Source organism: Marinobacter lipolyticus (assembly GCF_018424605.1).
Lineage (GTDB): Bacteria > Pseudomonadota > Gammaproteobacteria > Pseudomonadales > Oleiphilaceae > Marinobacter > Marinobacter lipolyticus_B.
The window spans coordinates 1-57671 of the sequence record NZ_QTKT01000007.1; the positions used below are offsets into that span (position 1 = coordinate 1).

Annotated in this window: 50 protein-coding genes and 1 pseudogene (1 of these 51 running past the window's edge); 29 read left to right on the forward strand and 22 right to left on the reverse strand. The window is 61.2% G+C overall.

The genetic code is table 11. The features are described from left to right. The coding region (locus tag DYI22_RS10785) for an IS3 family transposase (RefSeq protein ID WP_213477651.1) at window positions 1-109 on the forward strand (109 nt) is incomplete at its 5' end. Window positions 110-127: 18 nt separating this feature from the next. Then, window positions 128-262 (forward strand): annotated as a pseudogene (locus tag DYI22_RS10790) (IS256 family transposase); the annotation flags it as partial. 272 nt (window positions 263-534) lie between these two features. Here DYI22_RS10790 and urtE read toward each other — a convergent pair. From urtE to urtA, 5 genes are all read right to left on the reverse strand, one after another. Beyond that, window positions 535-1233, reverse strand: coding sequence for an urea ABC transporter ATP-binding subunit UrtE (gene urtE, locus DYI22_RS10795; RefSeq protein WP_213478054.1), 699 nt, complete (start codon window positions 1231-1233; stop codon window positions 535-537). Beyond that, the gene (urtD, locus tag DYI22_RS10800; protein ID WP_213478055.1) at window positions 1233-2057 is read right to left on the reverse strand and encodes an urea ABC transporter ATP-binding protein UrtD; all 825 of its coding nucleotides are present in this window, start codon (window positions 2055-2057) and stop codon (window positions 1233-1235) included. The genes urtE and urtD overlap by 1 nt, the downstream gene beginning before the upstream one ends. Further along, window positions 2054-3199 carry an urea ABC transporter permease subunit UrtC gene (gene urtC / locus DYI22_RS10805; protein ID WP_213478057.1) on the reverse strand — a complete coding sequence of 382 codons (1146 nt, stop codon included), beginning with the start codon at window positions 3197-3199 and terminating at the stop codon, window positions 2054-2056. Before urtC ends, urtD begins: the two co-directional genes overlap by 4 nt. 3 nt (window positions 3200-3202) lie before the next feature. Next, entirely contained in the window at window positions 3203-4882 is a 1680-nt protein-coding gene (gene urtB / locus DYI22_RS10810) for an urea ABC transporter permease subunit UrtB (protein WP_213478058.1), read from the reverse strand. Between the two features lie 103 nt (window positions 4883-4985). After that, on the reverse strand, window positions 4986-6296 hold the full coding sequence (gene urtA, locus DYI22_RS10815; RefSeq protein ID WP_213478059.1) for an urea ABC transporter substrate-binding protein: 1311 nt from the start codon (window positions 6294-6296) through the stop codon (window positions 4986-4988). Window positions 6297-6643: 347 nt separating this feature from the next. Here urtA and atzF point away from each other — a divergent pair, with 347 nt between their 5' ends. From atzF to DYI22_RS10840, 5 genes are all read left to right on the forward strand, one after another. Next, window positions 6644-8488: an allophanate hydrolase gene (gene atzF, locus DYI22_RS10820; RefSeq protein WP_213478060.1), complete on the forward strand. Its 1845-nt coding sequence runs from the start codon at window positions 6644-6646 to the stop codon at window positions 8486-8488. Between the two features lie 13 nt (window positions 8489-8501). Next, window positions 8502-12134, forward strand: coding sequence for an urea carboxylase (gene uca, locus DYI22_RS10825; RefSeq protein ID WP_213478061.1), 3633 nt, complete (start codon window positions 8502-8504; stop codon window positions 12132-12134). A 156-nt stretch (window positions 12135-12290) separates the two neighbouring features. Then, a complete protein-coding gene (locus DYI22_RS10830) occupies window positions 12291-13013 on the forward strand; it encodes a GntR family transcriptional regulator (RefSeq protein WP_213478062.1) in 723 nt (240 codons plus the stop codon). Window positions 13014-13445: 432 nt separating this feature from the next. Next, the gene (locus DYI22_RS10835; protein WP_213478063.1) at window positions 13446-13715 is read left to right on the forward strand and encodes a ComEA family DNA-binding protein; all 270 of its coding nucleotides are present in this window, start codon (window positions 13446-13448) and stop codon (window positions 13713-13715) included. Between the two features lie 108 nt (window positions 13716-13823). Further along, window positions 13824-14792 carry a DMT family transporter gene (locus DYI22_RS10840; RefSeq protein WP_213478064.1) on the forward strand — a complete coding sequence of 323 codons (969 nt, stop codon included), beginning with the start codon at window positions 13824-13826 and terminating at the stop codon, window positions 14790-14792. 14 nt (window positions 14793-14806) lie between these two features. Here DYI22_RS10840 and gloA read toward each other — a convergent pair whose 3' ends face one another. Together gloA and DYI22_RS10850 are read right to left on the reverse strand one after the other, a co-directional pair. Continuing rightward, window positions 14807-15355: a lactoylglutathione lyase gene (gene gloA, locus DYI22_RS10845; RefSeq protein ID WP_213478065.1), complete on the reverse strand. Its 549-nt coding sequence runs from the start codon at window positions 15353-15355 to the stop codon at window positions 14807-14809. Between the two features lie 549 nt (window positions 15356-15904). Next, on the reverse strand, window positions 15905-17044 hold the full coding sequence (locus tag DYI22_RS10850; RefSeq protein ID WP_213478066.1) for an alkane 1-monooxygenase: 1140 nt from the start codon (window positions 17042-17044) through the stop codon (window positions 15905-15907). A 249-nt stretch (window positions 17045-17293) separates the two neighbouring features. Between DYI22_RS10850 and DYI22_RS10855 the strand changes: the two genes are divergently transcribed. The 5 genes from DYI22_RS10855 to DYI22_RS10875 all read left to right on the forward strand — a co-directional run bounded on the left by DYI22_RS10855 (window position 17294) and on the right by DYI22_RS10875 (window position 23592). Continuing rightward, complete coding sequence (locus DYI22_RS10855; protein WP_213478226.1) at window positions 17294-17953, forward strand: GntR family transcriptional regulator; 660 nt, start codon at window positions 17294-17296, stop codon at window positions 17951-17953. Window positions 17954-18135: 182 nt separating this feature from the next. Further along, window positions 18136-19170: a DUF6160 family protein gene (locus DYI22_RS10860; protein WP_228300973.1), complete on the forward strand. Its 1035-nt coding sequence runs from the start codon at window positions 18136-18138 to the stop codon at window positions 19168-19170. Between the two features lie 87 nt (window positions 19171-19257). Further along, window positions 19258-20325 (forward strand): lysylphosphatidylglycerol synthase transmembrane domain-containing protein, encoded by a 1068-nt coding sequence (locus DYI22_RS10865; protein ID WP_213478068.1) that lies wholly within the window; start codon window positions 19258-19260, stop codon window positions 20323-20325. Then, complete coding sequence (locus DYI22_RS10870) at window positions 20322-22562, forward strand: glycosyltransferase (protein ID WP_213478069.1); 2241 nt, start codon at window positions 20322-20324, stop codon at window positions 22560-22562. Before DYI22_RS10865 ends, DYI22_RS10870 begins: the two co-directional genes overlap by 4 nt. Window positions 22563-22644: 82 nt before the next feature. Then, window positions 22645-23592, forward strand: a complete 948-nt coding sequence (locus DYI22_RS10875) for a YbgA family protein (protein ID WP_213478070.1) — start codon at window positions 22645-22647, stop codon at window positions 23590-23592. 16 nt (window positions 23593-23608) lie between these two features. On the opposite strand, the gene DYI22_RS10880 is transcribed toward DYI22_RS10875, so the two are convergent. The 3 genes from DYI22_RS10880 to DYI22_RS10890 all read right to left on the reverse strand — a co-directional run bounded on the left by DYI22_RS10880 (window position 23609) and on the right by DYI22_RS10890 (window position 26232). Beyond that, on the reverse strand, window positions 23609-24337 hold the full coding sequence (locus tag DYI22_RS10880) for a DUF481 domain-containing protein (protein WP_213478071.1): 729 nt from the start codon (window positions 24335-24337) through the stop codon (window positions 23609-23611). A 12-nt stretch (window positions 24338-24349) separates the two neighbouring features. Then, window positions 24350-25369, reverse strand: a complete 1020-nt coding sequence (locus DYI22_RS10885; protein WP_213478072.1) for a rhodanese-related sulfurtransferase — start codon at window positions 25367-25369, stop codon at window positions 24350-24352. Window positions 25370-25497: 128 nt separating this feature from the next. Continuing rightward, window positions 25498-26232 (reverse strand): DsbA family protein, encoded by a 735-nt coding sequence (locus DYI22_RS10890; RefSeq protein WP_213478073.1) that lies wholly within the window; start codon window positions 26230-26232, stop codon window positions 25498-25500. 111 nt (window positions 26233-26343) lie between these two features. On the opposite strand from DYI22_RS10890, the gene DYI22_RS10895 reads away from it, so the two are divergent. Next, window positions 26344-27309, forward strand: a complete 966-nt coding sequence (locus DYI22_RS10895; RefSeq protein ID WP_213478074.1) for an NAD(P)H-dependent flavin oxidoreductase — start codon at window positions 26344-26346, stop codon at window positions 27307-27309. 76 nt (window positions 27310-27385) lie between these two features. On the opposite strand, the gene DYI22_RS10900 is transcribed toward DYI22_RS10895, so the two are convergent. From DYI22_RS10900 to DYI22_RS10910, 3 genes are all read right to left on the reverse strand, one after another. After that, the gene (locus DYI22_RS10900; protein ID WP_213478075.1) at window positions 27386-28921 is read right to left on the reverse strand and encodes a DUF5666 domain-containing protein; all 1536 of its coding nucleotides are present in this window, start codon (window positions 28919-28921) and stop codon (window positions 27386-27388) included. Continuing rightward, window positions 28918-29781 carry a DUF6502 family protein gene (locus DYI22_RS10905; RefSeq protein WP_213478076.1) on the reverse strand — a complete coding sequence of 288 codons (864 nt, stop codon included), beginning with the start codon at window positions 29779-29781 and terminating at the stop codon, window positions 28918-28920. Before DYI22_RS10905 ends, DYI22_RS10900 begins: the two co-directional genes overlap by 4 nt. 78 nt (window positions 29782-29859) lie before the next feature. Then, complete coding sequence (locus tag DYI22_RS10910; protein WP_213478077.1) at window positions 29860-31311, reverse strand: DUF5666 domain-containing protein; 1452 nt, start codon at window positions 31309-31311, stop codon at window positions 29860-29862. Between the two features lie 172 nt (window positions 31312-31483). Here DYI22_RS10910 and DYI22_RS10915 point away from each other — a divergent pair, with 172 nt between their 5' ends. Beyond that, entirely contained in the window at window positions 31484-31657 is a 174-nt protein-coding gene (locus DYI22_RS10915; protein WP_213478078.1) for a DUF6435 family protein, read from the forward strand. A 9-nt stretch (window positions 31658-31666) separates the two neighbouring features. Here the strand turns inward: DYI22_RS10915 and DYI22_RS10920 are convergent, their stop codons facing one another. Both DYI22_RS10920 and DYI22_RS10925 read right to left on the reverse strand, forming a co-directional pair. Beyond that, entirely contained in the window at window positions 31667-32011 is a 345-nt protein-coding gene (locus tag DYI22_RS10920; protein ID WP_213478079.1) for a chaperone modulator CbpM, read from the reverse strand. 39 nt (window positions 32012-32050) lie between these two features. Next, entirely contained in the window at window positions 32051-33025 is a 975-nt protein-coding gene (locus tag DYI22_RS10925; RefSeq protein WP_213478080.1) for a DnaJ C-terminal domain-containing protein, read from the reverse strand. A 131-nt stretch (window positions 33026-33156) separates the two neighbouring features. On the opposite strand from DYI22_RS10925, the gene DYI22_RS10930 reads away from it, so the two are divergent. The 4 genes from DYI22_RS10930 to DYI22_RS10945 are packed head-to-tail and all read left to right on the forward strand — an operon-like array spanning window position 33157 to window position 36930. Continuing rightward, window positions 33157-33864 carry a DUF3348 family protein gene (locus tag DYI22_RS10930; protein ID WP_213478081.1) on the forward strand — a complete coding sequence of 236 codons (708 nt, stop codon included), beginning with the start codon at window positions 33157-33159 and terminating at the stop codon, window positions 33862-33864. 44 nt (window positions 33865-33908) lie between these two features. After that, window positions 33909-35654: a DUF802 domain-containing protein gene (locus DYI22_RS10935; protein ID WP_416234596.1), complete on the forward strand. Its 1746-nt coding sequence runs from the start codon at window positions 33909-33911 to the stop codon at window positions 35652-35654. After that, window positions 35654-36310 (forward strand): OmpA family protein, encoded by a 657-nt coding sequence (locus tag DYI22_RS10940; protein ID WP_213478083.1) that lies wholly within the window; start codon window positions 35654-35656, stop codon window positions 36308-36310. Before DYI22_RS10935 ends, DYI22_RS10940 begins: the two co-directional genes overlap by 1 nt. Then, entirely contained in the window at window positions 36307-36930 is a 624-nt protein-coding gene (locus DYI22_RS10945; protein WP_213478085.1) for a DUF2894 domain-containing protein, read from the forward strand. Before DYI22_RS10940 ends, DYI22_RS10945 begins: the two co-directional genes overlap by 4 nt. Window positions 36931-36981: 51 nt before the next feature. On the opposite strand, the gene fba is transcribed toward DYI22_RS10945, so the two are convergent. From fba to tkt, 4 genes are all read right to left on the reverse strand, one after another. Then, on the reverse strand, window positions 36982-38046 hold the full coding sequence (fba, locus tag DYI22_RS10950; RefSeq protein ID WP_213478086.1) for a class II fructose-bisphosphate aldolase: 1065 nt from the start codon (window positions 38044-38046) through the stop codon (window positions 36982-36984). Between the two features lie 314 nt (window positions 38047-38360). Beyond that, window positions 38361-39521, reverse strand: coding sequence for a phosphoglycerate kinase (locus tag DYI22_RS10955; RefSeq protein ID WP_213478087.1), 1161 nt, complete (start codon window positions 39519-39521; stop codon window positions 38361-38363). 29 nt (window positions 39522-39550) lie between these two features. Further along, entirely contained in the window at window positions 39551-40582 is a 1032-nt protein-coding gene (gap, locus tag DYI22_RS10960) for a type I glyceraldehyde-3-phosphate dehydrogenase (RefSeq protein WP_213478088.1), read from the reverse strand. Beyond that, window positions 40582-42582, reverse strand: a complete 2001-nt coding sequence (gene tkt, locus DYI22_RS10965) for a transketolase (protein WP_213478089.1) — start codon at window positions 42580-42582, stop codon at window positions 40582-40584. The genes gap and tkt overlap by 1 nt, the downstream gene beginning before the upstream one ends. Before the next feature lie 193 nt (window positions 42583-42775). Between tkt and DYI22_RS10970 the strand changes: the two genes are divergently transcribed. From DYI22_RS10970 to DYI22_RS11000, 7 genes are all read left to right on the forward strand, one after another. Next, window positions 42776-43777, forward strand: a complete 1002-nt coding sequence (locus tag DYI22_RS10970; protein ID WP_213478091.1) for a metalloregulator ArsR/SmtB family transcription factor — start codon at window positions 42776-42778, stop codon at window positions 43775-43777. Window positions 43778-43925: 148 nt separating this feature from the next. Further along, window positions 43926-45116: a methionine adenosyltransferase gene (metK, locus tag DYI22_RS10975; RefSeq protein WP_213478092.1), complete on the forward strand. Its 1191-nt coding sequence runs from the start codon at window positions 43926-43928 to the stop codon at window positions 45114-45116. 474 nt (window positions 45117-45590) lie between these two features. Next, complete coding sequence (gene ahcY, locus DYI22_RS10980; RefSeq protein ID WP_213478093.1) at window positions 45591-46985, forward strand: adenosylhomocysteinase; 1395 nt, start codon at window positions 45591-45593, stop codon at window positions 46983-46985. A 12-nt stretch (window positions 46986-46997) separates the two neighbouring features. Continuing rightward, window positions 46998-47867, forward strand: coding sequence for a methylenetetrahydrofolate reductase [NAD(P)H] (gene metF / locus DYI22_RS10985; protein ID WP_213478095.1), 870 nt, complete (start codon window positions 46998-47000; stop codon window positions 47865-47867). Between the two features lie 291 nt (window positions 47868-48158). Beyond that, complete coding sequence (locus DYI22_RS10990) at window positions 48159-48917, forward strand: transporter substrate-binding domain-containing protein (protein ID WP_213478096.1); 759 nt, start codon at window positions 48159-48161, stop codon at window positions 48915-48917. Window positions 48918-49007: 90 nt separating this feature from the next. Beyond that, window positions 49008-49679 (forward strand): amino acid ABC transporter permease, encoded by a 672-nt coding sequence (locus DYI22_RS10995; protein ID WP_213478097.1) that lies wholly within the window; start codon window positions 49008-49010, stop codon window positions 49677-49679. Between the two features lie 13 nt (window positions 49680-49692). Further along, complete coding sequence (locus DYI22_RS11000) at window positions 49693-50439, forward strand: amino acid ABC transporter ATP-binding protein (RefSeq protein ID WP_228300974.1); 747 nt, start codon at window positions 49693-49695, stop codon at window positions 50437-50439. A 17-nt stretch (window positions 50440-50456) separates the two neighbouring features. Here the strand turns inward: DYI22_RS11000 and DYI22_RS11005 are convergent, their stop codons facing one another. Then, complete coding sequence (locus DYI22_RS11005; RefSeq protein ID WP_213478098.1) at window positions 50457-50945, reverse strand: DUF2505 domain-containing protein; 489 nt, start codon at window positions 50943-50945, stop codon at window positions 50457-50459. A 169-nt stretch (window positions 50946-51114) separates the two neighbouring features. Between DYI22_RS11005 and DYI22_RS11010 the strand changes: the two genes are divergently transcribed. The 4 genes from DYI22_RS11010 to DYI22_RS11025 all read left to right on the forward strand — a co-directional run bounded on the left by DYI22_RS11010 (window position 51115) and on the right by DYI22_RS11025 (window position 55859). Next, a complete protein-coding gene (locus DYI22_RS11010) occupies window positions 51115-52467 on the forward strand; it encodes an adenosylmethionine--8-amino-7-oxononanoate transaminase (RefSeq protein ID WP_213478099.1) in 1353 nt (450 codons plus the stop codon). Window positions 52468-52496: 29 nt separating this feature from the next. Beyond that, complete coding sequence (locus DYI22_RS11015) at window positions 52497-53231, forward strand: 16S rRNA (uracil(1498)-N(3))-methyltransferase (protein WP_213478100.1); 735 nt, start codon at window positions 52497-52499, stop codon at window positions 53229-53231. Window positions 53232-53497: 266 nt separating this feature from the next. After that, a complete protein-coding gene (locus DYI22_RS11020; RefSeq protein ID WP_213478101.1) occupies window positions 53498-54727 on the forward strand; it encodes a DUF445 domain-containing protein in 1230 nt (409 codons plus the stop codon). Between the two features lie 97 nt (window positions 54728-54824). Further along, on the forward strand, window positions 54825-55859 hold the full coding sequence (locus DYI22_RS11025; RefSeq protein ID WP_213478103.1) for an HDOD domain-containing protein: 1035 nt from the start codon (window positions 54825-54827) through the stop codon (window positions 55857-55859). 20 nt (window positions 55860-55879) lie between these two features. On the opposite strand, the gene DYI22_RS11030 is transcribed toward DYI22_RS11025, so the two are convergent. After that, window positions 55880-57199: a YihY/virulence factor BrkB family protein gene (locus DYI22_RS11030; protein WP_213478104.1), complete on the reverse strand. Its 1320-nt coding sequence runs from the start codon at window positions 57197-57199 to the stop codon at window positions 55880-55882. A gap of 97 nt (window positions 57200-57296) precedes the next feature. Beyond that, window positions 57297-57671, reverse strand: the end of a protein-coding gene (locus tag DYI22_RS11035) for a D-2-hydroxyacid dehydrogenase (RefSeq protein WP_213478106.1). 561 nt of this gene lie beyond the right edge of the window; 375 of the gene's 936 nt are visible here — the last part of the coding sequence; its start codon lies beyond the right edge, outside the window; it ends in the stop codon at window positions 57297-57299.

Here is a 57671-nt window from a genome sequence, read left to right on the forward strand (position 1 = left end):
CGATTACATCGAAATGTTCTATAACCCGGTACGCCGGCACGGCAACAACGGAGGACTGTCTCCCGTGGACTTCGAAAAGCAGTATTTTAAGCAGCTGTCAGGCGTCTAGGATATCGGGGGCTTGCCAGATGCAGCGCTGAAGGTGGCGTTCCTGGCGATCCAGCAAGCATCAAAGAAATGGACCATGCCGATCCGGGATTGGAAGCCTGCACTGAATCGCTTTATTATCGAATTCGGTGACCGCCTGGACGGTCACCTATAGTGAGGTGGGCAGTTACACAGATTTATTTACAGGCTCCAATGGGTGGAAGGCCAGTGACTAGCTTAGAACCTTCGGGCGCGCGAAGGCCTGACTCGAATGTTCGCTTTTGTTTACTAGCCAATCGTCGATGCTTGGTCGAGCTGCCCCCCAAAATTTGCGTAGTTCGCCTCAATTAGCTCGATAATAAAAAACTCCGTGCCAAACATCACTCGGCACGGAGTCATTGTAGTAAGGGCTTTTAGGACTCTCGAAACGGGAGAATACCCAGGTGGCTAGACCGTCAGGTGCTTCCTGATCAGCTCATCCGTCAACCCAGCAATCTCATCCTCAGCAACCCTTCTCCCCCGATCCAAAATCACAAACCGATCCGCATACTTCCGCGCAAACGGCAACTTCTGCTCAACGAGAAGAACGGTCAGCCCATCCTCTTCAATCAGTCTACGAATAACCTCCCCGATCTGCGCCACAATATTCGGCTGAATCCCCTCCCCCGGCTCATCGAGGATTAAGAGGCGAGGCTCAATCACCAGCGCCCGGCCAATCGCCAACTGCTGTTGCTGCCCGCCAGACAGGTCGCCGCCTCTGCGGTGTTTCATTTCCTTCAACACCGGAAACAGCTCATACACCCGCTCGGGAATCTTCTTGCTGCCGTCCTTACGCACAGCCAGGCCGGTGCGCAGGTTCTCTTCCACGGTCAGCAGCGGGAATATCTGTCTTCCCTGGGGCACGTAGCCGATCCCCAGGCGTGAACGGTCTTCGATTTTCTTTTTGGTGAGTTCCACATCTTGAGCGAATTCGATGCTGCCGCTTTTGGTGGTTTCCTCACCCATGATGCATTTCATCAGGGTGGTTTTGCCCACGCCGTTGCGGCCCATTACGCAGGTGCACTGGCCCTGGGGGACGTCCAGGTCCAGATCCCAGAGGGTGTGGCTTTCGCCGTAGTATTGGTTGAGCTTCTGGATCTTGAGCATTACGCCTCCTCCCCCAGGTATACCTTGATCACTTCCGGGTCGTTGGAGACCTGGTCCATGGTGCCTTCGGCCAGCACGCTGCCCTGGTGCAGCACGGTGACCTGGCGGGCGATGGAGCGCACGAAGCCCATGTCGTGCTCCACCACCACAACGGACTGTTTACCGGCCAGGCTGGTGAGCAGTTCGGCGGTGCGCTCCATTTCCTGTTCGGTCATGCCGGCTACGGGCTCATCCACTAATAGCAGTCGTGGTTTCTGCATCAGCAACATGCCGATTTCCAGCCACTGTTTCTGGCCGTGGGAGAGGATGCCGGCGAGTTTGTCCCGCAGTTGTTTCAAACCGATCATTTCCAGCACTTCGTCGATGCGGTCACGGTATTCCGCTTTCATGATGGCGGTCAGCGTGGGCCAGATGCGCTTGTCCGCCGCCATCGCAAGTTCCAGGTTTTCGAACACGGTGAGGGCTTCGAACACCGTGGGTTTCTGGAACTTGCGGCCGATGCCCAGGCTGGCGATGTCCGGCTCGTTCATGGTGAGCAGGTTGTGGCGGCTGCCGAACCACACGGAGCCGGTGTCTGGCCGGGTTTTACCGGTGATGATGTCCATCATGGTGGTTTTGCCCGCGCCGTTGGGGCCGATGATGCAGCGCAGCTCGCCGTCGTCGATGGTGAGGTTTAGGTTGTTGATGGCCTTGAAGCCGTCAAAGCTCACGTTCACGTCCTCCAGGTACAGGATCGGGCCGTGGCGCACGTCCACCGGGGAGGCCACGGGCGCGAGGAAGTCGAACACGCGGTCGCGGTTGGTCAGTTGCTCGAACATGCTCATGCGGTGGCCTCCTTGGGTTGGGCGGCGTCGGTATCGGTGTCTTCCTCCTGCTTTTTACGCTTCTGCAGCAGGCCGGCAATGCCCTTGGGCAGGAACACGGTGACCAATACAAACAGGCCGCCGAGGGCGAACAGCCAGGCGTCTGGCATTACGCCAGTGAACACGGTTTTGGCGTAGTTCACCAGGATGGCGCCGATCACCGCGCCGTAGAGGGTGGCGCGGCCACCGAGGGCGACCCACACCACGATCTCAATGGAGAACAGCGGCGAGAATTCGCTGGGGTTGATGATGCCCACCTGCGGCACGTACAACGCCCCGGCCACACCCGCCAGCATGGCGGACACCACGAACACGAACAGCTGCACCCGTTCCACCCGATAGCCCAGGAAGCGGGTACGGGCTTCGGCGTCGCGGCAGGCGATGCTGACCCGGCCGAGCTTGCTGGTGACGATGCCGCGGCAGATCACGTAGCCGATGGCCAGCGCGATGCCGGTGGCGATGAACAGCCCCAGCCTTGTGGCGTCGGTGCGCAGGTTTAAGCCGAGGATGTCACGGAAATCGGTCAGGCCGTTGTTGCCGCCAAAGCCCATTTCGTTGCGGAAGAACGCCAGCATCAGCGCAAAGGTCAGCGCCTGGGTGATGATGGACAGGTACACCCCGGTCACCCGCGAGCGGAACGCCAGGAAGCCGAACACCAGCGCCAGCAGGCCCGGGGCCAGCAGCACCATGATGAAGGCGAACCAGGCCATGTCGAAGCCCTGCCAGTACCAGGGCAGCGAATCCCAGTTCAGGAACACCATGAAGTCCGGCAGCACCGGGTCGCCGTAGGTGCCGCGATCGCCGATCTGGCGCATCAGGTACATGCCCATGGCGTAGCCGCCGAGGGCAAAGAAGGCGCCGTGGCCCAGGCTGAGAATGCCCAGGTAACCCCACACCAGATCCACCGCCACCGCCAGCAGCGCATAGCACAGGTATTTACCCAGCAGGGTGACGGTATAGGCGCTGACGTGCAGCGCATGGCCTTCCGGTATTATCAGGTGCAGCAGGGTGACCAGTGCTACCGCCGCAAACAGCACCCCGAGGAAAATCTGGGTGGAACGCTCCTGTAAAGGCCGGAGCAGCCAGAATTGTGATGTTGGCATAGCTCAGCCCTCCGCAGCCCGGCCTTTCTGGGGGAAAAGCCCCTTCGGCCGTTTTTGAATGAACAGGATGATCAGCACCAGCACCATGATCTTGGCCAGTACCGAGCCGGCCCAGGGTTCCAGAATCTGGTTGATGGTGCCCAGTGACAGCCCCGCCAGCAGGGTGCCCCAGAGGTTACCCACGCCGCCGAACACCACCACCATGAAGGAGTCGATGATGTAGTTCTGGCCCAGGTTGGGACCGACGTTGGTGATCTGTGACAGCGCCACCCCCGCCAACCCGGCCACGCCGGAACCCAGGCCGAAGGTGAGGATGTCCACGCGGGTGGCACGAATGCCCATGGACCTGGCCATGGCGCGGTTCTGGGTCACCGCCCGCACTTCCAGGCCGAGGCGGGTCTTGCGCATGATCAGCATCAACCCGGCGAACACCACCAGGGCGAAGCCGATCACGTACATGCGGTTGAGGGTCAGCGAGAGCGCGTCGTTGATCACCAGCGAGCCGCTCATCCATTCCGGTGTGGTCACGGAGCGGTTGAGGGGGGAGATCACGGTGCGCACCAGTTGCTGCAGGATCAGGCTGACACCGAAGGTGGCCAGCAGGGTTTCCAGCGGGCGGCCTTTGAGGTGCTGGATCACGCTGCGCTCGATGGCGATGCCCGCCAGCGCCGCCACCAGGAAGCCGGCGGGAATAGACAGGATCAGCGCCAGCCCGGGCTGGCCGGGTAACAGTTGCTGCATGCCCCAGGTGGTGTAGGCCCCCAGCATGATCAGTTCGCCGTGGGCCATGTTGATCACGCCCATCACGCCAAAGGTGATGGCCAGGCCAATGGCCGCCAGCACCAGCACCGAGCCGAGGGACAACCCGAAATACAGGGTCTCCGCGGCGCGGTTCATTTTCAGTTTCTGTTCGATGGAGACCAGCGCCTGCTTGGCGCGGGCGGCAACGGCGGGATCGTCCCCGGCCACCGCGTTGTTGAGGGCAGCGCGGGCGTTGCTGTGAAGGCTGCCGGTCAGTACGTCAATAGCCTCAAGGCGGGCCTGGGGCTCGCCCTGCTGCAACTGGTAAATGGCAACGGATTCTTCAATGCGGTTGCGAACGGGGCCCGGCAGGTCCCGCTCCAGTAATTTGGTCAGTGGGTTCACCACACTGTCGTTCACTTTGCCCATCATGGCTTCGGCGGCGTTCTCCTGAACCTCGGGGTCGTCCGAATACAGGTCCAGCATGGCCAGCACGCCTTCCAGCTTGCCGCGGATGGCGTTGTTGATGTTTACCCGGTCCAGTTCCCGGCGGGAGATCTCGCCCAGGTTCTCACCGGTGAGGGGGTCGGCGATGGTCCAGTCGCGTCCCACATTACGCAGCACCACGACCACTTGCCCGGTGTCCTCAATGCGGCTCAGACGGTTGTTGCCGAAGGCGTCCAGCCAGCTGCGGGCACGGGGATCGCCGCTGTCGACAATGGCTTCAATGGCGGCATCCATCTCTCGCGGGGATGCGTCGGCCAGGTTGGTCAGCAGCGCCTGCCCCTGATCGGAATCGGCTTCCGCCTGGCTGTGGGCCGGCAGGCTCAACACCAGCAGCAGGGCAAGGCCCAGGGGCTTGAGATAGAGAGCCTTGAGATAGAGGGATTTGAGATAGAGGGCGTTGAGACAATGAGGCGTAAGCCACCGGAAGATGCCCATGTGTCCGTCCTGTTGTTGGAAATAAGGGAAGCATTCTGGATTCAGAAGCCTCCAGGGCGATCACGCTGCCCCGGAGGTCTTTTTGCACGGCCTGATCAGAGGATCAGTCAGCGTCGGCCAGGGCCTGCTCGCCGGCGGAAGCGCCACAGGTACCGGCTTTGACGTTGAAGTTGCCGCACTTCAGCGGGGCGCGCCAATCGGCGATCAGGTCACGGGAACCCGGCAGGAAGTCAGACCAGGCATCGCCGGCCACGGTGGAGGAGGTCTCCCACACCACGGAGAACTGGCCGTTGTCCTGAATCTCGCCGATCAGCACCGGCTTGGTGATGTGGTGGTTCGGCATCATGGTGGCGTAGCCGCCGGTCAGGTTGGGTACGGCCACGCCGATGATGGCGTCTTTCACCGCGTCCACGTCGGTGGTGCCGGCTTTCTTCACCGCTTCCACGTACATGTTGAAGCCAATGTAGTGCGCTTCCATCGGGTCGTTGGTGACGGCTTTGTCGTCGCCCTTGTATTCAACCCAGGCGTCGATGAAGTCGTAGTTGGCGTCGTTGTCCACGCTCATGAAGTAGTTCCATGCGGCCAGGTGACCCACCAGAGGACCGGTGTCGATGCCCGCCAGTTCCTGCTCGCCCACGGAGAAGGCCACCACCGGGATGTCGGAAGAGGCAATGCCCTGGTTGCCCAGCTCACGGTAAAACGGCACGTTGGCGTCGCCGTTGATGGTGGAAACCACCGCGGTCTTCTTGCCGGCGCTGCCGAACTTTTTGATGTCAGAGACGATGGACTGCCAGTCGGAGTGACCGAAAGGCGTGTAGTTGATCATGATGTCCGCTTCAGCAACACCCATGTCTTTCAGGTAGGTTTCCAGGATCTTGTTGGTGGTGCGGGGGTATACATAGTCGGTGCCCGCCAGAACCCAGCGCTCAACGCCCAGTTCGTTCTTCAGGTAGTCCACCGCCGGAATCGCCTGCTGGTTGGGCGCGGCACCGGTGTAGAACACGTTCTCGGAGGATTCTTCGCCTTCATACTGCACCGGGTAGAACAGCAGGCCGTTGAGCTCTTCTACTACCGGCAATACCGACTTGCGGGAGACCGAGGTCCAGTTGCCGAAGATCACGTCTACTTTCTCTTTCTCCAGCAGCTCGCGGGCTTTTTCCGCGAACAGCGGCCAGTTGGAGGCGGGGTCGACTACTACGGCTTCCAGCTGACGACCATCGATACCACCTTTGGCGTTCTGCTGTTCGATCAGCATTTCCATGGTGTCTTTCAGGGCGGTTTCACTGATCGCCATGGTGCCGGACAGCGAGTGCAGGATGCCGACCTTGATGGGATCTTCCGCCGCCATGGCGTGGAAAGAGACTGACAGCGCCAGTGCAGAGAGGCCCAGCTTCACGTGTTTTTTGATGCTCATGTTGTGCGTCCTTTTATCTTCGTTGGGTTATGTCGTTCGTCGTCAACGCACTTCCTTCTCTGCATCTGCTGTTCCACATCACCCATATACCACCACAAAACAATAACTTATCTAGTATACAAGGAGGCAAGGTCGATTAAGACCGGGGCCAGCACCGCCTTAACCCCCTGTTTTATGGTTCTGTTTTGGTGCGCTCGCACCGGCTTTGGGCGCTCACTTTTGGTTCGCCTTTTCCATGAAAAACTTTAACCATCTGTTTTACATAGCTTTTAAAGAATTTTCGCCAAATGGCACGGGCATTGCCAAACAGGTTGTATACAAGATGACAAACTGCACGAGGACAACCCATGCCTTCAACAACCGGATGGACACTGCACGACTGGCGTGCCGCCTATGGTCAGGGCCAGTCGCCGGAGTCCCTGCTGGGCGAACTGCTGGCCAGCCTGGATACCACCCCCAATAAAGACGTGGCCTGGATCTCCCTGATCGATCAGGCCGGCCTGAAGAAAGCGCTGGCCGATCTGGACCAGTTGGCGCAACAGGCCGGCGGCAACCGGGCAGTGCTGCCTTTATACGGTGTGCCGTTCGCGGTGAAGGACAACATTGATGCCGTGGGTTTCGAGACCACCGCGGGTTGCCCGGCCTACGCCTACACACCCCAGCAGGATGCCGCCACCGTGGCCCGCCTGAAAGCCGCCGGCGCGGTGCTGATCGGTAAAACCAACCTGGACCAGTTCGCCACCGGGCTGGTGGGTACCCGTTCCCCCTATGGCGCAGTACCCAACACTTTCAAACCAGACGTGGTCAGCGGCGGTTCCAGCTCCGGCTCCGCGTCGGTGGTGGCCCGCGGCCTGGTGCCGTTTGCCCTGGGTACCGACACCGCCGGTTCCGGCCGGGTGCCGGCAGGGCTGAACAATCTGGTGGGGCTGAAGCCCACCAAAGGCCAGTTCAGCATTGAAGGGGTGGTGCCAGCGTGCAAGTCCCTTGATTGCGTGTCGATCTTTGCCCTGACCGTGGGCGACGCCGGTGCCGTGCAGCAGGTGATGGCCGGCTATCAGCCCACCGACCCGTTCTCCCGCCAGGCGCCCGCCACCCTGCCCGACGATGCACCGGCCATTCGCCGGAACGGCCCCATCAAACGCCTGGCCATTCCCGAACAGCCCCAGTGGTTCGGGGATCAACAGGCAGAAGCGGCCTGGAACACCGCCCTCAGCAACTGGCGCCAGCAGGATGTGGAACTGGTGCCCACGGATTTTGGCCTGATGTCGGAACTGGCGGCGCTGCTGTACGAAGGCCCCTGGGTGGCGGAACGCCATGCTGCGGTGGAAGGATTTATGGCGGAGCACGCCAGCGAGATGAACCCGGTGGTGAAAGGCATCATCGAAAAGGCAGGAAGATTCAGCGCCACCGATACCTTCAAGGCCCAGTACCGCAAGGAAGAGCTGGTGCGCGCCATTGATGAACAGCTGCAGGATATCGACGCCCTGCTGGTGCCCACGGCCCCGACCGCCCCGACCATTGAGGCGGTGAATGCAGACCCGGTCACCCTGAACAGCCAGCTGGGCACTTACACCAACTTCGTCAACCTGGCGGACTTCTGCGCCCTGGCGGTGCCCGCCGGTTTCCGCGACGACGGCCTGTCCTTTGGGGTCACGCTCATCAGCGGTGCCTGGAAAGACGCCGAACTGCAGAGGCTGGCCAGCCAGTGGCTGAACGCCCACCCCACCCCGCTGGGCGCCACGGATCTCAACCGCGCCATCGAAGAACCCGCCGCACCGGCGCCGGTGGACACCATTACCGTTGCCGTCGTGGGTGCTCACCTCAGCGGCATGCCTTTGAACACCCAGCTCACCGAGCGCAACGCGGTGCTGCTGGAGCAGACCACCACCTCGGCCAACTACCGCCTGTACGCCCTGCCCAACACCACGCCGCCGAAACCCGGGCTCAAGCGGGTCGGTCCGGATGAGGGCTGCGCAATGATTGTGGAGGTATGGCAGATGGCCGGCTCCGAGTTCGGCTCCTTCGTTGACCTGATTCCGGCGCCCCTGGGCATCGGCAATGTGGAGCTGGCCGATGGCCGCTGGGTCAACGGTTTCATCTGCGAAGGCTACGGCTTTGAAGGCGCCCGTGACGTAACCGAATTCGGCGGCTGGCGCGCCTTCATCACCGCCCTCAAATCCGGACAGGCATAAGGAGAGCCCAAACATGTTCAGCAAAGTATTGATTGCCAACCGCGGTGAAATCGCCGTGCGCACCATCCGCACCCTCAAGGCCATGGGCTTGGGCAGCGTTGCGGTTTATTCCCATCAGGATCGCCACAGCCTGCACGTGACCAGCGCCGACGAAGCCGTGGCCCTGACCGGCAACGGCGCCAGCGAAACCTACCTCGACAAGGCGCAGATTCTGTCGGCCGCCAAAACCACCGGCGCGACCGCCATCATTCCCGGCTACGGCTTCCTGTCGGAGAACGCGGACTTCGCCGAAGCCTGTGAAGCCGAAGGCATCGCTTTTATCGGCCCCACACCCACCCAGATGCGGGAATTCGGCCTGAAGCACCGGGCGCGGGAACTGGCGGAAGCCGCCGGCGTGCCCCTGGCCCCCGGCAGCGGTTTGCTGAACAGCCTGGACGAAGCGCTGGGCGTGGCAGACAACCTGGGCTACCCGGTGATGCTGAAAAGCACCGCCGGCGGTGGCGGCATCGGCCTCACCCGCTGCAACAGCGACAGCGAACTGCGGGAAGCCTTCGAAACTGTGCGTCGCCAGGGCCAGAGCTTCTTTAATGACAGTGGCGTGTTCCTGGAGCGCTTCATCGCCCGCGCCCGCCACGTGGAAGTACAGATGTTCGGGGATGGCGAAGGCAATGTGGTGGCTTTGGGTGAGCGGGATTGCTCGCTGCAGCGCCGCAACCAGAAAGTGGTGGAGGAAACCCCGGCGCCGAGACTGCCGGCGGCCACCCGCCAGAAAATGCTGGATGCCGCCGTATCCCTCGGCCGGTCCGTCAACTACCGTTCCGCCGGCACCGTGGAATACATCTACGACGAGGAACGGGACGAATTCTACTTCCTGGAAGTAAACACCCGCTTACAGGTAGAGCACCCGGTGACCGAGTCTGTCACTGGGCTGGACCTGATCGAGTGGATGCTGAAGATCGCCGCCGGCGAGAGCCCGGACCTGGCCGGTTTCCAGCCGCAACTGAACGGCGCCTCCATGGAAGTGCGCATCTACGCCGAAGACCCGCTGAAGGATTTCCAGCCCTCCCCCGGTGAACTCACCGACGTGCACTGGCCGGAAGACGGCGTGCGGGTGGATACCTGGGTGGAAAACGGCAGTGAAGTGTCGGCCCATTACGACCCGATGATCGCCAAGCTGATCGTGCACGGCACCGACCGCGACGACGCTCTGGCCAAACTGCAGGCGGCGCTGGCGGAAACCCGGCTGATGGGCATTGCCACCAACCTGGATTACCTGCGCCAGGTGGTGGCCCAGAAGAGCTTTGCCGACGGCGTTGTGTCCACTCGAGCACTGGAGAGCTTTGAATTCAAACCCTCCGTTGCCGAGGTGGTCAAACCCGGCACCTACACCACGGTGCAGGATTACCCCGGCCGCGTGGGTTACTGGAACATCGGTGTGCCGCCCAGTGGCCCGATGGACGATTACGCCTTCCGCATCGCTAACCGTATTGTGGGCAACCACCATGAGGCGGCGGGGCTGGAAGCCACCCTGATCGGCCCCAGCCTGAAGTTCCACAAGGACTCTGTAGTGGCGCTGACCGGCGCATTGACCGAAGCCACGCTGGATGACAAGCCGGTGGAATTCTGGAAACCCATCACCGTCAAAGCCGGCCAAGTGCTGGCCGTCGGCAAGGCCATCAAGGGCTGCCGCACTTATCTCGCCGTGCGCGGCGGCTTCGACGTGCCGGTATATCTGGGCAGCCGCTCCACCTTTGCCCTCGGCCAGTTCGGCGGCCACGGTGGGCGGCCGCTGCGCCCCGGTGACATGCTCGGCATCAGCCAGATCAACCTGCCGGCCTGCACCACCACCGCTCCAACCCACGACCCAGCGCCGGCCGACCCGGACCTGATCCCCGCCTATCCGGATCATTGGGAAATCGGCGTGCTCTATGGCCCCCACGGTGCCCCGGATTTCTTCACAGAGAAGTCCATCGAGAAATTCTTCCAGCAGGACTGGGAAGTGCATTACAACTCCAACCGCCTGGGCATCCGCCTGAACGGTCCAAAGCCCGAGTTCACCCGGGAAGACGGCGGCGAGGCCGGCCTGCACCCGTCCAACATCCACGACTGCGAATACGCCATCGGCTCCATCAACTTCACCGGAGATATGCCGGTGATCCTCACCAAGGACGGCCCCAGCCTGGGCGGGTTCGTGTGCCCGGTCACCATCGCCAAGGCCGAGCTGTGGAAAGTCGGCCAGGTCAAACCCGGCGATACCATCCGTTTCGTGGCCATCGACAACGACACCGCCGTGAAACTGTCGGAACGCCAGGAACTGGCCATCGCCAGCCTGATGGCGCCACCGGAAGTGCCGCTGGTCGCCCCCCAACTGGCGCCGCTGAACGACCTGTCCGCCACCATTCTGGCCCACCTGCCGGAAAAAGACGGCCGCCCGGAAGTCACCTACCGCCAGGCCGGCGACCAGTACATCCTGCTGGAATACGGCCCCAACGTCATGGACCTGGGCGTGCGCATGCGCATTCACGCGCTGATGGAAGCCATCGCCGACGTGCAACCCGGCGGCCTGCTGGAACTCTCCCCCGGCGTGCGTTCCCTGCAGCTACGCTACGACGCCCGCTTGCTGTCACAGCAGGCATTGATGGAATACCTGCTGGATCTGGAAGAAACCCTGCCGCCCACGGACGAGTTGAAAGTGCGCAGCCGCGTGATCCACCTGCCCATGGCTTTCGAAGACAGCGCAACGCTCGAAGCCGTGGACAAATACCGCCAGTCCGTTAGAGACACCGCGCCCTGGCTGCCCAACAACGTCGACTTCATGCAGCGCATCAACGGCTTGCCGACACGGGAGGAAGTGCGGGACGTGCTGTTCTCGGCCCACTATCTTGTTCTGGGCCTGGGCGATGTGTATCTGGGCGCCCCCTGCGCGGTTCCGCTGGATCCACGGCACCGATTGCTCACTTCAAAGTACAACCCGGCCCGAACCTACACCGCCGAAGGCACCGTCGGCATCGGCGGCGTCTACATGTGCATCTACGGGATGGACTCCCCGGGTGGCTACCAGTTGGTCGGCCGCACCCTGCCGATCTGGAACAAATACCTGAAGAACCCCCAGTTCGCCGAAGGCGCCCCCTGGCTGCTAAGGTTCTTCGATCAGGTGTGCTATTACCCGGTGACCGAGGAAGAACTGAATGAAATGCGCGACCAGTTCCGCGCCGGCCAACTGGAAGTGAAGATTGAAGAAGAAACGTTTGATCTGAAATCTCACCAAGCGTTTCTGGATGCAAACACCGACTCGATCGCTGACTTCAGAAAGATGCAGCAAGCCGCTTATGCAAAAGAAGTAGCACTCTGGAAAGACAGCGAAGCGGCAGAACTCGACAAACTGGCCAAAGCACCGCCAAAGCCAGACGTATCGGATCTGGAGAAGTTCGGAGAACTGGTCAGCGCCGAAATCGCCGGCAACATCTGGAAATGTCTCGTTAAGCCTGGCGACATCGTCACAGAAGGTGATCCATTAATCATCGTAGAAGCTATGAAAATGGAGTTCGAAATAAACGCGACCCTGTCCGGCGAGATCAGCGCATTGCATACATCTCCCGGCAAAGCCGTAACCCCGGGCGAGCCTATACTGAGCATTAAAGTCTAGGGGAAGCCAGCACAGGGTTCACTGCGGTGGTGGGGGAAGTCTTTTTTCAAAACGTCGCCTGTCTGAGCGAAGCGAGTTTAAGCGACGTTTTTAAAAAAGACTTCCCCCATCGCCGCCCCCAAAGCCAGACGCAACAGGCACGCAAAGAGCACAACTATGACTCGGAAACCAGCGGTAAAGCGCAAAGAGAGTATGGCCGACCGGGTATACGAGGCCTTGAAGGATGACATCTTCGAATTCCGGCTGATCCCTGGTGACAAGTTCAGCGAAGGCGATGTCGGAACCCGACTGAGTGCCAGCCGAACGCCCGTGCGAGAAGCTCTTTACCGACTCCAGCGGGAAGGCTACGTAGAGGTCCTGTTTCGCAGTGGCTGGCAGGTGAAGCCGTTTGACTTCCAACAGGTCGAAGAATTGTATGACCTGAGGATTACGCTGGAACGGGCCGCCATGCACAAGATCTGCGCTCTGGACGAACAGCCACAGGCCGTGCGCACGCTGACGGCAATCTGGAACCCGGATCATCCCTCCGAGCGAGCGGTTGGTAGCACTGTGCGGGCACTGGACGAAAGCTTTCATTGCGATCTGGTCGCCGCCGCTGGCAATCGGGAGATGACCCGTATCCATCGGGAGATCACCGACCGGCTGCGCATCATCCGTCGGCTGGATTTCACCCGGGACGATCGGGTGGACGCCACCTATGTGGAACACTCGGAGATTCTGGCTGCCATCCGATCGGGCGAGGCCACCGCCGCCGCGGACAAACTCACGCAGCACATCCGCACCTCCCAGAAGGCCGTTCGCGAGATCACCATGGAGCGAATCCGCGAGGCGGCCGCGGCCCATCGGGGCGGGCAAAAAACTGCCTCGGAGACCGCGTAAATACTGAATTCCGGTTCATTTTCGGGCCACGCCAACGGCTCACGAATCCGTAGGATATATCGCACAACATCGGGAGCGATTGTCCGATATGTGCAAATCAGGCCCCCTGTAGAATGGTGGTTGTCAGGGATGACAAGCCAGCAAGGAACGTTGGCGCAAGGATGATGACTCCAGGGATTTGGAGCAGCCCACGGATCAGGGCAAACAGGGACGACCACCAAGGATGAAGCACACAGGACGTGTGTAGCCTGAAGGATCAGGCGGGGGTCAGCCACGGGCAAGGGATCACACGGAATGTGGTCCTGCTCCGTGCACTTTTTTGCCTTCCAGTTCTTGCTCACCTGCAACAATCTTCCGACCAGCGAACTTCCTGCTGACTGCGTTCTGGCATCTAACCATAACGAAAGTATTCAGACTCAGGAGCTCACGCCCATGAAATCCACGCCAATGATGGCCACACTGGTTCTTCTTTTCAGCCTGCTGACCGGCTTCGCCTACGCCGAACCGGCCGCCGTCAACATCAACACCGCCGATGTGGAAACCCTCGCCAGCCTGAACGGCATTGGTGAGAGCAAGGCCCAGGCCATTGTCGCTTACCGCGAAGCCAACGGCCCGTTCCAGTCCGCCGACGACCTGGTTAACGTGAAAGGCATTGGTGAAGCCACCGTTGCGAAAAACGCCGACAGCCTCGCCGTCAAGTAAGCATTGCCCAGCGGAGCCACCGGCTCCGCGACCTTCCGCCACTGGCGTTGCCAGGATCGCACTGATAATCTCACGCCCTTGCTCAACACCAAGCCAGGTCGCTCTCCGATGATTCACGGTGCACTTCTTATTGCCCTCGCCGCCTTGCTCTGGGCCACAACCGGTATCGTGGCCAAGTTCCTGTTCACCGGAACGGAATTGCAAGCCATCACCCTCGGATTCTTACGCCTGGCAGTCGCGCTGCCGTTCTTTTTCGTGCTGATGCTCCGGGAGCGCCGGGATACCACCGGCCAGCCCTCAGCGCGGCAGCGGCCCCCGGTGATCACCCTCAAAGCCTTGCTGCCGCTGGCTGCCCTCGGCCTGTTCCAGGCCTGCTACCAGGGCAGCTATCTGATTGCGGTGGACCTGACCGGGGCCGGCATTGCCACCCTGATTGCCCTGTGTCTGGCGCCGGTACTGGTGGCCATCATGGCCGCGCCGCTGCTGGGCGAAAAACCGGGGCTTGTCACCGTGCTGGCGCTGGTGGCGGCCATTGCCGGCACCTCCATGCTGGTGGTCAGCGATATGGGTACCGCCGGAGAACTGCGCCTGGCGGGCATTCTGGTGGCCGTGTTTGCCGCCGTGGTGTACGCCGGCTTTACCCTGACCAGCCGCCACACCTCCACCGGCACGCCGGTGTTCACCACCGCCTTCATCTGCTTCGCCACTGCGGCGCTGATCCTGCTGATGGTACTGCTGGTCACCGACGGCTTTGACGGCATCGAAACGCTGGGCATCCGCCACTGGCTGATGGTGGGCTACATTGGCGTGGTACCCACCTGCATTGGCTACCTGAGCTTTTTTGCCGGCATGAAAACCACGCCTGCCACGCTGTCCAGCATCATCGTGACGCTGGAGCCGCTGTTTGTCGCCTTGCTGGCGTGGGTCATTCTCGGGGAGGTACTGGGGGTGATCGGTGTGGTTGGCGCGGTGATTCTCACCGCCGCGGTCATCGTGGCCTCGCAGAGCAGTGCCAGAACCCTGCCCGGCGCAGTGCGGGCGGATGATCAGCCGATCAGCGGGCGTCAGGCCGACTGACGCCCGCCAGCCTGTCAGCTGTCTTTGCGCTGCTTCTCCAGCATGTTCGGCTGCAGGATCTCGATCCAGTAACCGTCCGGATCTTTGATGAAGGCCAGGCCTTTCATCTTGCCGTCGTCCGGCTTCTTCACAAACTCCACCCCCAGCGATTCGAATCGATCACAGGCGGCATACACGTCCGGCACCGCCACGCCAATGTGGCCGAAACCCTGGGGTTCGTCATTGCCACTGTGGTAGCTAAAATCCGCGTCGTTCTCGGTGCCCCAGTTGTGGGTCAGCTCCAGCATGGCCTCGCGGCCGAAGATGAAAGTGGTGCGGTGGGCGTCGTCCGTCGGCACGGTGCTGGCCTGGCGGTCGTCCAGGTAGGCGAGGAAGTACAGGGTGAATTTCATCTCGGGAAAATCGAGCTTCCGCACCAGGCGCATGCCCATCACGCGGGTGTAGAAATCCATGGAGCGCTCGGGGTCTTTGATGCGCATCATGGTCTGGTTGAAAACGTAGCCTTCTGTTTCCGGAACCGGTGCTTCGTGCAGGCCGGCGGCCTGTTCAAAGTGCTTGGGCATGATTTTTCCCTTTTTTAAATTGCTTGGGTTAAACGTTATACTTGCGTGCGTTACCGGCGGATTTCAAGGGCGCCTCTGGGGGACAAAAAAAGGCCCCGCAGTCAGAGACCGAACCTGCGGGGCCTGAAAGGGCCAGTTTCCTGGCACGCGCTTCAGAGACGCTCTGAAGTTTTCAGGTTTGGAGTACAGGTCGGGGTGCGGGGTACTTTCTTCCGGGAAACCGGAACTCGCTTCGCTCAGACACCCGGCTTTCCCTGCAGAAAGCACCCCACACCCCAACCCTATAAACACTTTCCGTTTACCCAAAAAACACAGCTTGAAAACCTAAAGCGTTGGCATGACAGGGGCCTGTAGTCGTTTGTCCTATCCGCCCCTGGAACGTGCCTAACGCGATATATCTCTCTCTTTTCTTTGCGGGAACAACCACCTTTGTTCATTGGGCAGGGGGTGGAGGTCTTTTTTAAAAACGTCGCCTGTCTGAGCAAAGCGAGTTTAAGCGACGATTTTTCAAAAAGACCTCCACCCCCTGCCCTTGCACCCAACTAAGGGTCAAGAAGCCAGTTGATGCTCCTCCCCCCGATAATAAGCCTCAACCCGAGGATTCATAACGCGCTTCCAGAGGGGCGGCACCATGGCCAGCACGATCATGGTGGAGTAACCGGCCGGCAGCTGCGGGGCGATGTCGTGGTGGCGCAGCACCTGGTAGCGGCGTTTGGCGAAGGCGTGGTGATCGCTGTGGCGCTGAAGCTGAAACAGGAACACGTTGGTCAGGAAGTAATTGGAGTTCCAGCTGTGCTCTGGGGTGGTGCGCTCATAGCGGCCGTTGTCCAGTTTGCGGCGATGCAGGCCGTAATGCTCCAGGTAGTTGACGATCTCCAGCAGGGTGAAGGCGAAGAAGCTCTGGCCGAGGAAGAAGGCGGCGCCGAGCCAGCCGAAGGCCAGGGTGAAGCCAATACCCACCAGCGCGCTGATGCTGTACCACCAGATCAGCTCGTTGCGCCAGCTCAGAGCTTTGTGGCCCTTGCGTTGCAGGCGCTGGGCCTCGAGTTTCCAGGCGTTGAGGAAGTTGCGCACGTAGGCCTGGGGCAGGAACTGGTACAGCGACTGGTTGTAGCGTGACGACGACGCATCTTCCGGGGTGGACACGTGCACATGGTGACCACGCAGGTGCTCCACTTTAAAGCCGGCGTAGCAGACCAGTGACAGCAGGAAGCCACCGGCCCAGGTTTCCAGGCGGTCGTCTTTGTGGATGAGCTCGTGGGCAACGTTGATGCCCAGCCCCCCGACGATACCGATGGACACCACCCATCCCAGACCGCCCGCCACGCTGAAAACGCCGGAGGCCAGCGTGGCCATGCCCCACACCAGCAGAACCGCAAAGGCGGCAACCCAGCCCAGGGTGATCACGCGGTAGAAGGCTTCGCTGTTCATTATCGGCACGTCGGTTGCCTCATCCGGGTTCAGGGAATCCTTGCCCAGCAACATGTCGAGCACCGGAATGATGCCGAACACCACCACCGGCACGCCCCAGGCAAACACGTTGACCAGATCGGTGGCCTGACCCGCGGCCAGCAGCAGCGGTGGCAGTATCAGCGGCACCATGGCGATGAGGTAGCTGTATTTTTTCAGGGTAAGCAACACCTTGCGGCGTGCACTTTCACTGTTGAAGCCGATGGATCGGGTACTCATGGGGTGAACCTCGCTTGATTTCCCGTTGTGCTTTTTTTAATTATTGTCCTACAATATAGCAGTCGTCAATTAATTTGATGATTTTTTTCATTGCCGAAACAAAAATGCGACATGGATCAGTACTTTGACACTTTTCCCGAATCTCTCCTTTTGCGAGGCTGTGGTAGACTCATGAGCGATACACCCATGGATAGCGGCCCCTCGCCCTCTGCGGCGGGCCGGATGAAACAATCGGTTCAGAGAGCCATTATGGATTTTCAGGTTCCCAACACCCTCGCGGAGCAGATCGCGAATTACCTTGCCGAACGCATCATGACGGGCCGCATCCGGCCCGGTGAGCGCATTCATGAGGCCACCACGGCCACGGAGCTGAAAGTGAGCCGCGCTTCCGTCAAGGAGGCGCTGTACACGCTGGAGCGGTGGCACCTGGTTGAAATCACTCCGCGCAAGGGCGCGTCGGCCTCCAAGCTGGACCAGGCCCACGCCTCGGAGCTGTATGATGTCTACATGCACTTGCTGATGATGCTGGCGGCGCGGGTCAGCGAGCGCTGGCAGGAGAAAGACAAGCAGCCGATGGTGGACGTCACCCGCAAGGTGATCGAGCAGATGAACGAGCCCTCCGCCAACATCACGGCCATCGTAGAAGCCAGCTTTGAAGTGATGGAGGTATGCTGCGAGGTGGTGGGTAACCCGTATCTCACCGAGGCCCTGTCCAATTTCAAGCCAGCGGTCAGCCGCGCCTATTACCTGAGCGCCGAGCGCTACCGCCAGGGCCTGGATCAGACCAGTCAGTTTTTTACCCAGCTGCCACTGGCGGTTCTGGCACGGGACTCGGAGCGGGCCCAGGCGCTGATCCGGGAATTTGCCGAACATCAGAAAGCCCTGATTCTGCAGGCTCTGGCCTCCTGACACCGGATTCAGGCAGGCCAGGCCGTGTTGTGACTCACCTCACAGACCTTCTCCACATTCCCGCCTATCGTAACAACGTGTAACCAGACCACATGGATGCTGCACCGGTTTTGTTGTCCCCTGCGGCCATAAAACAATAAACAGGCCGGCGCCTGGCCGGTCCAGATGATTCCGGGGCCACCATGAACAACGAACTCCCCCGCTCTGCCAGACCATGCACCCGCTGTCACCCGCGCTCATGGCCGGCGGCCGCCGCTGCCTTGCTGGCCGCCTTGCCCGTCAGTGCCGATTTCCGCCCCCTGGATGACCGCGACATGGGGCACATCACCGGTCAGGCCGGGGTGACCATCGAGCTGGAAACCAAGCTGGATATCGGCAGGCTGAGCTGGCGTGACGAAGGCACGCTGAGCGTGAATGACCTCAGTCTGTCCGGCCACGACGGTGCGGTGCTGGACAACCTGCAGATCACACTGGACATCGCCGGCGACGGCGAAGTGCTGGAGCACGGTTTCTCGGAAATTGCCCGCCGCGCCAGCGCCGGCCTGCTGGACGCGAGCGACCCGGATGTGGCCGATGCCCTGGCCCGCTATTCCGTAGCCGGTGAATTCGGCAAACAGTTCAACAGTGGCGACCTGGTGATCCACCTGGGGGCCGTCCATACCGGCGACCCCACCAGCCTTGACGATTACCTGAAAGCCATCGACTTCCAGCTAGGGGTGGGCAGCCTGCAGACCGAAGGCAGCGGTGGCAGCACCACACTGTTTTCGGACGTGCTGCTGAAAGGCTACGTGGGCCCCACGGACCTGGTCATCCGCAACGGGGGCAATGCCACCCGCACGCTCTCCAACGGCAATGTGGTGTCAGGTTCTGAATTGCAGCTGGATACCCACTTTGAAGTTACCGAAGGCAGCCTGAACTGGGACGTGGCCGACCTGATTTTCATCTTCAACTTCGCGGCGGTTGGCATCGAGGGGCTGCAGATTCATAACCGCCGCGGCGACGATACCCTCGGGCATTTCGGCATGGCCCACGCCACCGCCAGATTCTCCAGAGGCACCAGCGCCGCCTCCGGCAAGGAAGGCCTGTCGATCCATGACGTGGAGTTCCGCGCCGACATCGATATGCCGGTGTTCCGCATTGGTCCCGAAAGTATAGGCAGTGTGTCGTTCATCGACTTCGCCATCACCGACACTACCCTGATGGTTTATGGCCACTAGCCTGATGGTGTATGGCCACTAGCGCAACACTGGACAACGCCCTGACTCCACCCTGTAAACTGCCCGTCTCTCACTGACGGGCAGGCCATGATCGATTCCACGGACCTTGCGTACTCGAAACGAACGTCGTGGCGGCGGCTCACGCTGTTCAGCCTGCTGTTCATTTTGCTGACCGGCATCGGGCTGTACGCGGTGTACGATCGGTTTGCCGGGCGCAGCCTGACCTTCGACAGCCGTCTGATCAACCCCGCCACGATAACAGCGGTGATCGCGTTACTGCTGGTCTACTTCAGCGCTGACGGCCTGCGCCTGCACTTCACCCTGCGGGCACTCGGGCACCGGCTCCCCCTGCCGGCGGTTTTCCGCCTGGTGTTCATTAACCTGTTTTTCTCCAACGTCACACCCATGGCCACCGGTGGCGGTTTCGCGCAGATCTGGTACCTGCATCATCATGGCGTGCCCGTGGGGCGGGCAACCGCAGCCACCACCATCCGAACGGTGCTGGCGGTGGTGTTCATATTCTCGCTCACCCCGGTGTTCCTGCTGACTCTGGATGCGTTCAACGGCCGCTCACTGGGCGGAAACCTCGGTGTCGCGCTGGCGGTTTTCATTGCCCTGTATCTCGGCTTTTTCGCGGTGTTGCTGTTTCGTACCCGCTGGCTTATCGGCCCGCTCACCGGTTTGCTGGCCGCGCTGCGGCGCGCCCACCTGATCGGGGAAGCGCGCCACCGGCGCTGGCAGTTCAAGGCCCGGCGGGAGATGCTGCGCTTTTCCCGCAGCTTCGGCGATTACCTGAAAGGACCGCCGCTGTTTGTCTGGCTGTCGGTGGTTTTCACGGCGGTGTTTCTGCTCAGCCTGTTCAGCTTCCCGGCGCTGCTGATGGTCAGCCTGGGATACGAGGTAGACTATCTGGTGTCGCTGGGCTTGCTGGTGGTCACCACTTTTATCATGTACTTCTCACCCACGCCCGGGGCGTCGGGCATATCAGAGGGTGTGTTCGGCAGCTTTTTCCGCGATATGCTCTCGGGTAACCACCTGATTCTGGTCATTGTCAGCTGGCGACTACTGACCATCTATCTGGGCATGCTGATTGGCCTTGTGGTGCTGCAAAGGGAACTGCTCAGACAGCGCAGACATGTGAGAGGCACGGAATGATCCTACGTAACCCGCTGAAATGGTTGTTTTACGTTTGCCTGCTGATTGTCATTCTGCTGGTGGGCTACAAGGTCTATCTGAATGTTTTCACCGAGGATTACGCCGGCATCCACACCGACCAGGTGGAACGCATCGAGCAGCGGGTGGCGCCCGGCCAGCCGTTCAGCTTTGCGGTGGTGGGCAACATCAACAACTCTGTGGGGGTGTTCGAGCAGCGCATCATTCCCCTGCTCAATGATGCCGGCGTTGATTTCATGGTGTCTGCGGGCAACGCCGTCAGTGGTGGCGGGGAAGACAAATACCGGGCCCTGCACGGCACCCTCAGCCACCTCGACATACCCTACCTGCTGACCTTCGGCGCCCATGAGTACGAGGATTTCGGCAGCTTCCGCTTCTACGATCACTTCGGCCCGCACTTTTTCAGCGTCGTCGCCGGGGATGCCCGGCTGATCTTCCTCGACAGCACCGGCAAAACTCCGTGGCAATGGCAACTACGCTGGCTTGACGACCTGCTGGGCAAGGACACCTCTCGCGTGCGCATCGCCTTCATTGGCCATCCGCCGTTCGAGCCCGAGAGCGACCTGCCGTTTGACCGGGATGAGGATTACCTGGGCCCGCCGGAATTCCGCGAGGCCCTGCTGGCCATGGCAGAACGGCACGGCATCGACCGGGTGTTCTCCGCCAATCTGTCGGCATTCGCCGAAACCGTGCGTGGCACCACCCAATACATCGCCACCGGTGGCGCCGGAGGGCTGGTGCTGAATGACGACACCAGCTTCTACCACTACGTGCGGGTGGACGTGGCGGCAGACGGCCAGGTCAGCCACACCCTGCAGCGGGTGGAGGTGGGGCAGGATCCTGTGCTCAAACGGCTCGAGAGCCTGTGGTTTTTCATTTACTCGCTGTTCTACACCGGCTTTCTCAACTTCCTGCTGATTGTTGCGGTGTTTGCGGCGGTGACCATCAAGCTGTACGGCGCCATCTTTGTCGGCAAGGACTACTACCCGGATTACGACCTGGACCCCGCACCCTGGCTGGACAAGCCGCTGCGGGTGGCCATGTTCACCAACAACTACCTGCCGTTCATCGGCGGTGTTCCCATCTCCATCGACCGGCTCCGGCGCGGGCTGGAGCAACTGGGTGACACCCTGCTTATTGTGGCGCCGCGATACCGGGGCGAGCCGCGCGGCGAGACCGGGGTGCTGCGGGTACCGTCGCTGTTGGCCATGGGTGAGAAACGGGAGTTCCGGTTGGCGAACATCTTTCTCGCCCGTATTCGCCGCCAGGTGCGCAGGTTCCGCCCGGACGTCATCCACCTGCATCATCCGATCTGGCTCGGGTCGCTGGGCCTGTTCATGGCGCGGCGGCTGGGGATACCGGCCATCTACACCTACCACACGCGGCTGGAGCACTACGCCCACTTTGTGCCGCTGCCGGGGATGCTGTTCCGCAACCTGATATCCCATGCACTGATCAAGCGGTTCGCCAACCGGTGCGACGGGGTGATCGTGCCCACCTACTCCACCGAGGAGTACCTGCGCATGATCGGGGTGAAATCCCCGACCTATGTTCAGCCGACCGGAATCGAGTATCAGCGTTTCCAGGAGGTTGACCCCGCCGAGGTCAGCGATCTTCGCAAGCGGCTGGGACTGGGCAGGGAGAAGATCTTCATCAGCGTGTCGCGGCTGTCGAACGAGAAGAACATTGATTTCATGATCGAGGCGATCAGCACGTTGCGCCGGGAAACCCGGGTGCCGTTCCGCTTCCTGATGATTGGTGACGGGCACCAGCGGGACCGCCTGCAAGGCAAGATCGAACAGCTGGATCTGACCGGCCACGTGACACTGGCCGGTGCAGTGCCACCGGAGGCGATGGCCACCTGGTACAAGCTGGGGGATGCGTTCCTGTTTGCGTCGAAATCGGAAACCCAGGGCATGGTGATTCTGGAGGCCATGGCCGCCGGTCTGCCGGTGGTAGCCGTGCGCTCCAGCGGTATCGAGGATGTGGTTCGCCACGGGGTGAACGGCTTCAAGACCCCGGAAAAGCAGGATCAATGGCGCGCCTGCGTCAAACAGCTGCTGGAAGATGACGCCCTCCGCGGTGAGCTGGCCGCCCAGGCGCTGGCTTTTGCCGAGGACTTTTCGGTAGAGCGTTTCGCTGACGACGTGCGGCATATATACGCCACTACGCTGGCACTGGTGGACAAGAAACGGAAGCGCCGCCGCTCCGCATCCTGACACGATGATTTCGCCGGCGGCGCTGATCGGTTTAGACTGGAAACACGTATTTTCTGTGTATATTCACGACCGGAGAAACAGCGTGAGCGGCATCCCCGTTGGAATCAGCACCTGCCTGCTGGGCAAGGAAGTTCGCCATGATGGCGGGCACAAGCATTCCCGTTACTGCACTCAGGTGCTTTCGAAGCATTTCGAGTTTCGCGCCATCTGCCCCGAGCTTGAGGCCGGGCTGGGCGTGCCGCGGCCCGCGATTCACCTGCGGGAGCACGCCAACGGCCTGCGCTTGATTGAAACCCGGGGCACCGCCGACCATACCCCGGCGATGCAGACGTTCATTGAGCGTATCCTGCCGGAGCTGGCGGATCTTCGTGGCTATATCCTGATGGCCAAGTCGCCCAGCTGCGGCATGGAGCGCATCAAGGTACACAACGAGGAGGGCCGGGTTACCCATCGGGATGGCCGGGGCATGTTCGCGGACGCGTTGATTCGTGCCTACCCACTGATGCCGGTGGAGGAAGAGGGGCGCCTGAACGACGACAGGCTGCGGGAAAATTTCATTGAACGGGTGTTCGCCTACGACGACTGGATGCAGAACGTGGCAGGCGACAAGCTCTCGGCAAAAGCGCTGATCGAGTTCCATACCCGCCACAAGTTCCAGCTGCTGGCCCATTCGGAACGGCTGTACCGCCAGCTTGGCCCCATGCTCAGCGACCTGAAATCCGAGCCCCTGGCGGACCTGGCGGCTCGTTACATTCAGGGCTTTATGGAGGCCATGGGCCGCCGCGTCAGCCGTGGCTCCCACGTGAACGCCATGCAGCATCTGATGGGCTACCTGCGGGATTCCATGGCGGACGAAGACCGCAAGGTGATGATCGAGCAGATCGAGGCGTACCACCGCGGTGAAGTGCCCTTAGTAGTCCCGATGACGCTGCTGCGCATGGCGCAGCGCCGGGAACCGGTGGACTATCTGAGCACCCAGCACTACCTGACGCCCTATCCCGATGAACTGGGGCTGCGCAACCGGGTGTAACCTCGACTGGCTGAGATCAGAAGCCGTAAAGCACCGATATCGAGGTTTCGGTGTCGGTGTCGTCGGAATCTGGCGGTGCGTCCGACACGTGCTTGACCCGGTAGGCCACTTTCATCGACAGATTGCCCACAATGCTGGCCTGGATCGAGGTTTCCGACTCGGTGATGACGTTGTTCTCGTCGAGGCCGATTTCGGAGCTCAACTTCTGGCGAAACAGGGACGTTTCGGAGATACCGTAATCAAACTGGGCAGCCAGTCGTGCGATGGCCTCTTCTTCTTCCCGGTTTCCGTCCTCGTCCGGCTCCTCTAGCTTGTTGAACCGGTAACCGAGACCGGCCGACAGGTCGAGGAACGTGCGGTCGTTCCAGTTCAGGAAGCGGTTACCGTAACCGGCGGTGGCGGATGACTGGAAATCGTAGCCGGAGAAGCGGTCGTCCTCGTAACCGCCCCGCAGGAACAGGTACTGGTGTTCATCAAACTTGTAGTTGGTCTCAAGCTCGGCGCGGTAACGCTCGGCCGTGGTTTCATCCTCAGCTTCGGAATACACCGAGCGGAAGTCACCACTGTTCCGCCACTCCGTCACTTCGTGAATCAGACCAAGACGGGCATTCACGTTGGTTTCCTCGGTGTTGCCGGTGGTCTTCAACACACCAAGCTCCGCCTCACCTTCCCAGTCTCGCGCGTCTGCCGCCGCCAGAGGCGACACCAGAATCGCGGTGATGGCCGTTGCCTGCTTCAGTCCCATGGAATCTCCTTGTTACACGTTTGTGGATTTTCCGGTCTGCTCGCCCGCCAGACTCTTCCGCGCCTGGCGTTCCCGCTCTGCTTTCTTGCGGGCCTTGCGTTCTGCGATGATGCGGGCTGCTTCGCCGCCCACATGGGCTTCGCCGCGCTCTTCCGCCAGCCGCATCTGCCTTTCCCGCTCGGCAAACCGTGCTTTCTGCTCTTCGGTCAGTGACTCGATGCACTGATGACAACTCACGCCCTCTTCGTACTCCGGACGCTGCTTGTCGTCCTCGGTGATCGGCCGGCGGCAGGCGTGACACTGGTCATAACCGCCACGTTCCAGCCGGTGATTCACCGTCACGCGATCATCGAACACGAAACATTCGCCCTGCCAGAGGCTCTGCTCCTCAGGTACCTCTTCCAGGTACTTGAGGATGCCGCCGTGCAGGTGATACACCTCTTCGAACCCCTGCTCTTTCAGATACGCTGTGGATTTCTCACAGCGGATGCCGCCGGTGCAGAACATGGCGACTTTCTTGTGTTTTGAGGGGTCCAGATTTTCCTTCACATACTCGGGGAACTGTCGGAAGGTGTCAGTGGCCGGATTGACGGCATTTTTGAACGTTCCGATCTCCACTTCGTACTGGTTGCGGGTATCTACCAGAACTACGTCGGGGTCCGAGATCAGATCATTCCAGTCTTTTGGCTGCACGTAAGTGCCCACGATGCGCCTGGGATCGATCCCCTCGACACCCATGGTGACGATCTCTTTCTTGAGCTTCACTTTGGTGCGCTTGAACGGCTGGATATCCACGAAGGATTCCTTGTAATCAATGCCGTCGAAACGCTCATCGCTAGCCAACCACGCCTTGACGGCATCAACCCCGCCACGGCTGCCAGCGATGGTGCCGTTGATACCTTCCCGCGCCAGCAACAGAGTGCCGTGCACGTCCTGCTCAAGCAATACATCCAGCAACGGCTGGCGAAGGGCTTTGTAATCGTTCAGAACTGCGAACTTGTACAGTGCGCAGACAACCACATCCTGACTCATTTCTCTCTCCTGCGGGCCGGACCGTAAATCCGGAGCATGGGTTTAAAAAAAACCCCGTTGCCGGCGATCGCTGGATCGGGAGGCATACGGGGGATCGGAATTCTAACTAACCGGGCACACCGATCAAGTTAATCCTGATTACCATTCGCCAATTCACGCTCCACCACGGCAGACAACTGGCCCCAGCCCGGACGGGTCAGGCGGATGTTGTCGACCAGCACGGTGGGGGTGCTGGTCACCCGCATCTGCATGGCAACCTGCAGGCTCTGCTCCACCGCCTCACGGTGCAGTTCGGTGGTCATGCAGCGGCGGAAACGACGCTCTTCGAGACCCAGGTCGCTGGCGTAGCGGGAGAAGGTGGCCAGGGGATCACCGGACCCGCTCCACTCGGTCTGCATGTCGTACAGCTCGTCGTGCATTTGCCAATAGGCACCCTGATCACCGGCACAGCGGGCGGCCTGGGCGGCGGGCATGGCGTTCTTGTGCTGCTGCAGGGGCAGGTCGAAATACACGAAGCGAACCTGCCCGGACTCGACATACTCCTCTTTCAGGCGCTTGCTGGCGTCCGAGAAGCGTCCGCAGGCAGGGCACTGGTAATCGGCGAATTCGCGGACCACCATCGGCGCGTCAGCGTCGCCGACGGAAATGCCATAGCGATCCAGCGCTGCGGGGAAGGCGTCTGCGTCAGGGGCCGCAACCGGAAGCTCGTCCGACGTCTTGTCCGGCGCCGCCGTCAGAAAGAACACGCCGATGATGGCTGCGACGATCGCGAGGGCTGTTACGCCGAGCACCAGCGGTTTGCGGTTCTGAGGTTTTGCCGGTGATGGCTGGCCGGTTTCCTTGCGTCGTTTTGCTTCACCCATACGAACTCCTTGTTATTCGCTGTTGTGTTGTTTATTGGTTTTCAGGGGTTTGTGAGCACGCTAAGATCCTTTATATCCTACAAAAGTTCCAACAAAAATTAAGGAATACTCATGGCTTTGCCTGATTCTCTGAAGAACCGCCTGTCTCTGCCTCTGGTGGCCGCCCCCATGTTTCTGATCTCCGGCCCGGAGCTGGCGCTTGCGTGTTGCCAACAAGGCATCGTGGGCAGTTTCCCGGCGCTGAACCAGCGCACCAGCGAAGGCTTCGAGCAGTGGTTGATTCAGATGAACAACGAGCTTGAAGCGCTCCGTGACGCGGATCCCGACCACCCGCCTGCCCCCTATGCGGTCAATCTCATTGTGCATCGCACCAACCCCCGCTGGCAGGCGGACCTGGAGCTGTGCGTGAAACACCGGGTGCCGATCATCATTACCTCGCTGGGGGCGGCCAGCCAGGTGGTTGACGCGGCGCACAGCTACGGCGGCCTGGTGTTCCACGATGTGACCAACCAGAAACACGCCCGCAAAGCCGCCGAGGCCGGCGTGGACGGCATCATCGCAGTGGCCGCCGGCGCCGGCGGCCATGCCGGCACCATCAACCCGATTGTGCTGGTGCACGAAATTCGCGAGGTCTTTGACGGCGCCATCCTGCTGGCCGGCGGACTGTCACAGGGCGAGGACATTCTGGCGGCCCGGGCCATGGGGGCCGATCTCGCCTACATGGGCACCCGGTTTATCAACACCGAGGAATCCCAGGCGGACGACGCCTATCGCAACATGATCATCGAAGCGGTGTCCGGCGACATCATTCATACCCCGGCGGTTTCCGGCGTGCCCGCCAGTTTCATGCGCCAGAGCCTGGAGGCGGCGGGCTTCCCCATGGACAAACTGCATCAGGCCGGTGATGTGAACTATGGCGAGAAGCTCAAACCCATCGACGACGAGGCCAAGGCCTGGAAAACCGTATGGTCGGCGGGACAGGGCGTGAGCCAGATTCGGGATGTGGTGTCGGTACAGACCCTGGTGGAGCGTCTCGAGCGCGAATACCGCGAGGCACAGCAGAGGCTGTGTCGCTAGACTGCGTAGCCAGAGCGCAGAGCTCGACCCGGGCCAGCCCTTCACTGGTCTGACCCGGGTCGGCTACGATTAGCGGTCAGTCGTCGCGGTCGTCAGACTCCTCGTCTTCCAGCTCCACCTCATCGGCGACGTAGTTATTGCTGCCAACGGGGCTCTCGATGTACTCCACCTCAAGCAGCGGGCGCTGACCCTCGTTGAACAAGTCTTCCACGAGCGCTCGGTTTCCATCCTCGAAAGCCCCATCGTCGGCAGCGATCCGCACCCCCAGTACGGTAATGGTGGTACTGTCGATGGCGGTGAGGCGCCCGGTCAACTCAAACTCGGCGTCGTCAATGGGCTCGCGCTCGATCTTGACCGCTTCAAGGAATACTGTGCCGGCCTGATCAGACCGCTCAATGCCCTCGACCTCCAGTTCGAAGGCGCCGTTGAGATCGTCGAACCCGATGCGGCGATCGTCTTCATCGTCGCTGATAATGGTCAGCGGGGTGACCCGCACCAGCACACCGCCTACCCGGAAGGACTGGGCCTGGGGATCGATAGAGGCCGTGTCCACAGGGCCCTCCACTTCCGCATTGGCATCGCGGATGTCGATCTCCTCCGCTTCCACCCGACCGTCTGCCAGGAAGTCGCCCTCCACCTGAATCAACAGGCCGGGCTGCAGGTCACTGGCGGTGAGGCCGTCATCGAACACGTCGTCGTTGGGCACCACCACGGTCAGACCGTTGATGGTAAAGGTGCGATCGGTTGCGCGGTAGGCTGTGGCAACCGGCCCGGCAAACTCGATGTCGTCGCCATCGCGGCGTTCATAGCGGCGGGTTTCGTCCCGCTCCAGACTCGTTGCACGAATGGCTGGCTCATCGTTGACGGTGACGATTTCACCTTCGGCTTCCACCCGGAACCCCGGCGTCTGCAAATCCGACGGAGTCAGCCCGTCTTCGAAGGTTGTATTCTGCTCGTCGAACTCGACAAGGAAGCCGTTGATCCGGAACTGATTCGCCTCGACAGCGCCGGAGTCACCGTCAACGCTGCCCTCGATTTCCACATCACGGGCGGCCGCGTCCACAGCGCCGATGTAACTGGCCCGGTAGTCCCCATTGGGGAGGCGCCAGCCGCTGACACGAACGACGTCACCAGCGGCCAGGGTTTGCAGTGAAACGCCCCTGAAGACGGTCTGCTTGTCCGCAACGATGGTCTGGCCATAGAGGGTGATGGTCACGCTCTCCCGGATCGTGCTGTCATCCGGATCGGCGACCGCCACCAGATCCCCGATCTCGCCGCGGAAGGTATCATCGTATTCCACCCGCTCCGCGGTGCCACTGCCGTCGCTGCGCCATTCGCCGTCGATGCGCAGGATCATGCCCTTATCAAGCTGGCTTTCCGTGGTGATGCCGTCATCGCTGGCGACATTGCCGTCGGTTTCGAAGCGGATACCGTTAACGAACACACTGCCGAATCCGGACACCGGGCCAACACTGGAGCCGGTGCCGCGAATACCGCCGTCGGCCACACCAATACCACCGCCGCCACCTCCGCCACCACACGCGGCAAGCAACGCGGCGCTCAGTGGCACCGCAGCCAGAGTCAGGTGGCGGATCGAGAATATCGATTTCATTGGTTGCTCTCCATGTCCGGGTCCGGCTGTAACGGTTCCTCGAAATAGAAAATGCTGACGCCGGTTCTGACCGACTCCCCGGTCTGGCCCTTGCCCCCGGCACCGGCGATATCCCGGTCGTGGGGGCCCAGCCACTGGTCCAGCTGCTCGAGGAGTTCCTGGGACCGGGCAGCGGCATGTTGCCGCCAGCGGGCCATGATTTCCGGCGGAACGTTGTTGTACGTCAGTGTGCGCTGGAACAGGGGCTGACGGTCTGATTCGCCACTGACCAGATTATGATCAATCGTAACGATTAAATCTGATACGTCTTCACCGAAGATCTGGAGCATTTCCTCGTTGTCCCCCGCCGGCACATAGGCGCGCTGTTTCAGCACCAGATGGCCGGAATCACCGTCGACCGCCACAACACCCACCCGAACCAGTTCGTCCAGCACCGCTCTGGGTGGCATGTCGCCACTGTAGCGCTTGACCAGCTCGCTGAAGCTCATGGCGCCGTCAAACGCCAGCAGCGCGGGCTCGCCGTCCCGGTTCTGGAACGCGGCGTCATGCACCCAGCCGGACACCACGCGAGAGGCCCGGTTGGCCTGGCTGGCGGTGGCGTTGCCCGCAGGCTCGCCCGCCAGGTTCTCCCGGTGCCGCCTGACTTCTTTGCGGGTCAGACCGGTCATCACCGCTGCGCGGGAATCCGTGGGTTTCCGGCGTCCGTCGCCGAAATCTTCCAGTGCCGCTTCCACGTAGGCCCGCTTGACCAGGTCCGCGAATTCAGCGAACGGAATCCCATTGCGGAGCAGGAGCCGGGCAAGGGGGCGCAGAATTCGATACAGCGCCCGATGCAGAGGTGGGGTGTCGGAATGTTTCATGTTTGGGATTGTATTCCCATGGCAACATCAAAACCAGAAACACCCGGTGACGGAGTGTTCACCGGGTGCCCGCCACGATCAGTCGTCTTCCTCAATCTCTTCAATAACGTACTCGCCACCGCTGGTGCGAACGTATTCCACCTCTACCTCGTCACCGACCTGAAACCCGGAGAAATCGGCAGAGCCGCGCTGCAGCTCCAGCCCCATAACGGTAAGGGTAACGTCGCTCAGGGCGGTGATCCGGCCCTCCAGCTCAAAGCCGTCGTCATCATCGTCTTCCCGCTCGATGGTGATGGCCTCCAGGAAGCCGCCCTCACCGGAACGCTGACGACCTTCGATTTCCAGGAAATCGCCAACATTGAGGCTTTCGATGTCGCGGGTTCGCAGCGTGATGCTGTCGTCATCGTCATCACCGTCGTCGTCCTCAATCAGCGTGGCGCTGGTCAGAACCACACGCACTCCGCTGACAATCAGGGTCTCGCTGTCGGGTCTGGACTCGATCACGCCCTCCAGCTCGGCATCGCCATCCCGCGGCTCGATTTTTTCCGCCACCAGCACACCGTTGCGGTATTCACCTTCCACTTTGACCAGCAAGCCGTCGGCCAGGTCGCTTTCCCGCAGGCCATCGTCGAACTCGGTGCCACCATCAACCTGCACCTGAATGCCATTAACGAAGAAGGTGCGGCTGGCGGCGTTCAGGTCGTACACGCTGCCGGCGATCTCCACGTCGTCGTCATCGTCAAACAGGTCGTCTTCGTCGTCGATTTCCCGGGCGATCAGCACGGTACCTTCCGCGTTCAGGCTGCCCTCCACTTCCACGGCCAGGCCGTTTTGCAGATCACCCGCGCTCAGGTCGTCATCGAAAACCGCGCTGGTGTAGCTGACCGGAAATCCGTTGAGGGTGAAGGTCTGGGCCTCGGCATCCAGATTTTCCACTACGCCCTCGATCTCCACGTCATTGTCGTCATCAAAATCCACCCCGATGGCCCGAACGCCGACAAAACTGGCGCGGAATGAGCCATCCGCCAGCGGCCAGCCGCTAACCCGTACCCGGTAGGTGTCCGGCGCGACACCGTTCAGTTCAACCGGGCTCAGCCCCTTGAACACGGTTTGGCCATCCAGGCGCACCGTCTGGCCGGCCACGGTCAGCTCACCCACATTGTCCACATCGTCCCAGGTGGCGGCGGTCAGCGGGCCCCGCAGAGTGTCGTCGTAGTCGATCCGCTGGGCCTCTCCCTCACCACGGTCACCCCAGCTACCGCGCACCTTGAGGATCATGCCTTTCTCGAGCTGGGTTTCCCGCTCGATCCCATCGTCACTGGTCACTGAACCGTCTGTCCGGAAGCGCGTTCCGTTGACGTAGACGCTGCCAAAACCGGACACCGGCCCGATACTGGACCCGCTGGACGTACTGACGCCGTCCGACCCACCGGAACTGCCGCTTCCGCCGCCACCGCAGGCGGCCAGGACACTGACGAGCGCACCACCGAGGGCAAATCTGATCGCTGTAGCCAAGGCATTGTGTTTCATCGTTCTTCTCCAGACGTGTTTTCGCTTCTGTTTTGGGATATTTTTCCCATTTGCTATTTGGGAAAATAATCCCATTTTTATTGATTGTCCAGTTTTTGCTCATTAAGAATTTGTGAACTTTTGCCCCCAGGGCGCGTAAGCTCTTCAGACATCATTTGAAAGGAGCGACACCATGCTGGGATTTTTAAAAGGCGATCCGAAGAAGAAGCTGCAGAAAGCGTATGAGGACAAGCTCGCCAAGGCGCTCCACGCACAGCGCAACGGCGATCTGCGCTCGCACGGCACGCTTATGGAAGAAGCGGAGAAAATCTACGCGGAGATACAGGCACTGGAAAAGCAGGCGTGAGCCGGGGAGTTACCACTCCCCCATCAGTTGTCGCAGTTGCTGGTTCAGCCGGTCAACCTCGCGGCGCATCTGCTGAACCTCGTCCAGAAGATCCAGGGACATGGCCAGCCCGGGCAGGTTGATCTTGAGGTCGTGCTGTAACCGTTGGGCCTTCCGCAGCCGCGCGAGGGCAGCCAGATCAAACTGCCACTGGCGCTCCTCCGGCCCCTCCTTCACCGGCGCAATGATGCCGTAGCTGACAAGTTTGATGACAAACTCCGCGTGGCACTCGCCCCGTTCGCAGATCTCGCGCAGGGTGAGGGTCATCTGCGGCTCGTCCACGTCCACGGTCAGAATCGAGTCTTTGCTGGTCATTTCCGGCTCCTCTTACCGAAGCTGTACCTGTGCCTGAACCTAAACATGAAGCTTGCTGCGGGGATTGAAGTTCGCCTCAGCCTCCGCTAGCTCCTGATAGAGCTTTTCCGCTTGTTCGGAGTGCTGTTCCGGCATCACGATCTGAAGCAATACAATCTGATCCCCCGGATGCTTGCCCGGCAGCCCCTTGCCCTTGAGGCGAAGCCGACGCCCGCTGGATGAGCCCCTGGGCACCTTCACTTTCACCCTGGAACCCACCGTCGGCACTGTGATCTGGGCGCCCAGCGCGGCTTCCCACGGCGCAATGGGCACCGTGACCACCACATCCCGCCCCTCAACACTGAACAGCGGGTGCGGTGCCAGTTCCACTTCGATCAACAGATCGCCGGCCTCTCCCCCACCGATACCGGGCGAGCCCTGGCCTTTCAGGCGCAGATGCTGGCCCTCGCGCATACCGGCGGGGATTTTCACTTTCAGGTTCTTCTGGCGGGCGACGATGCGGCCATGGTCGTCAGCCTCATGCACCCGGAACGACACCTGCTTTTCGCAGCCGTGAAAAACCTCCTCCAGGAACAGCGCCAGCCGAGCATGAACATCTTCACCCCGCATCGGGGCACGTTGCCGGAAGCCGCCGCCACCGAAGCCCTGGCCGGAAAACCCACCGCCACGGCCACCGCCGAAGATCTCCTCGAAGAAATCACTGAACTGCCGGGCGTCGGCGTCGGTGTAGCCGCCACCGCCGAAGCCGGACGCACTCTGCCAGCCCGGAGGCGGCTCGAACGAGCCGTCGGGCCTGGCACCGTATTTGCGGAGCTCGTCGTACTCGGCCCGCTTTTCGGGGTCTTTGAGTACTTCGTAAGCTTCACCCAGGTCTTTGAACTTGGTGTCGGCATCGTCTTCCTTGCTGACGTCCGGGTGGTACTTGCGGGCCAGCTTGCGATAGGCCTTTTTGATGTCCTCAGGGGAGGCAGACTCGCTCACACCGAGAACGGCGTAATAGTCTTTGAAGTCCATGGATCTCCTCATCTACGGTCATTATCAATTCCCGTATTTAGCCATTAGTATAGGCAGCCGCCGACACTCGGCAATGAACGACCCTGGTTTTCCTGTAACAACGGCCAACGCACACGGTGCCCCCACATTCCATGACTCAGGTTCCATCCCGACAACCCGGTGTTGCCAAGTCGCGGCTGCTGCAGTTGACGGCTTCTGCCGCCGGCACAAAGACCGATGATGCCAGCCTGCCCTGCGTCGCCGAGCGCCTGGGCCGGTTGTTCGGCCTGGGAGACACCATGAGCCTGGATTCGGCGCTGGCCTTCCGTGGTGGTCAGCCCGCCGGGGTGCAGCGTGCGGTGGTCGAGCAGCTGGCGCGGGAGCTGGCCACCACCCGCCGTGCCCTGATTCAGCGGATTCAGCGCTACGGCCATGAAACGGAGGCGGACGATGCGGCGGCGTTTGAGCCTTATCTGAACACCTGGCTCACCCTGCAACGCAAAGTCGCTGCCAGCAGCCGCCAGTTGCGGGACAAGGTCCGTAAGGCGATGAAAGATCAGAGCCCGACCCTGGCCCGGCTGGCGGAGCTGGATGCGGTGTTCGACCACACCATGGCCAGCTACACCAGCCAGTGTTTTTCCCGAATTTCAACGGTGCTGGAGCAACAGTTCCAGACCCTGAAAACACCCCCTGAGCAACTCTCCGGGCACACCCCGCAAGCGGGCAACCCACCCGCTGACTGGCGCCACCGTTACTGCGAGGAAGCGCAGACTCTGTTACTCGCTGAACTGGATGTTCGGCTGGAGCCAGTGCTGGGTTTGCTGGAGGCCTGCCACAACGAGGCGAGTGATTCACCATGACCAGACTTTTCTTTGTTCTCGCGTTTGCCCTCGGCCTGGCCGTGGTGGCCTGGATTGGCCACGGCTTTCTCGGTTCCGACCGGCTGGCACTGACCGTCACCGCGATCATTGCAGCGGTGTACGGGCTGGGCTTTGCCGAACTGATCGGCTTCCGGCGCACGACACACCAACTGGCCGAGCGCCTGCGCTCCGCCCCGGATAACCGCGAGCAGATCGAGCGCTGGCTGTCCGGCTTGCCGGAGCCGATGCAGTTCGCCGTACAGAAGCGTCTGGACGGCCACTCCGCGGCCTTGCCCAGCCCGCAGCTCACACCTTATCTTGTCGGTTTGCTGGTCATGCTGGGGCTGCTCGGCACCTTTGCCGGCATGATCGTCACGCTCAACGGCGCCGCCTCGGCGCTCGACGGCAGTACCGAGCTGAGCGCCATTCGCAGCGCGCTGGCCGCGCCCATTGCCGGTCTCAGCCTGGCTTTCGGCACCTCCATTGCCGGTGTGGCCGCTTCCGCCATGCTGGGCCTGGCCTCCACCCTCAGCCGGCGCGAGCGGCTGCAGGTGTCCCGCCAGCTGGACACCACCCTGCGCCAGAAGCTGCACCATCTGTCCGCCGACTACCAGCGCCAGCAGGCGTTCCAGGCGCTGGAGTCCCAGGCGCGGGCGCTGCCGGACATGGCGTCGGCCATGGCGGCCATGACCGCCCGCATGGAGCAACTGGGCCAGACTCTTGAGCAATCTCTGACCCGCAACCAACAAGAGTTCCACAGCACCGTCGGGAGCCATTACCAGACCCTCGCGGATTCCGTGGCCCAATCGCTGAAATCGGCTCTGGACGCCAGTACCCGCCTGGCGGCAGAGCGCGTGGAACCGATTGTGGAAAAGGCGATGACGGGCCTACGGGACGAGGCCGGCGAACTGCACCGGAGCTGGTCTGCTGCCTCCAGAGAGCAATTGACCGACATCGCCGAAGCCTTCCGGACCACCACGATGGAGGCTGGAGAACGCTGGCAGCAGAACCTTGCGACCCAACAGACGGCGTCGGAACAGAGCGCCCTGCGCTGGCAGGAGAAGCTGGATACGCTGATCGACAAAATCAGTGAACAGCTCACCGCACTCCGGGACCAGGAAGCGGCCCGGGGCGAAGCCGCGACTGACCGCCTGGCGCAACTGGAGAAGACCGTAAGCGACCACCTGGCCCAGCTGGGCACGGGCCTGGAAGCGCCCATGACGCGGTTGATTGAAACGGCCTCGGAAACCCCGAAAGCCGCCGCCGAAGTGATCAGCCAGCTGCAACAGGAAATCGCCCGCAACAGCGAGCGGGAGAACCAGTTGCTGGCGGAACGCCAACGGCTGGTTGAGGAGCTGGACAGCCTGCTGGAATCCCAGCGCAGCAACGCCGACAGTCAGCGCCAGGCCGTGGACGCCCTGATCAGCGGCGCCGGTGACACCCTCACCGGAATCAGCGAACGTTTCAACGTCCTGATTGAGGAGCAAAGCCAGCAGCTGGGCAAACTGGGCGACGACATTACCGGCAGCAGCCAGGAGGTGGGGGCCCTCAGCGAGGCCTTCCAGCAGGCGGTAGAGTTATTCAGCACCTCCAATAGCAGTTTGCAGGAAACCCTGACCAACATTCAGAAGGCGATGGATAACGCCAGCAGCCGGCACGATGAACAATTGGCCTACTACGTGGCGCAGGCCCGCGAGGTGATTGACCTGTCGGTCAGTTCCCAGAAGGACGTTATCGATGCCGTCACCGCCCTGCGCAAAGGCCAGCCAGAGCCTGCCGGAGCCAACTGATGGAGCACCTGGAAGGCGGCGAGCAGCAGTCCACACCGATCTGGGCGATTTTCTCTGACCTGATGGCGGCGCTGGTGGGTATTCTGGTGCTGATTCTGGTGTGGGTGATCGGCGTGCAGCTGGAACTCAGTCAGTCCCTGGCGGAGGAAACGGAACGGCGGGTCGCCGAGGAAGAGCGCCGCATGGCGCTGGAGCAGGCGTTGGAAGATCCGCTCACCAAGGGCCTGGTGACCTTCCGCGATGGCCGCATCGGTATCAGCGGTAACGTGCTGTTCGAGCTGAACTCGGATCAGCTGCAGGCGGACGGCGTGGCCGTGCTGCAATCCCTGGTTGCGCCGCTGCAGACCTACCTGGACCAGCACGATGAGCTGCTCATGGTCAGCGGCTTCACCGATGACCTGCCCATGCACCAGGGCAATCGCTACCGGGACAACTGGGGACTGTCGGCCCAGCGGGCATTGACGGTCACCCGCACCCTGATGGAACTGGGCCTGCCTGCAGACCGGGTGTTTGCTGCGGCCTTTGGCCCCCACCACCCGGCCGTGCCCAATGTGGATGCCGAATCCCGGGCCCAGAACCGGCGGGTGGAGATCAGCACCGTGCCACGGGCGCCGGCGATGGCGGCCGAAACCGGCAGCGGAGACGGGAACGAATGACAGACGTCACTGAGCCGGACGCGATTGACCCGCTGCTCGCTGACCTGAAGCAGGCGGGTAAAGATCAGGTGGATCCGATCCGTTTCCGGTATCTGGAAGTTCTGGCGCACAGGCTGCGGGCGAAAGGACTGCAGGGCACTCGCCATTGGCAGAAGCTGGCGCAGGCGGTGGCGGAGTATCAGGCGAGGTCCGAACAGCAGGCTGACGCAGAACAACAGGAACAACCTGGCCAAACCGGGCAGCGCTCGCCCTTGCAGCTTCTGCTGGATGCTCTGAACCACTCAGCGGAACTGCCCGCAACAAACGCCCCTTCCCCCCTGGAGAAACTCATTTTCGGTGAGGAGGCTGGGGAGGCCGCACAGTCTGCTACAACCAACCGTTCGCCACGCCCCCTCAAGGCCATGGCCAGAGCCCAGGCGGACCGGGGCCATCAGGCCCTGCACGCGCGCATCCGCCAGGCTATTGAACAGACTCCGGAAAACGCCGGGCCGATGAACGCCCACCGGCTGGTCAGCCGCGCCATTGCCACCATGGAGACGCTGTCGCCGGAGTATCTGAACCGGTTCGTGAATTATGCGGATACGTTGTTGGCGCTGGAGCGGTTGGCGAAGAAAGGATAAAAAAAGCCTCCGGGAATTCCGTAGATTCCGGAGGCTTCTGGTGCCGGTGCCTCAGCGGACCTTGGGGTCCAGCTCACCAGCGGCATAACGCTCGAACATGCGGTCGAGGTTGATCGGCTTGATCTTGCTGGCATTGCCGGCACAACCGAAGGCTTCGTAGCGTGCGATGCACACTTCGGTCATGGCCTTCATGGTTTCCTTGAGGAATTTCCGCGGGTCGAACTCGGCCGGGTTTTCCGCCAGGAAGCGGCGAACGGCGCCGGTGCTGGCCAGACGCAGGTCGGTGTCGATGTTGACCTTGCGCACGCCGTGCTTGATGCCTTCCACGATTTCTTCCACCGGCACACCGTAGGTTTCCGGGATTTCGCCACCGTATTGGTTGATGATCTTCAGCCATTCCTGGGGTACGGAGCTGGAGCCGTGCATGACCAGGTGGGTGTCCGGGATGCGGGCGTGGATGGCTTTGATCTGGTCGATGGCGAGGATGTCACCGGTCGGCGGACGGGTAAACTTGTAGGCGCCGTGGCTGGTGCCGATGGCGATGGCCAGGGCGTCGACGTGGGTTTTTTTGACGAAGTCGGCGGCTTCTTCCGGGTCGGTCAGCATCTGGCTGTGATCCAGTGTGCCTTCGGCGCCGATGCCGTCTTCTTCGCCGGCCTGGCCAGTTTCCAGGGAGCCGAGGCAACCCAGTTCGCCTTCTACCGAGACACCACAGGCGTGGGCCATTTCAACGGTGCGGCGGGTGACGTCGACGTTGTATTCGTAGTCGGTCGGGGTTTTACCGTCTTCACCGAGGGAGCCGTCCATCATCACGGAGCTGAAGCCGAGCTGGATGGAGCGCTGGCATACGGCCGGGCTGGTGCCGTGGTCCTGGTGCATAACCACCGGGATGTGGGGCCATTCTTCGATGGCCGCGAGGATCAGGTGACGCAGGAACGGGGCGCCGGCGTATTTGCGGGCACCGGCGGAGGCCTGGACAATCACCGGGGAGTCGGTTTTGTCGGCGGCTTCCATGATGGCGCGCATCTGTTCCAGGTTGTTGACGTTAAAGGCTGGTACACCGTAACCATGCTCGGCGGCGTGATCCAGCATTTGCCGCATCGAAATCAGGGCCATGGGTTTTCTCCTTCGTTGGTCTTTCGAGTAGTTTAATTCGGTTATGTTGCAGACTTGGGAGTCTGCGGCGGAGAGCGGGGCAAGTCTTTCGCGGAACCGCTACGAGCACCCCTTGCGGGGTCCGGCCAGCAATCACAGATTGCTGTCGTTCGGCTGCGGATGAAGCTCCGCTTCATAAACGCTTGCCTCACCCATGTGCGCTTCTCTCAGGCCATCCTTGGCCTTCGAAATTCCGCGAAAGACTTACCCCACCCTCCTTGCGATTCTGACTTACTGCTTAAGACCCGAGCTTTAACACAGGCCCATACAAAAATTTATTCGCCGCGCTCTTCCAGTACGGCTACTGCCGGCAGGGTTTTGCCTTCCACGAACTCCAGGAACGCGCCGCCGCCGGTAGAGATGTAAGAGATTTTGTCAGCCACACCGTACTTGTCAACGGCCGCGACGGTATCACCACCACCCGCGAGGGAGAAGGCGTCGCTTTCGGCGATGGCGTTCGCCAGGGCTTTGGTGCCGTTGCCGAACTGGTCAAACTCGAACACACCGACGGGGCCGTTCCAGAGGATGGTTTTGGCGCTCTTCAGCAGCTCGGCGAACTGGCCGGCGGTTTCCGGGCCGACGTCGAGGATCATGTCGTCGTCGCTGACGTCGGAGATGTTCTTGGTGGTGGCGGTGGCGGTTTCGGCGAATTCGCTGGCGACCACGACGTCCACCGGCAGCGGGATTTCTACGCGGCTGGCGATGTCTTTGGCGGTGTCGAGCAGGTCGTGCTCGCACAGGGATTTGCCGACCGGGTGACCGGCCGCGGCCAGGAAGGTGTTGGCGATGCCGCCGCCGACGATGATCTGGTCGCAGACGTTTTCCAATGCGTTCAGTACGTCCAGCTTGGTGGAGACCTTGGAGCCGCCAACGATGGCGACCACCGGTTTGGCCGGGTTATCCAGGGCCTTGCCGAGGGCGTCGAGCTCGGCGGCCAGCAGCGGGCCGGCGCAGGCTTCGGGGGCGAATTTCGCCACGCCGTGGGTGGAGGCCTGGGCGCGGTGGGCGGTGCCGAAGGCGTCCATCACGTAAACGTCGCACAGAGCGGCGTATTGCTTGGCCAGGGCTTCGTCGTCTTTCTTTTCGCCTTTGTTGAAGCGGACGTTCTCGAACAGGACCACCTCGCCATCGGCCACTTCAACGCCGTTCAGGTAGTCTTTGATCAGGCGCACTTCCTGGCCGAGCACTTTCGTGAGGTGGTCGGCGACCGGCTTCATGGAGGAGGCTTCGTCGTACACGCCTTCTTCCGGGCGGCCGAGGTGTGACATCAGCATGACTTTGGCGCCGGCGTCTTTGGCGGCTTTGATGGTCGGCAGTGACGCGCGGATGCGGGCGTCGCTGGAGACTTTGCCGTCTTTGACCGGTACGTTCAGGTCTTCGCGGATCAGCACCCGCTTGCCGGCGAGGTCCAGGTCGGTCATTTTTTTAATGGCCATGTCGTTCGTCCCTTCAACAAAATTTCAGATTAAGAATGTTTGGTTAACCAGCTTTTGCTGACATCGAGCATCCGGTTCGCGAAGCCCCACTCGTTATCGAACCAGCACAGCACTTTCACCATGGTACCCCCGGTGACCCGGGTCTGGCCGCCGTCCACGATGCCGGAGTGGGCGTCGTGGTTGAAATCGGAGCTGGCCAGCAGTTCGTCGGTGTAGCCGAGTATGCTCTTTAATGGGCCGTTGGCGGCCTCTTCTAACAGGTTGTTGACCGTGTTGACGTCGGTAGCCTTGCGCACGTTGAGCACCATGTCGATGGCCGAAACGTTCATGGTGGGCACGCGCATGGCCACCGCGCTGAACTTGCCTTCCATGTGGGGCAGCAACCGTTCGATGCCTTTGGCCAGGCCGGTGTCCACCGGCACGATGTTGTGCAACGCGCTGCGGGTGCGGCGCAGGTCCTGGTGGTGGTAGGCATCAATCACCGGCTGGTCGTTCATCGCTGCGTGGATGGTGGTGGTGCTGCCCTGCTCCACGCCGAAGGCTTCGTCCAGCACTTTGATCACCGGCACCAGGCAATTGGTGGTGCAGGAGCCGGCCGCCACGATGGCGTCTTCGCCGGTCAGGTCCTGATCGTTGATGCCAAACACCACGGTGCGGTCCACATCGGACTCCGCAGGCTGCGAAAACAGCAGGCGCTTCGCCCCCGACTGAATGTGCTTTTCTGCGGTGGCGCGGTCGGAGTAGGCGCCGGAGCACTCCATCACCAGGTCCACGTCCAGCAGACGCCAGGGCAGCTCCGCCGGGTCCGAGTGCCGCAGCACGCGGATGGCGTCGCCGTTGACCATCAGGTCCTGACCCGACACGGAGATCTCACCCTGAAAACGGCCATGGGTGGAGTCGTAGCGGGTCAGGTGGGCAATGGTGTCGATGTCCGACAGCTCATTGATGGCCACCACCTGCAACTGGTCACGAAAGCCATTTTCGTAGAGCGCGCGCAACACACATTGGCCAATGCGGCCATACCCGTTGATCGCGATGCGAAAAGGCTTCGGGTTGCTCATCAGGCGTCCAGCAGTTCCGCGGCCACTTCCAGAATGTTGTCGACGGTGAAGCCGAATTCCTTGAACAGCTCGCCGGCGGGTGCCGACTCACCGAAGGTGGTCATGCCGACAACGCGGCCGTCCAGGCCCACATACTTGTACCAGTAGTCGGCAATGCCGGCTTCGATGGCGATGCGGTTGGTGACGTCCAGCGGCAGTACTTTCTGCTTGTACTCGGCGCTCTGGGCGTCGAAGGTGTCGGTGGACGGCATGGACACTACACGCACCTTGTTGCCCTGCTCCCGCAGCTTGGCGGCGGTGTCCTGAGCCAGGGCGACTTCTGAGCCGGTGGCAATGAGGATCAGATCCGGGGTGCCCTCGCTGTCAGACAGAACGTAGGCGCCTTTGGCCACATCCGCCAGCTGCTGGGCATCACGCTGCTGGTGCGGCAGGCCCTGGCGGGAGAAGACCATGGCGGTGGGGCCGTCTTTGCGCTCCAGCGCGGCTTTCCAGGCCACTGCGGATTCCACGGTGTCGGCCGGGCGCCAGGTGCTCATGTTCGGGGTGGTGCGCAGGCTGGCCAGCTGTTCGATGGGCTGGTGCGTGGGGCCGTCTTCGCCCAGACCGATGGAGTCGTGGGTGAACACATAGATGGAGCGCTGCTTCATCAATGCCGCCATGCGCACGGCGTTACGGCAGTACTCCATGAAGATCAGGAAGGTGGCGCCGTAAGGCACGTAGCCACCGTGCAGGGCGATGCCGTTCATAATGGCGGCCATGCCGAACTCGCGCACACCGTAATAGATGTAGTTGCCGCTGGCGTCTTCTTTGGTGACGCCTTTGGAGCCGCCCCAGATGGTGAGGTTGGAGCCGGCCAGGTCGGCAGAGCCGCCCAGCAGTTCCGGCAGCAGCGGGCCGTAGGCGTTCAGGGTGTTCTGGGAGGCCTTGCGGCTGGCAACGGTTTCGCCCTTGTCCTGACACTCTTGGATGTAGGCCTGGGCTTTCTCGGAGAAATCCGACGGCAGCTCGCCGGCCATGCGGCGCTTGAACTCGGCCGCCAGTTCCGGCTCAGCCTTCTCATACGCGGCGAACTTCTCTTCCCACGCCTGCTCGGCAGCCGCGCCTTTCTCTTTGGCATTCCACTGGGCGTAGATGTCAGAAGGGATCTCAAACGCACCGTGGGACCAGCCCAGCTGCTCGCGGGTCAGTGCAATCTCGTCATCGCCCAGCGGCGCACCGTGGCAGTCTTCCTTGCCCTGCTTGTTGGGGGAACCGAAGCCGATAATGGTCTTGCAGCAGATCATGGTGGGCTGATCGGTGTTGGCCCGGGCCGCTTCAACCGCAGCGCGGATGGCGTCGGCGTCGTGACCGTCGACCGCAGGAATAACCTGCCAGCCGTAGGATTCGAAACGCTTCGGGGTGTCATCGGTGAACCAGCCTTCCACTTCACCGTCGATGGAGATGCCGTTGTCGTCATAGAAGCAGATCAGCTTACCCAGACCCAGGGTACCGGCCAGAGAAGCCACTTCGTGAGAGATGCCTTCCATCAGGCAGCCGTCACCCAGGAAGGTGTAGGTGTAGTGGTCGACGATGTCATGGCCGGGTCGGTTGAATTGTGCCGCCAGCGCTTTTTCCGCAAGGGCAAAACCAATGGAGTTAGCGAAACCCTGGCCCAGGGGGCCGGTGGTGGTCTCCACGCCCGGGGTGTACCCGTATTCCGGGTGGCCCGGCGTTTTCGAGTGCAGCTGACGGAAATTCTTCAGGTCGTCGATGGAAACGTCGTAGCCGCTCAGGTGCAGCAGTGAGTACTGCAGCATGGAGCCGTGGCCGTTGGAAAGCACAAAGCGGTCGCGGTTGGCCCACTGGGGGTTGGCCGGATTGTGACTGAGATAATCATTCCACAGCACCTCGGCGATATCCGCCATGCCCATGGGCGCACCCGGGTGGCCGGATTTGGCTTTCTGAACCGCATCCATGCTCAGCGCGCGAATGGCGTTGGCGAGATCTTTACGAGAGGGCATCGACGTTTCTCCAGTGCTTTATCGGGAAAAATAGAACTGCGCAAAAATAAGGCGCGTATTTTCGCCGATTAGTGTGTGCCGGAGCAAATCGGGTTTCCCGAAACAGGCCAACTTCCGAGAACGCCAAATCTATATCAATATTTTTTGATATGGCTATTGATTGACCAGCCGAACCCTCCTAAACTTGCCCACCATGACATCCATGAACGCACACGCCGCCGATCTGTCCTCCGTGGACGCCCTGGCCCCGATCTACAAAGCGAGCGGGGATCCGCTGCGCCTGGAGATCCTGCGCGTGCTGCGCCGTGACACCTTCGGGGTGCTAGAGCTGAGCCAGCTGTTCGATATGCGTCAGTCCGGCATGAGCCACCACCTCAAGGTGATGCACAAGGCCGGCCTGCTGGAACCCCAGCGGGAAGGCAACGCCATCTTCTATCGCCGGCCACTGAGCCTGGACAGTGACAAGCTCACCGACCAGACCATTCGCCAGGTCTTCGAGGCGGTGGACCGCGTGCCCCTGCCGGCGCATCTGAAGCAAAAGATTGAAGCCATTCGCAATCAGCGGGCGGACCAGTCGCAGGCGTTTTTCTCCCGACACGCGGAGCAGTTTCGCGAGCAGCAGGAGCTGATTGCCGCGTTTGATCTCTACGCCGAGCCGGTGGCTGACCTGCTGCGCAAGCGTTCGGACAAGCACCATTGGCGCACGGCACTGGAAATCGGCCCCGGCGAGGGCGCGTTCCTGCCGACCCTGGCCGGACTGTGCGATCACGTGGTGGCACTGGATAACAGCCGTGACATGCTGGCCAAGGCAACACGCACCTGCATTGACGAGCGCCTAAACAACGTTGACCTCACCCAAGGGGTGACCGACAACCTGCTGGCGCGGGGCGACGCGTTCGATCTGGTGGTGGCCAATATGGTGCTGCACCACGTGCCCAGCCCGGCGGATATCTTTCTGGACGCCGCCGCGCTGATGAACAACGGCGGCTGCCTGGTGGTCAGTGACCTGTGCAGCCACGACCAGGACTGGGCCAAGGAGAATTGCGGCGACCTGTGGCTGGGCTTCGAGCCCGAAGAACTGACCGCCTGGGCCGCTGACGCCGGGCTGGTCGCCGGAGAACAGCTGTTCATCGGGTTGCGCAATGGCTTCCAGATTCAGGTGCGGGAATTCTGGAAAAGCAGCGGCCAGGGCTAATGACCAAGATCTCAATATCAACAAATTTTGATATACAGATACGTAGTTTTACGTATCCTTACATTAACCAACCAACTGGTTACCGGAAGACACTTTAAGAAAGCATCTTACCGGTCTGAATTTGAAACGCTCACAGAGGAGCACGCTAATGGCTGACTACAACATCTTCACTTCCGAATCGGTCTCTGAAGGCCATCCCGACAAACTGGCGGACCAGATTTCCGACGCGGTGCTGGATGCTATCCTGACCGAAGACCCCCACGCCCGTGTTGCGTGTGAAACCATGGTTAAAACCGGTGTGGCGATTGTCGGCGGCGAAATCACCACCAGCGCCTGGGTAGACCTGGAAGACCTGGTGCGCGGCGTGATCAAGGATATCGGCTACACCTCCTCCGACGTGGGCTACGATGGCGACACCTGCGGCATCATCAACATCATCGGCAAGCAGTCGGTGGACATTGCCCAGGGCGTTGACCGCCAGAAGCCGGAAGACCAGGGCGCCGGCGACCAGGGCCTGATGTTCGGCTACGCCAGCAATGAGACCGACGTGCTGATGCCGGCCCCGATCACCTTCTCGCACCGTCTGGTGCAGCGTCAGGCCGAAGCTCGCAAGAGCGGCCTGCTGCCGTGGCTGCGCCCGGACGCCAAGAGCCAGGTCACCTGCCGTTATGAGAATGGCAAGGTTTCCGGCATTGACGCCGTGGTTCTGTCCACCCAGCACGACCCGGACGTCACCCAGGAAGACCTGAAAGAAGCGGTGATGGAACTGATCGTCAAGCACGCCCTGCCGGCAGAGCTGCTGCACAAGGACACCCAGTTCCACATCAACCCCACCGGCAAGTTCGTCATCGGCGGCCCGGTTGGTGACTGTGGCCTGACCGGCCGCAAGATCATCGTCGACACCTACGGCGGCATGGCCCGCCATGGTGGCGGTGCGTTCTCCGGCAAGGATCCCTCGAAGGTTGACCGTTCCGCCGCCTACGCCGGCCGTTACGTCGCCAAGAACATCGTCGCCGCCGGCCTGGCCGACAAGTGCGAGATCCAGGTGTCCTACGCCATCGGTGTGGCTCAGCCCACCTCCATCTCCCTGAACACCTTCGGCACCGGCAAGATCAGCGACGACAAGATCATCGAACTGGTGCGCAATAACTTCGACCTGCGCCCGTACGCGATCACCAACATGCTCGACCTGCTGCACCCGATGTACCGGGCCACGGCCGCGTATGGCCACTTTGGTCGCGAGCCGCAGGAGATGACCGTCGGTGGCAAGACGTTCACTTCGTTCCCGTGGGAGAAGACGGATCGTGCGGCGGCCCTTAAGGATGCTGCTGGCATCTAAGTTGACTGTTGTGTGTGGGTCTGACTTTTGAGTTGGACCCTTGTTTTGGCCCGGTCCGCTGCCCTTGGGGTGGCGGCGCTGAGGTACATCCTTCGGGGACACGCTCGAGCCATCCATGGGCGCTTAGCTTCGGCCATCCATGGCCGAAGATAGTCCCCGAAGGATGTACCTCACCACCGCTTCGCACAGTTGGTGAGGGCTGATCGAAGAATACTGATTATCTCCCGTCCGAACTTCGGGAGGCCTGAAACACGTTTTGCGGCGTATCGCTTGACCGCATGCGTCCAAAGTTTGAACAAGGGAGCGGGGATTTGCTTTCGCGGAATTTCGGAGGCCATGGATGGCCGGAGAGAAGCGCACATGGATGTGCTCGTAGCGGTTCCGCGAAAGCAAATCCCCGCTCCCGTCGCCCCCAAATCAAGAGGCCACAGGAGACCAACTCCCAAGGCCAACCAAAACTGACAGGAGCACAAAATGAGCACTCCGGCAGAAAAACTGAACAACTTCGAAGACTACAAAGTACGCGATATGTCCCTGGCTGACTGGGGCCGCAAAGAGATCAACATCGCGGAAGGCGAAATGCCCGCCCTGATCAAGCTGCGCGAGAAGTACAAAGCCGAGCAGCCGCTGAAAGGCGCCAACATCATGGGCTGCATCCACATGACCATCCAGACCGCCGTGCTGATCGAAACGCTGGTGGAACTGGGCGCGAACGTGCGCTGGTCCTCGTGCAACATCTTCTCCACCCAGGATCAGGCCGCTGCCGCCATCGCCGCGCAGGGCATCCCCGTGTTCGCCTGGAAAGGCGAAACCGATGAAGAGTACGACTGGTGCCTCGAACGCACCGTCGGTGCCGATGTTGACGGTTGGGAGCCCAACATGATCCTGGACGACGGCGGCGACCTGACTGCCCTGCTCCATGAAAAGTATCCGGAAATCCTGGCCAACTGCCACGGTGTCACCGAAGAGACCACCACCGGTGTTCACCGCCTGCAGGAAATGCTGCGTGAGGGCACCCTGAAAGTGCCGGCCATCAACGTCAACGACGCGGTGACCAAGTCCAAGAACGACAACAAGTACGGCTGTCGCCACAGCCTGAACGACGCCATCAAGCGTGCCACCGACCACCTGCTGGCCGGTAAGAAAGCGCTGGTGATCGGCTACGGCGACGTGGGCAAGGGCTCTGCCGCTTCCCTGCGCCAGGAAGGCATGATCGTGAAAGTGACCGAGGCCGACCCGATCTGTGCCATGCAGGCGTGCATGGACGGTTTCGAAGTGGTGTCTCCGTACCTCGACGGCGTCAATACCGGTACCGAAGCGGGCGTCGACAAGGCCCTGCTGCAGAACACCGACCTGCTGGTCACCACCACCGGCAACATGAACGTGTGCGACGCCAACATGCTCAAGGCCATCAAGAGTGGCGCCGTGGTGTGCAACATCGGCCACTTCGACAACGAGATCGACACCGCCTACATGCGCAAGAACTGGGAGTGGGACGAGGTCAAACCGCAGGTGCACGTGGTGTACCGTGACAAGAGCGTTAACGACCACCTGATCCTGCTGTCCGAAGGTCGCCTGGTGAACCTGGGCAACGCCACCGGCCACCCGTCACGGATCATGGACGGATCTTTCGCCAACCAGGTGCTGGCCCAGATGTATCTGTTCGAGCGCAAGTTCGCCGACCTGCCGGAAGACGCCCGCGCCAAGGGTGTTTACGTTCAGGTACTGCCGAAGCAGCTGGACGAGGAAGTGGCCCGCGCCATGGTGGAAGGTTTTGGTGGCGTGATCACCAAAATGACCCCGGAGCAGGCCAAATACATCGGTGTACCGGTCGAAGGCCCGTACAAGCCGGAAAGCTACAAGTATTGATCGGGTATCACCATGGAATCCCAGAAGCAGTTCAAGCGCCGTTTCAGCTTTGAGTTTTTCCCGCCCAAGACCGATCAGGGCAAGGAAAAGCTGCAGAACGTGCGCAACCAGCTGGCCGAGGTCAATCCGGATTTCTTTTCGGTGACCTTCGGCGCGGGCGGCTCCACCCGGGACCGCACCATTGAGACCGTACTGAACCTGCACAAGCAGGGCATTTCCACGGCGCCTCACCTGTCCTGCGTGGGCGGTACCCGCGCCGAGATCGGCGAGCTGCTGGATGTGTACCGGGAGAACGGCATCAACCGCATCGTCGCCCTGCGCGGCGACATGCCCTCGGGCATGGGGGCCGCCGGCGAGCTTCGCTATGCGAACGAGCTGGTGGCGTTCATTCGCGAGCACAGCGGCGATCACTTCAACCTGGAAGTGGCGGCCTACCCGGAGTTTCATCCCCAGGCCCGCAGCGCGGAAGATGATCTGAAGAACTTTGCCCGCAAGGTGGAAGCCGGCGCTAACAGCGCCATTACGCAATACTTCTTCAACGCGGACAGCTACTTCTACTTCATCGACCGGCTGGAGAAAATGGGCGTGACCATTCCGGTGGTGCCGGGCATCATGCCCATCGTCAATTTCTCCAATCTGGTGCGTTTCTCCGACATGTGCGGCGCGGAAATTCCGCGCTGGATTCGCAAGCAGCTCGAAGCCTACGGCGACGACAGCGACTCCATCCGCAAGTTCGGCGAGGAAGTGGTGACCGAGATGTGCGAGAAGCTGCTCAAGGCCGGTGCGCCGGGGCTGCATTTCTACACGTTGAACCAGGTCGAGCCCAGCATCAGCATCTGGAAGAACCTGGGCATCAGCGAGCGGGAGAAGATCGCTTTCTGATGTCGCTGTCAGCGTCGGATTACGGCCCTTTGGGCCTAATCCGACCTACATTGTCTGCGTTCTCAGCGTAGGTTGGATTAGGCCCAAAGGGCCGTAATCCAACACCAGCCTCCAAAACGTTTCTCTACTTCACCCGCCAAGCGTTTGATTTTATGCATTTCTCCCGTTAATGGTCTAAGGTGTACTGGATGCAGTTCCATTAACGCTCCCCGGGAGACACCGTCACCAACCGTGACTTCCGGCTTGCCTTATCGGGCAAACGGGGCCTCATAAGAAAGAAAAGGAGAAAGCATGAGCACGAAATGGCTGAAAACCCTCGGAACCGGCCTGGCACTGACTGTGGCAGCAGGAACCGTGAGCGCTGAAACCCTGAGAGTCGTGACCGACCCCAGCTTTGTACCTTTCGAAATGATGGACCAGGAAACCGGTGAAATGATCGGTTTTGACATGGAGATCATCCGCGAAGTGGCGGACCGCGCCGGTTTCGAGATTGACCTCAACACCATGGATTTCAACGGCATCATCCCTGCCCTGCAAACCGGTAACGTGGATATCGCCATCGCCGGCATCACCATCACCGAAGAGCGCGAGGAAATCGTGGACTTCTCCGACCCGTACTACGACTCCGGCCTGCGGATTCTGGTACGTGAGGGCAACAGTGACGTCACCGAATTCGACGATCTGGAAGGCAAGAAAATCGGCACCAAGATCGGCAGCACCAGTTACGACTACCTGGTCAAGAACCTGGACGCCGATGACGGCGTGACGCCGTACCCGGGCAGCTCCGACATGTACATGGCGCTGATGTCCCAGGCAATCGACGCGGTGTTCTACGATGCGCCGAACGTTGGCTACTTTGCCCGCACCAAGGGCGAAGGCAAAGTCACCACCGTTGGCCCTCTGTATGAAGGCCAGCAGTACGGCATTGCCCTGAAGAGTGGCAGCGAGTGGGTTGATGACGTCAACGAGGCGCTCGCAGAAATGAAAGAAGACGGTACCTACAAAACCATCTATGAGAAGTGGTTTGGCCCGATGCCGGAAGGCATGTAAGGGCGACCGGACCCCATCGGTCTGATTCCCTGTGCCGGGGCCTCTTGCCCCGGCAGTTCCTGACTCCAAAACTCTGCGGAGACTCTCACTGTGGAATTCCAGTTTCAGTTCGACTGGCAGGCAGCCATCGACTCAATCCCTTTTCTGATCAAAGGGATCCCCTACACCCTGATGATCTCGTTCGGCGGCCTTGCCATTGGCTTTGCACTCGGCATCCTGTTCGGTCTGCTCAGCATCAACAAGAAATGGTTCCTGCGCTGGCCGGCTACCGCGTACATCGAAATCTTCCGCGGCACCCCGATCCTCGTACAGGTGCTGTTTATCTTTTACGGTCTTCCGGACCTGATCGGCGGCCCGATTGACCCGCTGACCGCCGGTATCGCCGCGATTGCCCTGAACTCCGGCGCCTATATCTCCGAAGTGGTCCGCGGTGGCGTTCAGTCTATCGACAAGGGCCAGACCGAAGCCGGGCTGTCGCTCGGACTGTCTCGCACCCAGACCTTCTGGTCCATCATCTGGCCGCAGGCGTTCCGCCGCATGATCCCGCCACTGGGCAACCAGGCCATTGTCAGCATCAAGGACACCTCGCTGTTCTCGGTTATCGGCGTTGGTGAACTGGTGCGCCAGGGGCAAATCTACATTGCCAATACCTTTACCGCCTTCGAGGTGTACTTTGTGGTCGCCATCCTCTATCTGGCCATTACGCTCTCACTGTCCCTGATTCTCCGCCTGGTTGAACGGCGTGGACTGGTCTCTGTCTGAAGGAACGTAACCCATGACTCAGATTGTGCAAATGAAGGGCATGAACAAGTACTTCGGCAAGCTGCATGTCCTGAAAGAAATTGATCTCACCGTGGAACAAGGCGAAGTGGTGGTCATTATCGGCGCCAGCGGCTCCGGCAAATCCACCCTGATCCGCTGCGTGAACGGTCTCGAGGAATTCGAATCCGGCAAGCTCGAAGTGGACGGCCATCCGCTCGCCCCGAAAAGCGGTAACCCGAAATCACTGGCTGAGATCCGCAAGGAAGTCGGCATGGTGTTCCAGCAGTTCAATCTGTTCCCGCACCTGACGGTGAAGAAGAACATCATGCTGGCGCCCATGAAGGTGAAAAACGCCTCGCAAGTGGTGGCCAATGCCACGGCGGAGCGCCTGCTGAACCGGGTAGGCATCGGCAACCAGGCCGACAAATACCCCAGCCAGCTCTCCGGCGGTCAGCAGCAGCGCGTGGCCATTGCCCGGGCGCTGGCCATGGAGCCAAGGCTGATGCTGTTCGACGAGCCTACCTCGGCGCTGGACCCGGAAATGATCGGCGAGGTGCTGGACGTGATGCGGGAACTGGCGAAGGAAGGCATGACCATGATGGTGGTCACCCACGAAATGGGCTTTGCCCGGGAAGTGGCCGACCGCGTGATCTACATCCACGAAGGCCAGATTGTCGAGGAAGGCAAACCCCACGACGTGTTCGACAACCCGCAAAATGAACGCACCCAGGCGTTCCTGAGCCGGGTGCTGGCGCACTAACTCCGGTATCGCCGCTGCTAGAGCAACTGGCGAGTGATCTGGTACTCCCGCTCAATCTTGGCGCGGGAGTCCTCCACCAGAAACTTCGCCACCTTTTTCCCCAGCAGCGGTACATCGCAGCGCACGCTGAGGCTCACGTGGTTGGTGCACTGCTGGCCGGAACCCTTCAGCTTCATGATGCCCTTGATTTTGGCCGGCACGTTCTCGATGCGCACACGGAATTCGCAGTGCCACTCCCCGTCATCCTTGCGGAACCAGTGCTCCTCCTGACGTACCTGATTCCATTCCCGGTGAAAGCTGGCAAGCATGGCCGGCACAGCGGCGGATGAGGTCACCTCCCGCTCGATAACGAGTTTTCCGAAAGCGTCGTCGCGCTCCAGTTCCGCCACCCGGAGGTTACGCGAGCCCAGCCTGGCGTTCTTCGCCTGGATGTGGGCCTCGTCAAAAAAAGCGCCCAGCACACGGTCCAGGCCGGCTTCGTAGGGATGCTCAAATTCCAGTTCCATCAGAGTCTCCTTATGGGTTTTGGAGAATTCTGCGCACCTACGCGCCCACCGGCATTGGCCCGACGGTCTGCCCCCGATGGCACGGTGGCCAGCCGCCGCTGTTAACTGTAATATCCGCACAGGTTAACCGCCGACAATTTCGAACCTGACCGTCTGACGGAGAATGATCATGCGTAACGCCGACCTCATCGCCCGCGGCCTGAAATCCGTGTGGCACCCCTGCACCCAGATGAAGGACCACGAGAAAACGCTGCCACTGGTGCCCATCCGCCGGGGCGAGGGTGTGTGGCTGGAGGATTTTGAAGGCAATCGCTTTATCGATGCCGTCAGCTCCTGGTGGGTTAACCTGTTCGGTCACGCCAACCCGCGAATCAACGCCGCGATCCAGCAGCAGATTGGTGAACTGGAGCACGTCATTCTCGCCGGTTTTACCCACGAGCCGGTCGTCAACCTGTCCGAGCGGCTGATTGAGGTGACCCCGGAGGGCCTCAACAAATGCTTTTACGCCGACAACGGTTCGTCCGCGATTGAAGCCGCGCTCAAGATGAGCTTCCACTACTGGAAGAACCAGGGCAAACCCGGCAAGAAGAACTTCGTTAATCTGAGCAACAGCTATCACGGTGAAACCCTGGGCGCGTTGGCTCTGGGCGACGTGGCGCTCTACAAGGACACCTATCAGCCGTTGCTGATGGAAGTGCTCACTGCCCCTTCACCGGACGCCTTCAACAAAGAGCCCGGCGAAACCGATGAAGACTATGCCCTGCGCCAGTTCGAGGCCATGGACAAACTGCTGGCCGAGAAGCACGACGAGATCTGCGCCGTGGTGGTGGAACCACTGATCCAGTGTGCCGGCGGCATGCGCATGCACCACCCGATCTACCACACCAAGCTGCGGGAAGCCTGCAACCGGTACGGCGTGCACCTGATTGCCGACGAAATCGCCGTCGGGTTCGGTCGCACCGGCACCCTGTTCGCCTGCGAGCAGTCCGGCATCACCCCGGATTTCATGTGCCTGTCCAAAGGCCTCACCGCCGGCTACCTGCCGCTGTCGGTGGTGCTGACCACGGACGAGGTCTACAACGCCTTCTACGACGACTACGAAACCCTCAAGGCCTTCCTGCACAGCCACAGCTACACCGGTAACCCCATCGGCTGCGCAGTGGCCCTCGCCACCCTGGACATCTTTCGCGACGACAATGTCATCGAAAACAACCGACGACTCTCAGCCTGCATGGCCGACTCCGTTGCCCACCTGGCGGACCACCCCAACGTGGGCGACATCCGCCAGCACGGCATGACACTGGCCGTCGAAATGGTCAAAGACAAGGCATCGAAAACGCCGTTCCCGTGGCAGGAACGTCGGGGCATCCGGGTGTATCAGCACGCACTGACCCGACAGTCCCTGTTGCGGCCACTGGGTAACGTGGTCTACTTTATGCCGCCTTACGTGATCACCGAAGACCAGATCCGCCACCTGGCACAGGTGGCCACCGAAGGCATAGAGATCGCGGTTCGCGACTGAGAACCGCCAGCAACCTGAGAGAACACCCCATGCGCATGCCCCGCATCTACACCGATTCCCCCCTCCACGAGGGGGACACCGCTGATCTGGACGAACAGGCCGCCCAGCACGTCGGCCGGGTATTGCGCATGGCGCCGGGGCAGGAGCTGCGCCTGTTCAACGGTGACGGTAACGATTACCCCGCCACCATCATCAGTGCCAGCAAGAAGAACGTGGCCGTCCAGGTCGGCTCTCCCGAGGCCAATACCACCGAATCCCCCCTGGAGATCGTTCTCGGCCAGACCCTCTCCAAGGGCGACCGCATGGACTATGCGGTACAGAAAGCCGTGGAAGTGGGCGTTACCCGCATCATCCCGCTTACCACCGAGCGCTGCGAGGTCAAGCTCAAAGGCGACCGGGAAGACAAGCGGATACGACACTGGCAGTCCGTGGCCATCAGCGCTGCCGAACAGTGCGGCCGCGCCCGGGTGCCCGAAATCGGCCCGGTGATGGCGGTGAACCAGTGGTTGGAACATACCGCCGACTGCGACCTGCGGCTGGTGCTACACCACCGCACCGAGCGGTCGCTGGCGGCCATCGACAAACCCGCACGGATCGCTTTGATGATCGGCCCGGAAGGCGGACTGAGCGCCGCCGAGATCAGCGCCGCGGAAGCGGCTGGCTTCCTGCCGGTGGCGCTGGGGCCGCGGGTGCTGAGGACCGAAACCGCGCCTGTGGCCGCCATCGCCCTGTGCCAGTGGCTGTGGGGAGACATCGGCAGCTGACCGCACCGACTGTACCGCCGCCTCACTCTGGCGTATCAGTCATTGACACAGGCAAAGCCCCGCAACATTATCCCTGTCGAGAATGAAAACCGTAGAAGGCCGCTCCACAGTCTGGGCTGCAGGACGGGCCGGGTTCTCCAAAACTGTGCGGAGCCATGGATGGCGGAGCCCAAGCGCCGCATGGATGCGCTTGAGCGTGTTTTGGAGAACCCGGCCCGTCCTGCAGCAGGCACCAAGATATCAACAACGAAAAACGCGAGTACTGGATGACAAGCCTGCTTACCAACCCCGAATTTTGGCAATACCTCAGCATCCCGGTGATTGCCGCCCTGATCGGCTGGACCACCAACTGGCTCGCCATCAAAATGACCTTCTACCCGCTGGAATTCGTCGGCAAGCCCCCGCTGCTGGGCTGGCAGGGCATCATCCCCTCCAAGGCCCGGAAAATGGCGGCCATCAGCGTAGACGCCACCATCTCCAAAATCGGCACCGTTGAAGAAATTTTCCAGCAGATCGACCCCAAGGTACTCGCCGCCCACATCGTCCACTCCGCCGATCCCCGCATCGAAGAGTACGTGGACGAAATGATGCTGCAGGAATACCCCACCTTCTGGGAAAACCTGCCCTCCTCCGCCCGCAACATGGTCTACGACCGCGTACGCAAGGCCACACCGCAGCTGGTCGACAACCTGGTGGACGACATCTCCAACAACATTGAAGACCTGCTCGACATCAAGGGCATGGTGATTGACCGGCTGGCGAAGGACAAGCGCCTGCTGAACCGGATCTTCCTGGAATGCGGCGAGGTGGAATTCCGCTTTATCGTCAATTCCGGTTTCTATTTCGGCTTCCTGTTCGGCCTGATCCAGATGGCCGTGTGGTACTTCTACCAGAGCTGGTGGGTGCTGCCTTTCTTCGGCCTGCTGGTGGGCTACGCCACCAACTGGATCGCCCTGAACGTCATCTTCCGGCCGCTCCATGAGAAGAAAATCGGCCCGTTCCGTCTTCAGGGCCTGTTCCTGAAACGCCAGAAAGAAGTGGCCGAGTCTTTCTGCCACATCGTCACCCATGAAATCCTGACCGTTGGCAACATCATCAACGCCATCATCGAAGGCCCCAAGGGCGACCGCGCCCGCAACATGGTGAAGAAGCACATCAAACCGCTGGTGGACGAAACCGCCGGCATGGGCAAAGCACTGACCCAGATGGCCTTCGGCCCCACCGGCTTCGCCACCCTCAAGCACAAGGTGGGGGAGAAGGCGATCGAGATTTCCCAGTCCTCGTTCAACAACCCCATGTTCGAGAAAGACCGGGCGCGTGCCGTGGAATCCATCATGGTGGAGCGGATGATTGCGCTGTCGTCGGTGGAATTCCAGGACCTGCTGCGACCCTGCTTCCAGGAAGATGAGATCAAACTTATTCTGGTGGGCGCGTTCCTGGGGATGATGGCCGGTGTGGGCCAACTGGTGTTTGTGTTTGGCGGTACGATGCTCTGAACCTTGCCGTTTGCCTGTGCATAACCGGAGGACCTCTCTATACTGACGGTACGCGGATGCGTACCTTTCAGCGAGCGATCTAATCCGGAGGCAGTGGATGCCAGGCTTCTTTTCCTGGATATCAGGTTTTTTCTCGTCCCCCGGGCCTTCAGCCCCGATGCCCGAATCCCGGCTGTTCAACCCGGTCAGTCGCAACGAAGCAACCGACGAGCAGGAGGCCGCGCTGCTCCAGCACCTGGAGGAGCACCTGTTTTGCTGGCTGCTGGATTCGCCGCCGTCGGCGGTTCGGGTAGACACCCCCAGAATGGCCGCTGTGCTGGACCAGCTGGAGGACCGGCTCAGAACGTCCGCCATCGAAGAGCTGCCTCGTCAGCCGATGACCCTGCCCATGCTGATGCGCGCGCTTTCCGATGAGTCGTCGGACCGGCAGCGGCTGAGCGATATCATCCTCAGTGACCCCTCGCTGACCGACCAGCTTCTGCAAGTCGCCAACAGCCCCTATTTCCGCCCCGGCGACCAGCCTATCGAATCCGTAGACCAGGCCATCTTTGTGCTCGGCCTGGATGGCATTCGCAACGTGATTTCCGCCGCCGTCATGCGGCCCATGATGGTGGCCCGCAACAGCCGCGAGGCGTTGTTCGCCCAGCGGGTCTGGCGCTGGGGTCTGGCCTGCGCCCGCTCGGCGGAACTGATTGCCAGGCTGCAGGGGCAGGACACCAGCGCTTATTTCATGGTGGGCCTGTTACCGGCGCTGTCCTACATCACCCTGCGGCGGGAACTGCAGCGCATCTGCCGCAGCCGCGGCGGTGCAGAGCCGGAACCGGCGGTGATCCGCCAGGCACTGACGCGGTTCCAGTGGGGCACCTCGCAACTGCTGGCCAATGAATGGAACCTGCCGCCCCAGTATCATGCCTACCTGCTTGCCGCTGAGCGCCCGGCGCCGGCTCAGAAACACACGCCGCTGAACGACGGCATCATCATCGGCACTCGGGAAGTACTTCGACACGCCCATCAGCGCAACATGGCAGAAGACAACCTGCTGACGGTTATTCGTCTGGATAACGACCAGCTGGCCAGGGTCAGGAAAGCCCTGCTGCAGATGCTGGATGGCGGCAACCGGGCCCGCCCCTGACCAGGGCAGGACGGCTTCGGTCAGGGTTTGGCCGGGGCGGCGTTTTCCCCCAACAGGTCAGCAAAGGTTACTGATTCTGTATCGGGCATGCTGTGTCTGAGGCTGTCCGGCAATACCGGGGGCAGGCGATCCACCACCCGATCCTCGTCGTGACGGATGGCCTCGAGCACGCCCGCGACGGTAATCAGGTTCAATGCCCGGCCCGGCGCAAGCTGGTCGCCCTGGGTGCCTGCCAGCGTAAGGAACCCGGCCCGGATCAGCTTGTCACTGATGCTGCGGGTCACCTCACCGGGCACCCGCAATTGCTGCTCCAGCCATTCCTGCTGGGGCGCCCGCCGGCCTTCGCTGAACGGCTTTGCCACCATCCACATCACCGCCAGACCGACCTTTTCCTGCAATTCCGGGGACAACCGGACCTGACTTCGCTTGGCCACCGATCCGGGGTTTTGCAGATAGAACGACAGGCTGGCCCCCAGCAGCAGGATCATCCAGTTCAGGTAGATCCAGATCAGCAGGATGATACCGATGGCAAAACTGGAATAGATTGCCTCGTACTTTGCCGAACCCGCCACGAACGAGGCAAACAGCATCCCCGCCGCCTGCCAGGACACACCGGCGACCAGGCCGCCGATAAAGGCATAGCGCAGCTTGACGCGAGTGTTGGGAATGAACACATAGACAAAGGTAAAGGCCCCGACCACCAGCAGGAACGGTGTGAAACGACTGATTGTAATGATCAGTGAACCAAACGGTTCGATTTCCATCAGCGTCTGCACGAAGCGCGACGAGAAGATGGTCGCGCTGATGCCAATGGCCGACACCATCAGCAGCGGACCGACCATAATCACGCTCAGGTAGTTGCTGAAGCGCTGGGCCATGGAGCGCATGTCCGGCACCCGCCAGATCATGTTGAACGACCGTTCGATCTTCTGCACCAGAGAGATGACCGTGTAGACCAGCAACGCCAGGCCCACCGACCCCAGCACCCCGACTTTCATGTTGTCGACAAAGCCGAGCACCTGCTCCGCCAGCTCAACCCCCTGCGGCCCCATGGGCTGGAAAAACTGATACAGGAACGGCTCCATACGCTGATGCACACCCAGCGCCTTGAGTACGGAAAAACTCAGGGCCAGCAGCGGCACAATGGAGAGCAGCGTGGTGTAAACCAGGCTCATGGAGTGCAGGGTGAGATTGCCACTGATCACATCCCTCGCCAGCGCGTAGAGGCTGCGCCCGGTTTTATAGAGCCAGGTCCAGGGCCACCGCTCGGGCGGATTGGGATTGGCAAGGATCCATTTTTCGGCCGCGTTAAGCCGTTCTTTCAGCTGGAAGGAAGCCACACAACATCCTGTTTTCTCGTGATATGCCCAGAGTATGGGCGGTTCGCCAGAAGATTCAACACTTTGACGACACAGTCCGCTCCTTTGGCCGGAGCATTCAACCGGCAGACGCGAGATTGTCCGCCGTAATCTCCACAATTCGCTGGCGTGCCTCGCGGCTGGCCCAGGCGGAATGCGGCGTGATGATCAGGTTGGGGATATCGTCCGCCAGCAACGGGTTGCCATTGCGCGGCGGCTCCTCGGTGAGCACGTCAAAACCCGCGCCGGCAATGGTGCCGGCCCGCAACGCATCAGCCAGTGCCTGCTCGTCTACCAGCCCCCCGCGGGACGTGTTGATCAGCAACGCATCCCGCTTCATTTTCTGCAGCTCTTCGGCGCCGATCAGGTGGCGGGTCTCGTCGGTCAGCAGGCAGTGCAGCGACAGCACATCCACCTGGGGCAACAGCTCGTCCAGAGGCACCCGCGGGTAGCC

Bases quoted from the DNA above. Each gene is read 5' to 3' on its own strand.
- urtE (WP_213478054.1), bottom strand. From the start codon at position 1,233: ATGCTCAAGATCCAGAAGCTCAACCAATACTACGGCGAAAGCCACACC.
- urtD (WP_213478055.1), bottom strand. From the start codon at position 2,057: ATGAGCATGTTCGAGCAACTGACCAACCGCGACCGCGTGTTCGACTTC.
- urtC (WP_213478057.1), bottom strand. From the start codon at position 3,199: ATGCCAACATCACAATTCTGGCTGCTCCGGCCTTTACAGGAGCGTTCC.
- urtB (WP_213478058.1), bottom strand. From the start codon at position 4,882: ATGGGCATCTTCCGGTGGCTTACGCCTCATTGTCTCAACGCCCTCTAT.
- urtA (WP_213478059.1), bottom strand. From the start codon at position 6,296: ATGAGCATCAAAAAACACGTGAAGCTGGGCCTCTCTGCACTGGCGCTG.
- atzF (WP_213478060.1), top strand. From the start codon at position 6,644: ATGCCTTCAACAACCGGATGGACACTGCACGACTGGCGTGCCGCCTAT.
- uca (WP_213478061.1), top strand. From the start codon at position 8,502: ATGTTCAGCAAAGTATTGATTGCCAACCGCGGTGAAATCGCCGTGCGC.
- DYI22_RS10830 (WP_213478062.1), top strand. From the start codon at position 12,291: ATGACTCGGAAACCAGCGGTAAAGCGCAAAGAGAGTATGGCCGACCGG.
- DYI22_RS10835 (WP_213478063.1), top strand. From the start codon at position 13,446: ATGAAATCCACGCCAATGATGGCCACACTGGTTCTTCTTTTCAGCCTG.
- DYI22_RS10840 (WP_213478064.1), top strand. From the start codon at position 13,824: ATGATTCACGGTGCACTTCTTATTGCCCTCGCCGCCTTGCTCTGGGCC.
- gloA (WP_213478065.1), bottom strand. From the start codon at position 15,355: ATGCCCAAGCACTTTGAACAGGCCGCCGGCCTGCACGAAGCACCGGTT.
- DYI22_RS10850 (WP_213478066.1), bottom strand. From the start codon at position 17,044: ATGAGTACCCGATCCATCGGCTTCAACAGTGAAAGTGCACGCCGCAAG.
- DYI22_RS10855 (WP_213478226.1), top strand. From the start codon at position 17,294: ATGGATTTTCAGGTTCCCAACACCCTCGCGGAGCAGATCGCGAATTAC.
- DYI22_RS10860 (WP_228300973.1), top strand. From the start codon at position 18,136: ATGAACAACGAACTCCCCCGCTCTGCCAGACCATGCACCCGCTGTCAC.
- DYI22_RS10865 (WP_213478068.1), top strand. From the start codon at position 19,258: ATGATCGATTCCACGGACCTTGCGTACTCGAAACGAACGTCGTGGCGG.
- DYI22_RS10870 (WP_213478069.1), top strand. From the start codon at position 20,322: ATGATCCTACGTAACCCGCTGAAATGGTTGTTTTACGTTTGCCTGCTG.
- DYI22_RS10880 (WP_213478071.1), bottom strand. From the start codon at position 24,337: ATGGGACTGAAGCAGGCAACGGCCATCACCGCGATTCTGGTGTCGCCT.
- DYI22_RS10885 (WP_213478072.1), bottom strand. From the start codon at position 25,369: ATGAGTCAGGATGTGGTTGTCTGCGCACTGTACAAGTTCGCAGTTCTG.
- DYI22_RS10890 (WP_213478073.1), bottom strand. From the start codon at position 26,232: ATGGGTGAAGCAAAACGACGCAAGGAAACCGGCCAGCCATCACCGGCA.
- DYI22_RS10895 (WP_213478074.1), top strand. From the start codon at position 26,344: ATGGCTTTGCCTGATTCTCTGAAGAACCGCCTGTCTCTGCCTCTGGTG.
- DYI22_RS10900 (WP_213478075.1), bottom strand. From the start codon at position 28,921: ATGAAATCGATATTCTCGATCCGCCACCTGACTCTGGCTGCGGTGCCA.
- DYI22_RS10905 (WP_213478076.1), bottom strand. From the start codon at position 29,781: ATGAAACATTCCGACACCCCACCTCTGCATCGGGCGCTGTATCGAATT.
- DYI22_RS10910 (WP_213478077.1), bottom strand. From the start codon at position 31,311: ATGAAACACAATGCCTTGGCTACAGCGATCAGATTTGCCCTCGGTGGT.
- DYI22_RS10915 (WP_213478078.1), top strand. From the start codon at position 31,484: ATGCTGGGATTTTTAAAAGGCGATCCGAAGAAGAAGCTGCAGAAAGCG.
- DYI22_RS10920 (WP_213478079.1), bottom strand. From the start codon at position 32,011: ATGACCAGCAAAGACTCGATTCTGACCGTGGACGTGGACGAGCCGCAG.
- DYI22_RS10925 (WP_213478080.1), bottom strand. From the start codon at position 33,025: ATGGACTTCAAAGACTATTACGCCGTTCTCGGTGTGAGCGAGTCTGCC.
- DYI22_RS10930 (WP_213478081.1), top strand. From the start codon at position 33,157: ATGACTCAGGTTCCATCCCGACAACCCGGTGTTGCCAAGTCGCGGCTG.
- DYI22_RS10940 (WP_213478083.1), top strand. From the start codon at position 35,654: ATGGAGCACCTGGAAGGCGGCGAGCAGCAGTCCACACCGATCTGGGCG.
- DYI22_RS10945 (WP_213478085.1), top strand. From the start codon at position 36,307: ATGACAGACGTCACTGAGCCGGACGCGATTGACCCGCTGCTCGCTGAC.
- fba (WP_213478086.1), bottom strand. From the start codon at position 38,046: ATGGCCCTGATTTCGATGCGGCAAATGCTGGATCACGCCGCCGAGCAT.
- DYI22_RS10955 (WP_213478087.1), bottom strand. From the start codon at position 39,521: ATGGCCATTAAAAAAATGACCGACCTGGACCTCGCCGGCAAGCGGGTG.
- gap (WP_213478088.1), bottom strand. From the start codon at position 40,582: ATGAGCAACCCGAAGCCTTTTCGCATCGCGATCAACGGGTATGGCCGC.
- tkt (WP_213478089.1), bottom strand. From the start codon at position 42,582: ATGCCCTCTCGTAAAGATCTCGCCAACGCCATTCGCGCGCTGAGCATG.
- DYI22_RS10970 (WP_213478091.1), top strand. From the start codon at position 42,776: ATGACATCCATGAACGCACACGCCGCCGATCTGTCCTCCGTGGACGCC.
- metK (WP_213478092.1), top strand. From the start codon at position 43,926: ATGGCTGACTACAACATCTTCACTTCCGAATCGGTCTCTGAAGGCCAT.
- ahcY (WP_213478093.1), top strand. From the start codon at position 45,591: ATGAGCACTCCGGCAGAAAAACTGAACAACTTCGAAGACTACAAAGTA.
- metF (WP_213478095.1), top strand. From the start codon at position 46,998: ATGGAATCCCAGAAGCAGTTCAAGCGCCGTTTCAGCTTTGAGTTTTTC.
- DYI22_RS10990 (WP_213478096.1), top strand. From the start codon at position 48,159: ATGAGCACGAAATGGCTGAAAACCCTCGGAACCGGCCTGGCACTGACT.
- DYI22_RS11000 (WP_228300974.1), top strand. From the start codon at position 49,693: ATGACTCAGATTGTGCAAATGAAGGGCATGAACAAGTACTTCGGCAAG.
- DYI22_RS11005 (WP_213478098.1), bottom strand. From the start codon at position 50,945: ATGGAACTGGAATTTGAGCATCCCTACGAAGCCGGCCTGGACCGTGTG.
- DYI22_RS11010 (WP_213478099.1), top strand. From the start codon at position 51,115: ATGCGTAACGCCGACCTCATCGCCCGCGGCCTGAAATCCGTGTGGCAC.
- DYI22_RS11015 (WP_213478100.1), top strand. From the start codon at position 52,497: ATGCGCATGCCCCGCATCTACACCGATTCCCCCCTCCACGAGGGGGAC.
- DYI22_RS11020 (WP_213478101.1), top strand. From the start codon at position 53,498: ATGACAAGCCTGCTTACCAACCCCGAATTTTGGCAATACCTCAGCATC.
- DYI22_RS11025 (WP_213478103.1), top strand. From the start codon at position 54,825: ATGCCAGGCTTCTTTTCCTGGATATCAGGTTTTTTCTCGTCCCCCGGG.